Genomic DNA, 55,495 nt, shown 5'->3' with positions numbered 1-55,495 from the left:
TTGGCACGGGAAGAAAGGGGCTGATGGGTCAATGCCCTAAATAGAAGTTTACAGATTTCTTAATGGTTTTAGGTGCTGACGCAAAACTTGTCTTATGTTATCTCGTCCTTGCACGATAGCGTCAGATTCATTTGGCATGGCCGGTAGCTGATAGGTTTGTGCAGCACCTTGAAAAGATTTTGAGTAGAAGAGAAGAATACCAATGAGATGATTCATCTCTCTGTGTTTCTTGTCTCTACGACTAATTAAGCTATTCATGAGGGTGTTCTGGGTTATGCTTAAGAGTGCTCAAGGTCCCCCAGAATACTCTCATACTCGCTCAAGTTATATGCCGTAAGGCTGAAGAGGGGGTTAACCCTCATATGTCTTTTCCGTGCTGGGCTAGCTCTCGCTATCGTAGAGGGTTTCCTGGAATAACTCTGATGATCACTACAGATCTTCGAACACTATCCTAAGAATTTTCTACGATACCTACCTCAGCACCTATGACAAGAGGAGCAGACGGATTTTTCGATATCCGATCCGTCTTGTGCTGACGCAGATAAGTTTTATAGTGCTAGTAAGGTATATTCAAGCTTATATGTGGATGTGGAAAAAATCTCTTAGGGATTCTCTAAGAGAAAATTTCCATACTCATACTGTTCAAATGTCTATGCTGCTCGCTGCTCAAGCTGTCTGTAAGGCTTTAACCAGTCTCTAACAGTTCGTTCATTCTTGCCAATAGCATGAGCTATCGCTTTGATAGCTACGCCCTTCGAGTACATCCTCAAGGCTTCAGCCTTACTTTCATTTCGTTTAGATTTAGCTTCAGTTTCTACTCTGAGAGGATTCATGGATAGATTACTATCAATAATCGCATTACCAAGTTTCTCAGCTAGAAACTGTGCTACAGCTTCATCTTGCACGTACAAGGTAATAGGATTTTGGTTGCTTCTGTCTCTGAGTGCAGTTCTACATACAGTTTGAAGTGTGGATTCATATAGTCTTTCATACTGAACAGCGTTTTTAATATCTTGTTCTGTTACTAAATTCTCACCGGAGAGTAGTTGTGCAAGGGTAGATAGACTACGGACATCAACAGGACTTATGTTGCCGTGCTGAAGGCAGATGGCATAGGTGTAACCTGAGTAATCATTAATCCCTCTGTTATCAATCTTGATTGGAAGAATGTTACTTCCGCCCTTGCTGTCTAAGGGCAGCTCAACCTGCAACCACTTGTGGGAAGTCATAAGTGCTTGATGGTATCCAATGTCCTCAAACACCTTCTTAAGCCACTTGTCAATATTGCAACTTTCAGTGAACTCGGTCTGTGGCTTACAAGTATTCTCCAGTGCAGCTGACTTTGAGTAACTTCTACCTGAGAGAAAAGGTTTAATAACAACCCTGTTGCCGTAACCAGTGAAGCCTAGATCGTAATCAATAATACTGACGTTCCAGCCTTTGCCTTTGAGACTTACGCCAAGCAAAGACTTGTGTAGTTCTGCACACAGAATAGTAACTTCGTCCGCTGCTTCGAATGCCGAAAGGTAGTCATGAACTCCGATGATTCTGACTGTGCGATTGATGTTCTTGTCAAGCTTATCAACTTCTACCACATAGCTAGGATCAAGCAGTTTCTCAAGCACGGAAGTGGCGGTGTCGCTGTATGCTGTACCTTCTCCACCTTTCGACAAGGTTTCGATCAGTGCCAACTTATCTTGTCTTGCCTTCATTAATTTGTGCTTCTTTCCTTCTACAGGTTCCAAGGTGATGATGCTGTTATCAAACACCTTTTGGAACTGAATATCTTGGAAGGATGGGCTAGCACAGTTCCAAATAGAAGGTACTTCATCAACATAAAGCTTCCATCCGCACAGTAGGTCAGGGCGGATCAGCAGTAATGCCGTATGTGTGCAGATGATGATGTTATCATTCTGATTGCATAACGCCTCTTCTAGTACTTGAGTAACAGTGGCGCCTTCAATAGTGTCGCTGTTTATGATGTTGAAACGAATGCCTAGCTCTTCGAGACGTTTAGTAATCTCTTCAGAAAGAAGTAGAGTAGGGAATGCAAGAACAGAGTGTTCATTACGATGTTGGCTAATGTGTTTGATCAGCCATTGGGACTTGCCAGCTCCAGGAGGAGCGATAAGGGAATTACAAGTCTTCAAATTTTTCTCCTTGCTCATTGCAAGACAAGGAGGCTCAAGCCTTCTATGGCTGAGTGTAGGTCCTCCCTGCTTGCTGGTTAGTTTTGATGTTCATTTGCTTCACCATTTCGGTAGAGTTATTCCCTCGCCAATTGAGGGGAGGGCGACATTACTCAGGTTTTAGCTGGCTGTCAATATCTTGGGTTGCTTGCAACGGCAGGATTAGAGGCGAAAGAGCTCAAAGGTTTCATAAGAGTCGACTATTTGGTCCGCTTGGGATGGCTCTCCAAGGCATCAAGAATAGCCATCCAGCACTATGCCAGGAAGTGGGTATCTTGGTGTCTTGGAGTGCCTATCCATCGTTAAGCTGCTTACTTTGTCGTGCTGCCTGGGATCTTCTTGATTGCACGAGTCATCTCTTTAATTGGCATTCGACTACCATAAATCCCAAACGTCACTGAGTAATCAGCATGGCCAAGCAGCTGTTTGATTAGAGAGTCTTGAACTCCTGCCTCCCGTAGATCATCTACAAATGTATGACGGAAGCTATGAAATGTTTTCTTCGGATCGCTGACCCCAAGCTTGTTCCGATACCGGCCAAACCATTTCGACGGTCCATAACCGTACTTTCCTCGTACAGCCTCAAGCTCAGGGAAAGCTCTGAGCGCTCCAGAGGCCCGCACCGACTCCACGTAAGAGTGAATGCCCAGCTCCATGAGTATCGGATGGATAGGAATAATCCTTCGGCTGCTGCGGTTCTTGAGCTTCTGCCCATCGAGGCGATCATCTATTCGAATGCAAGGGGTTCCTTGAATCGAGCAGAAATCATCGATATGGAGCTGGCAGATTTCCTCTAAGCGGGCGCCCGTGAACCGTCCAAGTAGGGGGAGCCAGAACCTCCACAGGTGCTTCCTAGCTTCTTGACGAAGTGTAATGAGATCCAGCAACGCCTGAAGGTCGGATCGGTCGAAGGACAAGCGAGCTTCCTTGGCAGCACCGGTCATCACCTTCACGCCACTGAGCGGATTCTGATTAATGTACCCGTTGGATTTGCACCAGTTGAAGAGTGCCGTGAGCTTCCGTAGGCGATTGTTGATCGTCACTGCGGTGATGGTTGGGTAAGTCATCTTCGAATCGACAACCTGCCTTAGGGTCATACCTTTGAATTCTGGGCGCTGAGAGAAATACTGTGGCAGCCTGCTGAGCCTATGCTTAAGGAGCCTTGCCTGCTCTGAGTCGAACGCACAGGCGGGCATGTCATCCATCAGCTCGAAGAAGTCCCGAACGGCACGTTGCACATCGAGCGTATTTGCCTCCCTCCAAGCCCCACTGCTTTCACCTTCCTTTATATACAGCTGAGATAGCGTGCTCAGTGACGGAGTGGTTGCCGTAGAGGCGGTCGTAGGTAGCAGGTGCGCAGAGGTCTGCATTGGAAGCGGAATGCAGAGATAGTGGTCAGGCGTGGCTGAGGATTGCCTAACCTCGTTTCGCCATTGGATACATAGCTGACGCAGCTCCTCGGGAGAGCTGAGTGGATTAGCAGTGAGATGCAGGTAAACCCGTTGGGCAATCCCGCTTGCCATGAACAAGGCTTCCCTTCTGCTTCTGAGATTGAGGCTAATTCGAACGGTGTCGCGTTGGCGATGCAGGTGCATGGGCAATCTCAGATTCAGGTAGTAGACGGCGCCGCGACGAATGATGAAGGCCATGGGTGTGACACCTAGGTGTGACAGCAGAGTGTGACAGTGCAGCCACCTCTAGGGCTTTCAGGACCGATTTTCTATGCAAGCTTCGGTTGGGAATACCTTGAAGGTCATGCCCCACAAGGCTTTCAGCGATGCATTTGCCGATCTGGAAGGCTTCGGAAGTACTCAGCCAATACAGCGGGAAATACACTGCCAAATGCTGGCGGGGCCGCCTCCATTTCGGGTCCAGGAAAATCTTCCGTGCCCTCCTGTCGATGCATATGTCGCCTCAGCGATAGTGACCCAGGATTTCCTCGATCTTCCCCGACGCCTTAATCTTCGCCAGCACCGAAAGCACCTCTTCGGCGCGGACTTCGGGCGCGTCCAGCACCATGCATGACAGCGGCGTTTCTTCGATCACGCTGGCGATTCTCAGGCGCTCTGCCTCGGGCAACTCACGGTTGAACCAGTTCAGCGCGAACTCGCTGCTGATCGCGTACTGATAGCGACCGATACGCAGCTTCTTCAACACCAGTTCCTGGTTGCGCGCGTCGTCGCGGGTCAGCCAGTGGCTGTCCAGCAGCGGCTGCAGGCGCGGGTAGTGATAGCCCAGCACGGTGCCGACGGATTGGCTGGGCAGGGTTTCCAGCTTGTCGGCGGGGGCATCGCGGACTACCAGCAGGTCGCGTTGCACCATCAGCGGTGCAGTCCAGCGGTAGTCCTTGAATTCATGTTCGGTCCAGGTGCGCGAGACGTAGCAGCGCACGTCGACGGAGCGGCTCAGCAGGGCCTGCTCGATGCGGGCGCGGGGCACGATGTGGAAGGCTGCGGGCCGGCCCAGTTCGCGTGCCGCCTCGTTGAACAGCTCGAACATGATGCCGCCGGTCAGTTCGCCATTCTCGATCTGCGCCAGCGGCATCGCCCAGCTATCGACCACCGAAAAGCGCACGGGACGGTCGTCGGCCTGGGCGAGGGCAGTGGTCAGCAGCAGGGTGGTGGCGAGGAAGCGCATCAAGGCTCCGTTGATGGCAGAACGACAACACAATGCCGTGTAGCCCGGCCCTTGCCAAGATGCGATAGCGACCGGTGCGGACATCGGGTGCAATTTACGGTCCGCTTCGCTAGGATTAGCGCACTTCTGCTCACCTGTCGCGATGGATTTCAATGAGTTATCAGGTTCTTGCCCGCAAATGGCGTCCGCGCTCGTTCCGCGAAATGGTCGGCCAGACCCATGTGCTAAAGGCCCTGATCAACGCGCTGGACAACCAGCGCCTGCACCACGCCTACCTGTTCACCGGTACCCGTGGCGTGGGCAAGACCACCATTGCGCGCATCCTGGCCAAGTGCCTGAACTGCGAGACCGGCGTCAGCTCGACCCCCTGCGGGCAGTGCTCTGTGTGCCGCGAGATCGATGAAGGCCGCTTCGTCGACCTCATCGAAGTGGACGCCGCCAGCCGCACCAAGGTCGAGGATACCCGCGAGCTGCTCGACAACGTGCAGTACTCGCCGAGCCGCGGGCGCTACAAGGTCTACCTGATCGACGAAGTGCACATGCTTTCCAGCCACAGCTTCAACGCCCTGTTGAAGACCCTGGAGGAGCCGCCGCCCCACGTGAAGTTCCTGCTGGCCACCACGGACCCGCAGAAACTGCCGGTGACCATCCTCTCGCGCTGCCTGCAGTTCTCGCTGAAGAACATGCCGCCGGAGCGCGTGGTAGAGCACCTCACCCACGTCCTGGGCGCCGAGAACGTGCCGTTCGAGGACGATGCGCTGTGGCTGCTCGGCCGTGCAGCCGATGGCTCCATGCGTGACGCCATGAGCCTCACCGACCAGGCCATCGCCTTCGGCGAAGGCAAGGTGCTGGCTGCCGACGTGCGCGCCATGCTTGGCACCCTGGATCACGGCCAGGTCTATGGCGTGCTCCATGCGCTGCTGGAAGGCGACGCCCGTGCGCTGCTGGAAGCTGTCCGACACCTGGCCGAGCAAGGCCCGGACTGGGGCGGCGTACTGGCCGAAATGCTCAACGTGCTGCACCGCGTGGCCATCGCCCAGGCGCTGCCCGAGGCCGTGGACAACGGCCAGGGCGACCGTGACCGGGTGCTGGCACTGGCCCAGGCACTGCCGGCCGAGGACGTGCAGTTCTACTACCAGATGGGCCTGATCGGCCGCCGTGACCTGCCGCTGGCGCCCGATCCCCGTGGCGGCTTCGAGATGGCCCTGCTGCGCATGCTGGCGTTTCGCCCGGCCGATGCCGACGGCGCGCCCAGGTCACCACTAAAGGACCTGGGGATCAGCAAGGCCACGGCTGATTCCAACCCGAACCCAGTGGCCGGCGCCGCCGTTGCAGCGCCGGTTGCATCCATTGCTCCGCCGCCTGCTGCGCCAGCGCCGGTCGCTCCTGTAGCTCCGGTCGCCGAGGTTGCTTCGGTCGTTGCCGCACCGCAGACTCAGGTGGCTCCGGCTCCGGCTCCGGTGGTGGAGGCTGCGCCTGTTGCTGCTCCCGCGCCGGTCGTCGAGGCGGTTCCTGCTCCTATCGAAGCGCAACCGGAAGTGGTCGTCGCTGCAGAGCCTGTCGCTCCGGCCGTCGAGCCGCAGCCGCCAGTTGCCGAAGCGCCGGTCGACCTGCCGTGGGACGAACCCTCGGCACCGGTTGCCACCGCTCCCGCGCCGGTCGAACCTGCTGCACCTGCACCTGCACCTGCACCCGTAGCGGCAGCGCCAGCACCTGCATCAGTGGCTGCCCCTGCACCGGTGGAAGCACCCGCACCCGTCGTGGCAGAAGCACCGGCCGACGACGATGATCGCGATGACGAGCCGCCGCCCGCCGAGGATTACTACGAAGTCGACATGGAGTCCTACGGCTACCTCGAAAGCGAGGCGCCGCAGGAGCAGGCCGAGCCGGAACCCGAGCCTGCGGCCATGCCCGCCACCGGCCTTGCCGCCGAATGGCTGGACCTGTTCCCGCGCCTGGGCCTGGCCGGCCTGACCGCCAGCATCGGCGCCAACTGCACCCTGGTGGCCGTGGACGGTGACAACTGGCACCTGCACCTGGATCCGGGCCAGAGCGCGCTGTTCAACGCGACCCAGCAGCGCCGTCTGAACGATGCGCTGAACCAGTTCCACGGGCGTACCCTGACCCTGCAGGTCACGCAGCAGAAGCCCGAGCAGGAAACCCCGGCCCAGGCCGCCGCGCGTAAACGCGCCGAGCGTCAGCGCCAGGCCGAGGCTTCGATTGCCGCCGACCCTTATGTGCTACAGATGAAGCAACAGTTCGCCGCGGTCGTCCGCGACGGTACTATCGAACCCCTGGAGGTCAAGGCTTGAGCCTTGGCCGACGACTGAACGAATCGAGGAACTCGACATGATGAAAGGTGGCATGGCCGGCCTGATGAAGCAGGCCCAGCAGATGCAGGAAAAGATGCAGAAGATGCAGGAAGAGCTGGCCAACGCCGAAGTGACCGGTCAATCCGGCGCCGGCCTGGTGAGCGTGGTGATGACCGGTCGCCACGACGTCAAACGCGTCTCCCTGGATGACAGCCTGATGCAGGAAGACAAGGAAATCCTCGAAGACCTGATCGCCGCTGCGGTGAACGACGCCGTGCGCAAGATCGAGCAGAACAACCAGGACAAGATGTCCGGCATGACCGCCGGCATGCAGCTCCCGCCTGGCTTCAAGATGCCTTTCTGATCCAGGCATCCTGCTGACCTGTAGGAGCGAGCTTGCTCGCGAACGCTCTACCGGCCCTTCACGGCCTGGCAGGGTTCGCGAGCAAGCTCGCTCCTACAGTCGTTCTACCCCTCCGAAAAATATCCTGAGACCGCCCCATGAGCTTCACGCCGCTGATCCGCCAACTGATCGATGCCCTGCGCACCCTGCCCGGAGTGGGGCAGAAGAGTGCCCAGCGCATGGCGCTGCAGCTGTTGGAGCGCGACCGCAGCGGCGGCCTGCGTCTGGCCCAGGCGCTGACCCGGGCGATGGAGGGTGTCGGCCATTGCAAGCAGTGCCGCACCCTGTCCGAGGACGAGTTCTGCCCGCAGTGCACCGACCCGCGCCGTGACGACAGCCTGCTCTGCGTGGTGGAAGGCCCGCTGGACGTGTTCGCCGTCGAGCAGACCGGCTACCGTGGCCGCTACTTCGTGCTCAAGGGGCACCTGTCGCCGCTGGATGGACTCGGCCCGGAAGCCATCGGCATCCCGGAGTTGCAAGCGCGGATCAAGGCCGGCAATTTCAGCGAGATCATCCTCGCCACCAACCCTACGGTGGAAGGCGAGGCGACCGCTCACTACATTGCCCAGCTGCTTGGCGGTGGCGACCTGGTGCTGTCGCGCATCGCCCACGGCGTACCGCTGGGTGGCGAGCTGGAACTGGTGGACGGCGGCACCCTGGCGCACGCCCTGGCAGGACGCCGGCCGATCAGCAGCTAACGGTCGGCAAGGAGCAGCAGCTCGCGATCATCCATCCGGTAGGCCATCCACCGGTTTTCACGCCGGCCGCCCAGGCGCGAGTAGAAGCGCTCTGCCGCGTCATTGCCGGTCAGCACATCCCAGAGCAGGCGGCCCGCACCTTGCTCCAGCGCCCATTGGGCAACGCGCCGCATCAATTGCTCGCCTACGCCCTCGCCGCGCCGACCCTGGGAGACATACAGCTCCTTGAGTCGAACGCTCGGGCGTAGATCGAACGTGAAGTCCAGGCATTGGACGACGGCGTACCCGCAGATGGTATCGGTCTGGGCGACGAATACCTGGCATTGCGCCGTCGACCCGAAGGCGCGTGTGAGCAGGGCGTTGCCGTCAACCGCGAAGCCGTCGAGATAACCTTCGAATTCCGCCAGCGCGCGCATCAGCTCAAGCACTGCTGGAACATCGCCCGGCCGAGCCTCGCGAATGCTCAGCAGGCGCACGAGATGCCTTCCGTCTGGCTGCGGTTCCCGTGCCCTTCGGCACTGACCAGCGCCAGGCCTTCGTCCAGCCAGCCGGTCACCCCGCCGATCATCTCCTTCACCGGCAATCCCAGCGCGGCGAGCTTCGCGGCGGCACGGTGCACGCCGTTGCAGTGCGGTCCGGCGCAGTAGACGACGAACAGGGTGCCCGGCGCGAACTGCGCCATTCGCCGCGCATCGACCTCGCGGGTCGGCAGGTTCAGTGCTCCGGGTACATGCCCACGGGCAAAAGCGGCGGCGTTGCGCACATCGAGCAGGATGAAATCCTGCTCGCCGTTCTGCAGGGCGTGGTTGACGTCGGAACAGTCGGTTTCGAAGGCCAGGCGGTGGCTGAAGTGGGCGAGGGCATCGGCGGGCAGGGCGGCGGGGAACTGGCTGACGAGGCTGGGCATGGCAAGGCTCCTGTGGAAAGTGGGAGCACTGTATGAGGCCCTTCGGATCGGCTACAGTGGCGGACTGGACAGTGATCGGAAGTTTTCCGCCAAATGCCGCGCAATCCCCTGGAAGTCGCCGTGCTCGCCTACGACGGCCTGTGCACCTTCGAATTCGGCATCGCCGTGGAAATCTTCGGCCTGCCGCGTCCCGAGTTCGACTTCCCCTGGTACAGCCACCGGGTCGTTGCCGTCGATGAAGGGCCCATGCGCGCATTGGGCGGCATCCGCGTATTCGCCGACGGCGGGCTGGAGTCGCTCGGCACGGCAGGCACCATCATCGTGCCAGGCTGGCGTGATCGTACCGAGGCGCCGTCCGCCGAGCTGGTGCAGGCACTGCGCAAGGCCCATGACGAAGGCGCGCGGCTGCTGTCGATCTGCTCTGGGGTCTTCGTCCTGGCCGCCACCGGATTGCTGGATGGCCAGCGGGCGACCACACACTGGCGCTACGCCCAGGAACTGGCGATGCGCTTCCCGGCCATCGAGGTCGATGCCCAGGTGCTCTATGTAGACGCCGGGCAACTGATCACCTCCGCTGGTAGCGCGGCAGGCATCGATGCCTGTCTGCACCTGGTGGCGCGGGACTTCGGCGCGCAGGTTGCCAATACCGTCGCGCGGCGCCTGGTGATGTCACCTCAGCGCGGCGGTGGTCAGGCGCAGTTCATCCCCGCGCCGGTGGCGCAGGCGCCCCGGCATGACCTCGCCGGGCTGCTGGACTGGGCCCGGCAGCGACTGGACCGGTCGATCAGCGTCGGCGAACTGGCTAGCCGTGTAGCCATGAGCGAGCGTACCTTCCTGCGCCGCTTCAGCGAAGCCACGGGGATGACGCCCAAGGCCTGGCTGCAGCACGAGCGCATGCTGCGCGCCCGCGAATTGCTTGAAAGCAGCGCCGACAGCGTCGAGCGGATCGCCGAGCAGTGCGGCTTCGGCACCGTGGAAAGCTTTCGCAATGCCTTCCGTAGTGCGGCCGGCGTAGCGCCTTCGGCTTATCGCGAGCGGTTCGGGACGGCGCATCTGTCCTAGCCGATGGCGGGTGTCTCTCCTTGAAAACCAAGCAAGCGCTCGGTAAGTTTCAGTCAAACCGTCTGGAGCCTTGCCATGTCCGTGTTCGCCGAATACTTCGATGACAGCCACCGCCTGGTCCGCGACAGCGTGCGGCGCTTCGTCGAGCGTGAAATCCTGCCCCACGTCGCCGACTGGGAGGAAGCCGAGCAGTTTCCCCGCGAGCTGTACCGCAAGGCAGGCGAGGCCGGCATCCTCGGCATCGGCTATCCCGAGGCGCTTGGCGGCAGCCACGAAGGCGACCTGTTCGCCAAGGTAGCGGCCAGCGAGGAGCTGATGCGCTGCGGCTCCGGCGGGTTGGTAGCGGGGTTGGGTTCGCTGGATATCGGCCTGCCGCCGCTGATCAAGTGGGGCCGCCCGGAGCTGCGCGAGCGCATCGCGCCGCAGGTGCTGGCCGGCGAGAAGATCATGGCACTGGCGGTCACCGAGCCGTCCGGCGGCTCCGATGTCGCCAGGCTGAAGACCCGCGCCGTGCGCGACGGTGATCACTACCGCGTCAGCGGTAGCAAGACCTTCATCACCAGCGGCGTGCGCGCCGACTACTACACCGTGGCCGTGCGCACCGGCGGCGATGGCTTCGGCGGCGTCAGCCTGCTGCTGGTGGAGAAGGGTACGCCGGGCTTCACCGTGAGCCGCAAGCTGAAGAAGATGGGCTGGTGGGCGTCGGACACCGCCGAGTTGTTCTTCGATGACTGCAAGGTGCCGGTGGAGAACCTCATTGGCGCGGAGAACATGGGCTTCGCCTGCATCATGGCGAACTTCCAGAGCGAGCGCTTGGCGCTGGCGATCATGGCCAACATGACTGCGCAGCTGGCGCTGGACGAGGCGCTGGCCTGGAGCCGTGAGCGCGAGGCGTTCGGCAAGCCGGTCGGCAAGTTCCAGGTGCTCAAGCACCGGCTGGCGGAAATGGCCACCCAGGTCGAGGTGTCCCGCGAGTTCACCTACCGTCAGGCGGCCAAGATGGCTGTGGGCAAGAGCGTGATCAAGGAAATCTCCATGGCCAAGAACTTCGCCACCGACGTCGCCGACCGGGTGACCTATGACGCGGTGCAGGTGCTGGGCGGCATGGGCTACATGCGCGAGAGCCTGGTGGAGCGGCTGTACCGCGACAACCGCATTCTCTCCATCGGCGGCGGCACGCGAGAGATCATGAACGAGATCATCGCCAAGCAGATGGGCCTCTAACGGAGAGGCTCCTATAGGGATGGGCGAGCGCCGGCGGCCTGGCTGCGCCGCCACGCCGCCGGCGGGCAGCCGTATTCGCGGCGAAAGGCGCGGCTGAAGGCCGTGTCTGTCTGATAGCCGACGTCCTCGGCGATCCGCGCCAGCGGGGCGTTGCTGCCGCGCAGCAGGTTGGCGGCCAGCAGCATTCGCCACTGAGTGAGGTACTGCATTGGCGGGCAGCCCACCAGCCCGAGGAAGCGCTCGGCCAGCACTGAGCGCGAAGTACCGGCGCAGCGCGCCAGTTCCTCCAGGCTCCAGGGATGAGCCGGTGACTTGTGCAGGGCGCCCAGGGCGCTGCCGACTATGCGGTCGTGCAGCCCGGCCAGCCAGCCGCTGCGGTCCTCGCCCTGTTCCTCCATGTACAGGCGCAGCACCTCGATGAACAACACCTCCGCCAGCTTGGCCAGCACGCCGGCACCGCCGGGACGGGGGGAGCGCGCCTCGGCCAGCGCATAGCGCACCGAGGACTCCAGCCAGGCGCCTGCGGCCGAGCCGCGCACGTTGACCTTCACCAATGCCGGCAGCCCGGCGAGCAGCAGCCTCGCCAGCCGTGCGTCGCAGGCGAGGTAACCGCAGACCAGGCGCGTCGTCGCACCGCCGCCGCCATAGGACAACTGGCGCGGCCGACGGGCAAGCACTGCGTCCAGTCGCGCTCCCGTGGCGGGTGGGACGCCCGGTTGCGAGGCCATGCGGTGGGCATGGCCCTGAGGGAAGATCACCGCATCGCCGGCTACCAGTCGCACCGGCTCGGCCCTGCCCATTTCGACGAAGCACTCTCCCTCGGTAATGAGGTGGAATATCACCACCTGTTCGGCGCCGGGCTCCAGCAGTTCGACCACCGAATCCGCCCTTGGCGATTGATAGCACCATGGCGCGGTGAAGCGCGCATTGATGAATATGGCGCCGACCAGCCGGACCACGCGCAGGGTTTCCGACAGCGCGTCCATCAGGGGGCGGCGCTGTCGATGTCCAGGCGCACCGGTACGGCTTCGGCCAGCGCGCTGAGCATCGGGGAGACGCGCATGGCCTGCTCGACCATCTCGCGTACTTCTGCATCCGGGGCGCCCGGTACGCTGATGCTGACCCGCACGTGGATGGCCAGCGGGCCGGCGGGGATGTGCTGGCCATCTTCGCGGGGCAGCCCGAGCAGGCCATGCAGGTCGGTGTCGCTGGTGACTTGCGCCTCCAGCCGCTGTGGCTGCATTCCTCGCTCCGCGGCCAGCATCGCGATGCGTGTAACGGCGCAGGAGGCCAACGCGGCGCGCAGCAGCCAGCCGGGGCTGACACGCTCGCCATCGCCACCCAGTTCCTGCGGCAGGTCGGTATGGATCAGGTTGCCGTCCGGATGGCGCGTCTGCGTCTTGCCGCCGCCTTCCCAGAACGCGGTGGCGGGGACGTCGCGGACCTGGGCGACGCCCGGCCGCTGGCGCACCAGACGCTCCAGGCGCTGCTGGGCGGCGAGGATGGTTTGCGTGCTCATCGAGGGGCGCCTCCGAGGCGGGGTTCTCAGTCGAAGTCTGGGCGCGAAAGCGAAGCCGTGGCGAGCCGCCGGACGATCGGACAGGCAACACCGACGCTGGAGCAGGACGGCGGTCAGGCCGCAGCGCAGCATGAAGGTGCGGGATGTCGCGGTACCCGCATCAGCCCACCCATGGAGAGTGTCATGCCGAAGTTCGTCATAGAGCGCGAGATCCCCGGCGCCGGAGCCCTGACCGACCGCGATTTCCAGGCTATCGCGCAGAAGTCCTGCAAGGTCTTGAACCAGCTGGGGCCGCAGGTGCAGTGGTTGCACAGCTACGTGGTCGCAGACCGCATCTACTGCCTTTACATCGCCCCCGACGAAGCCGTCGTGCGAGAGCACGCGCGACTGGGCGGCTTCCCGGCCAACCGGATATCGCAGGTCGTCACTACCCTCGATCCGACCACCGCCGAATGAGCGCGCCTTGCCCGTCAGGAGAACCACAAATGACTACCGCTGTAGACCTCAATGCCCTGAAACAACGCCAGATGGCCACCTGGGCCAGTGGCGACTACGCCGTGATCGGCACGACTCTGCAGATCGTCGGTGAACGTCTGGCCGAAGCCTGCGACCTGCTCTGCGATGAGCGGGTGCTGGACGTCGCCGCCGGCAACGGCAACGTCACCCTGGCCGCCGCCCGGCGTGGTTGCCGGGTGATCTCCACTGACTACGTGCCGCGCTTGCTGGAACTGGGCGCCGAACGCGCCCGTGCCGAGCATCTGGCCGTGGAGTTCCGCGAGGCCGATGCCGAGGCGCTGCCATTCGAAGCCGGCAGCTTCGATGCGGTGGTCTCGACCTTCGGTGTGATGTTCACCCCCGACCAGCCGAAAGCCGCGGTGGAATTGGCGCGGGTCTGCCGCTCCGGCGGCCGCATCGGCCTGGCCAACTGGACGCCCGAGGGCTTCATCGGCCAGGTGTTCAAGGTGCTTTCGGGTTACATCCCGCCGGCGGCGGGTGTTCGCCCGCCGTCCGCGTGGGGACGGGAGGAGCATCTGCGCGAGCTGTTCGACGGATCGATCGGCGAGTTGCGTGCGACGCGACAGGTCTTCAACTTCCGCTATCGCTCGGCGGCGCATTTCATCGAGGTCTTCCGCGACTGGTACGGCCCGCTGCATAAGGCTTTCGCCAACCTGCCGGAAGCGGATGGGAAGTTGCTGGAGCGTGATCTGACGCAGCTGCTCGAAGCGAGCAATCGCGCGGGCCCCTCGTCGCTGGTGGTGCCCAGCGAATATCTGGAGGTGGTGCTGACCCGTCGGTGATCGCTGTCCGGCAATGATCCCTGAAAAAAACGGCGCCCATCCGGGGGTAAGGGGGATGGGCGCCGGCCCGACAGGGAAAAAGGGACTCTTGGGAATGACGGGTTACTTGGCCTCGTAGCCCTCGGCGTCGGACTTGCGCTTGGGCTTGGGAGCGAAGCGCTTGGCCAGCTTCATGCTGCCGGTGACCACTTTCTGGTACCAGACCGGCAGCAGGCGCAGCATCACGTCGATGGCGTGGGCATCCGGGCCGATCAGGATGCGCCGCGAATCGCGCTCCACGCCGCGGATGATCACCTGTGCGGCTTTCTGCGGGGTGGTGCGCAGCAACTGGTCGTTGAACTGGGTGCGCGCTGCTTCCGCGTTCTGCCCGGTGACCTTGACCATGCTGTCGTTCATGCGCGCGGTCTTGGCGATGTTGGTCTTGATCCCGCCGGGGTGCACGCAACTGGCGGAGACACCGCCGCGCTCCATGTCCAGCTCCTGGCGCAGTGACTCGGTGAAGCCGCGCACGGCGAACTTGGTGGCGTTGTAGGCGCTCATGCCCGGCTGGGAGAACAGGCCGAACACGCTGGAGACGTTGACGATGTGGCCGTCACCGGAAGCCTTCAGGTGCGGCAGGAAGGCCTTGGTGCCGTAGACCACGCCCCAGAAGTTGATGTTGGTGATCCACTCGTACTCTTCATAGTCGCTGGCTTCCACGGTACCGGCATGGGCGACGCCGGCGTTGTTGAACACCAGGTTGACCTTGCCGTGCTCGCGGGCGGCCTTGTCGGCCCAGGCGTGCACCTGCTCGCGGTCGGCGACGTTCACCGTGTCGATGGACACCCGCACGCCGGAGGAGGAGAGCAGTTGGCGGGTTTCCTCCAGGCCTGCGGCATTCACGTCCGCCAGGGCCAGGTGGCAACCACGGGAGGCCAGTTCCACGGCCAGGGCGCGGCCGATGCCGGAGCCTGCGCCGGTGATGGCGGCGACCTTGTTCTCGAAGTTCTTCATGCCGGCACCTCCTCGGCGTGGCGTTGCGGTTGGACGACAGGGCTGCTCAGGGGTTTGGCCTTCAGATGATAGGCGCCGGGATCGAACTGGCTGGTCAGGGCGCGGAAGCGCCAGGTGAAGCCCGGCCACAGGGTGCAGTTGCGCCCGCTCACCGGGTGCAGGTACCAGCTCTTGCAGCCGCCGGTGTTCCATACGCTGTGGTTGAGGCCACGCTGCAGCTTCTCGTTCCAGCGCTCTTGCACCTCCTGCTTCACTTCGACGCTCTGCAGCTCGCGGCGATCCATCAGTTTGATGGCGCCCAGCACGTAGGCGATCTGCGACTCGATCATGTAGACCATCGAGTTGTGGCCCAGGCCAGTGTTCGGGCCCATGAGGAAGAACAGGTTGGGGAAGCCGCGGGTCATGGTGCCCTTGTAGGCTTCCGGGCCGTTCTTCCAGGTGTCGAGCAGGTCCACGCCGTCCCGGCCGAACACCACGCCGCGCGGGATCGGGTCGTTAGCGGTGAAGCCGGTGCCGAAGATGATCGCGTCCACCTGACGCTCGCGGCCATCGCTGGTGATGATGCTGCCGGCCTTGATCTCGCGGATGCCGTCGACGATCACCGAGGAGTTGGAGGCCGCCAGCGCCGGGTAGTAGTTGTGCGACATGAGCACGCGCTTGCAGCCGATGGTGTAGTCCGGGGTCAGCTTGCGGCGAAGGTCCGGGTCCTTGACCTGCTGGCGGATGAAGCGCTCGGCCAGTTTGCCCACCAGCTTCATTGCCCAGGGTGCAAAGGTGAAACCCAGTACACGGCCTTCGAGCATGCTGTAGAGCGCGCCGCGCCAGAGTTTCTGCACGGCGGGGAAATGGCGGAAGCGTGCGCGCTCCTTGTCGCTGATGGCGCGGTCCGGCTTGGGCAGGATCCACGGCGCGGTGCGCTGGTAGAGGTCGAGCTTGGCCACCAGCGGCTGGATTTCCGGGACGAACTGGATGGCTGAGGCGCCGGTACCGATCACCGCGACGCGCTTGCCCTTGAGGTCGTAGTCATGGTCCCACTGCTGGGAATGGAAGGCCTTGCCCTGGAAGTTCTCCAGGCCCTTGAGCGCGGGGATCGAGGGGATCGACAGCGCGCCCATGCCGGAGACTACCGCCTTGGCGGTGTAGTGGTTGCCGGCGGCGTCGAACAGGTGCCAGAGCTGCTGTTCCTCGTTCCACTCGAAGCGCGCCATCTCGGTGTTGAGCAGCGTCTTGTCTTCCAGGCGGTACTTCGCCCAGCACTTCTCCAGGTACGCGCGGATTTCCGGCTGGCGGGCGAACATGCGCGTCCAGTCCGGGTTCGGCTCGAAGGAGAAGGAGTAGACGTGGGATTGCACGTCGCAGGCGCAGCCCGGGTAGTTGTTGACCCGCCAGGTGCCACCGACGCCGGCATCCTTTTCGAACAGCAGGAAGTCATTCTCGCCTTCCTGCATCAGGCGTATCGCCATGCCCAGCCCGGAAAACCCGGTGCCGATGATGGCGACCTTGCAGTGTCTGGGGGCAGTCTTTGGTTGGGTACTCACAACCGTACTCATGGCCACGCTCCTGTTATGATTATTGCTGGCGTATACAACTGTCTACGTGGTGAAATGTAGACACCTGTATACTGCGGGAACAACCAACCTTAGGTGGGGTCGGGCGCCAGACACATGGAAATCGGACAGGAAGAACGGCCAGTGGAGGCCGCCGGCAAGCGCGCGCTGATCGATGCGGCGCTGCGCCTGGCGGCCAGCCGGCGCAGCCTCAGCAGTCTCGGGCTGCGCGAGCTGGCGCGCGAAGCGGGGCTGAACCCGAATACCTTCTACCGGCACTTCGGTGACGTGGATGATCTGGGCCTGGCGATCATTCGCGACATCGCCACCCAACTGCGCCAGCCGCTGCGCGATCTGCGCCGCGAGGCCGCCGAGCGCGCGCAACCGGGGGAGGGCACGGCCAGCGTGCCTTTCGGCCTGGACCTGGAGCGTGGCCAGCGGGTGACGCGGGAGACCGTGCGGCTGTTCTTCGACTTCGTGGAAGGCAACCCGCAGGCCTTCATCATTGGTGTGCGCGAGCTGCATGGGCCGTCGCCGGTGCTGCGCGAGGCGTTGGCGCGAGTGATGGACGAGTTCGGTGAGGACATGGCCGAGGACATCCGCCAGTTCCACTTGTTGCCGGACATCGACGAGAACGAGTTGAACCAGCTCTCGCGGCTGATCAGCCGGCAATTGTTCCAGCAATCGCTGGACTATCTCGAGCGCCCGCCGGAGCAGCGCGGGGAAGTCTGCGCCCTGGCTGAACGACAAATCCTGTTGCTCTTCACCGGCGTCGCGGTACTGCAGACTTTCGGCATGCTCGCTAGGCTGTAAGTCTTCTTGGGTCATAGCGGGAGCGTCAGCATGTTGCCTTTGCCCCTGTTTGGCGGCTGCGCCTGCGGCGCGGTGCGCTACCGGGTGGATGCCGAGCCGGAAGAGACCGGCTACTGCCATTGCCGCATCTGCCAGAAGTCCAATGCCGCGCCGGCGGTGCCCTGGGCTGTGATTCCGCTGACGGGCTTCGCGTATACCGCCGGCGAACTGGGAGTGTGGCGCTCAAGCCCGGACGGCGAGCGGCGCTTCTGCGTGAAGTGCGGCACGCCGATGGAGTTCCGCGTGCGCGACGGCGAGACGGTGGGGCTCAACACCGTGACCCTGGACGAGCCGGAGCTGATCGAGCCGCAGTGTCATGTCTGGTGTTCGTCGCAGCTTTCGTGGTTCGACACGGTGGATGATCTGCCGAGGCGCGCTGAGGGCTGACGCCTGGTCATGCGTTGCAGGGGCGAGCTTGCTCGCGAACCTCTCGGCACCGGAGCGGCGTCCGTTCGCGAGCAAGCTTGCTCCTACAGAAACCGTCATTCGGTGCGATGTGCGGAATTGCATTGCACTTGATCATCCGTTTGCATTTGTTCTGACCATTGATTGCACCGGATTTGCTCAGAACCTTTGAAACCATGGTCTGTTGAGAGCGCTCAAGCCTCTGAAAAAACAGGGCCAGTCCTGTTGCTATCCTGCCGGCCGCGGTCATAGCAAAGGCTGTCCATGAGGAGTTCATCCAGGGTGAAAATCTAGACCAAACCAAGCTACTGCCCGACAGCTTGGATAATTAAGTCGCGGATACCAATCCGGCACCGGCATTGTCGGTTAGATGCTCGAACTTTCCGTTTGAAGAGTCGCTAAGCAGAAATTTTCCGGCGACTATTATGGGTCGTTCAAATGATTGGCGCCGATATGTGATCTCATACCTAAGTTGTACTGGTGGCGGTGCTTGGATTGTCAGATGGTTCTTGTTTTCTTGGTTGTTTATAGAGCTCTATTGTGGGACGGTTCTGTAACCCGATTTAGAGAGTTGTTCGCTGATCCTTGGTATCAAGTTGACACCATGTTGACAGGCATTGAAGGGGGATATAGAAACATTCTGCGGCATGTAGTCGGGGCAGAATTATCTGGATGGCCAGGGAAGAGGTATCTCAAGATGCGTCCACGTCATTCAATATTGGCCGCAATTTCAATACATTCATTGAGGTGATAACTTTGTATATTCAACAGGCGTTCACTCTTCGTGAAAATGAAGTCGCACGAGACCACGGTCAAAGCGATATTATTTACACTGAAATTGCATCGGCGGTAGTTCGTCATAATGCCACAAAGAGCTTGATCGTTTTGGCCAAATTCTGGCCAGTCGACCGCTTGATCATGAAGGCTTGGCAACTTTCTTCGGGACCCTTTGGGCATTTTTCAAAGACGTTCCCTCTGGCATCATCGCGCTGGCCGCTCGCATTACTGACGAACTGCTGGCCGAAGACACGTGGAACGCAACTGCAAAAGCTGCATACGTGCTCTACGCATCTGTTGACGAGTTCGGACTGCACCAGCATCAGCGACACATGCTGCCTACTCATCACCAAATGTTCCGGGAACTGACCGAACATCTTAGGCTGAGTCATCAAGACCTGCACAATCCAGCTTTTGTCTTGCCGGAAGGGGTCGCCATGGGCGATGCAACACATCGTCTCTATCGTTCTGATCAACTCGGTGAGGCCCTGGGATTCCATCTCGCATCCGAGATGACATCGTCCCGTGAGTTCCAATATTTCTTGGCCGGCTTCCAGAAGTACGCCAAGGAATATGGTCTGAAAGACGAGGATGACCCGGTTCTGGCCTTCTTCGCCGTACACTGCGAAGTTGAACCGATGCATGTATCCACTGGGCGAGACGTCTTGGTGTCGTTCCTGAACCGTGACGAGCGCATCGGCAAGCAGGCATTACGGGGCGCCATGGCATTCATGGATGGCTTCGAACGCATGTTCGCTGCCTTGAATCGTAAGCTGGGTCACAGTATTCAGTGATCGCGCCAAGGGCGCAGGCGTTGCCTGCGCCCTTTAAATGGAGAGTTATCATGGCTAGCAAGGAATATGAGTGCAATTTCTGCCATTACGTCTACTCGGAGGAACAAGGTGAGGAGACGGAAGGGGTAGTTCCAGGGACACAGTGGGAAGACCTTCCTGAAGATTTTAAATGCCCCCACTGCCGAACAAAGAAGAAGAACTTCACTGAACGGACGCTCTGACGTGCTGCCAGCAAGTGCCCTCAAGGCCTTTCTCTTTGGCATTACACTTTCTATTGCCGTAGGGCCTATCGCATTAATAATCATCCGAAACGGCATTCAGCATGGCAGAGTCGTTGCCATAAAAAGTGCGTTAGGGGCGGCGATTGGAGATCTTTTCTTTAGCGTGATTGCGTTTGCCGGCGCAAGCTTGGTAGTGGGATTTCTATCCAGTCATCAAAGGTTCCTGAGCGCAGCTTCCGCGCTAATTTTAATTCTATTCGGACTGCACATGATATGTGGCGAATTCAAGGCCAAGACTGATAGTGGCGTCCCGTCAAAAAACATTGGCTTTACAACTACGTTCATACTAACGATTTCAAATCCATTAACTATTCTGGCTATTTCAGCATTTGCAACTCAAGTTGACGGGCGCACAATAACTTCCCTCGTGATATCGTGTCTTTGTTTGTTTGCGGGGAGCTTATTTATTCAATGCTTGTACGCATTGGGTGGCACCGCATTAAAGCCATTCATCACCAATAATAGCCGCCTAAGAATTCTTGGATTTTTCAGTGGCTTGGGTGTCACGATGTTCGGCTTGGTCGAGGCTGCTTTTTTATGGAAATAGTGCTCCCCTTAATATTTCCGAGATCAGAGATACAGCTTCTTAAATTTCAAAAATTAACATCCATGTACCCTGCTATCGACATCAAGGGAGGGGGCTATGCTCGTTGAACACCGCTCCTTGGCAGTCGGGCTTTGCCTACTGCTCGCGCATAACATGCTCACCGGTTGGCAGGATGTATACCGCGCCGTTGCATTCCGGAAGCTAGACGTATTCTTCCTGACTTTCGTCGCCTTCTTGATTGTCATAGCGACTTTCGAGGTGTGTTTCAGGGGAGGCGGAGGCGAAGCCCGGCTGCGATGGAAGGAGGTCGTCTCGCTGAACCTCTGGACCGCGGGAAGTTGGGGGGCGTTGTTCCTTTCAATCTGGCTCATCCCCCCAGCCCTTGCCGCTGCGATTGCAACCTCCCTCTGTCCGATATTCACTTACTTCGTAAACCGTCGACTGCGCCCGAGTTCGCCGGCTGCCCTCCGCGACATCGCTGTATGCTTGGCTGCACTCGCAATCACTGCATTCTTGTCTTGGGCGACAATCGCCACAGATGCAGGAAAAGGGACGAATGGCCTCGTTCTTTGGGGAATCCTCCTAGCCATGGCAGCGGCTTTCTCGGATGCGTTCATGACCGTGTCCATGAAGGCCTGTTATGACCGGGGGGTTTCTGGTTCCGAACTGCTCGCGCGGAGGTTCTACTTGCTGACAGGCTTGGCGTTCATAGGCGCGCTTGTAAGGGGAGCTTTCTCAGTGTCAGCTGAAGAACTTATGAGCGGAGCCTCTCTCGCGCTTCTCGGTGTCATTCCCGCAACGCTCCTCCTGCAGAGAAGTCTTAAGTACATTGAGCCGGTACTTTTCGAGATTGTGCTCGCCACAGCACCTGCCTTTGTCCTCGCGTTCCAGTTCACGCATTCCGCCCTCACCCCATCTACTCCGGCCATTGTGGGCGTCGTACTGGTCATCGGCCTGTCCCTGGCCCAGATCTATCACTCCTTCTTTGGTGCCCGTCATGCATAGCCTTGGGATCATCGTTGATGCGTACTCAACCGGAAACAAGCTCGCCAGGGAGTTCTCGGCCTACGGAGTCGAATGTTTCCACGTCCAGTCCAGGGACCCTATCCTGGTTTTTGACGCGCCGTCTTTCGTGCCGGAGGACTTCACCAGAAATTTTGTGTACCAGGGAGATGTAGCTAAGCTGGCTGAGGACATCGGGAAGCTCTCGCCTTTGTTTGTGATAGCCGGCTGCGAGTCGGGCGTCCCCCTAGCCGACGCGCTATCGGAAGTCCTCAAGCTGCCTTCGAACGGAACGGCTAAGTCCAGCACCCGACGAGACAAGTTCCTCATGCAGGCAGCCCTAAAGGACGCCGGCGTTGAGCATATTCGGTCGCTGCGAACGGATTCGGCTGCAGAGGCGATCACATGGTGTGATCGGCAGTGCGCATGGCCTTGCGTGGTGAAGCCCCTCGACAGCGCTGGATCTGATGGAGTCACCTTTTGCCATGTGCCAAATGAGGTCCGCGCGGCCTTCGCGTCCCTACTCGGTAGGACAAATGCAATGGGGACAGTCAATACGCTGCTTATCGTGCAGGAAAGATTGGTTGGCGAGCAGTACATAGTCAACACAGTAAGCCTTCAGGGGAGCCACTACGTCTCCGAAGTGTGGAAGGACGTCCGTCTTGAAGTGCCCGGGGCGTGCGCAGTTGGATGCTACGAGGCGCTGCTCAAGTCCGCATCCACAGAATCCACTGTTCTCGGTCGTTATGCCGGCTCCGTCCTTGACGCTCTCGAGATTCAGAACGGCCCTGCCCACTTAGAGATCATGCTTGTCGAAGGACGCGGTCCCGTGCTCATAGAAGTGGGCGCCCGTATGCAGGGATCCATCTGCGACTCCGTGGTTCTTTCAACCCTCGGCCACAGCCATGTGACGCTCACTGCGCTGCGCTATGCGGACCCGAGTGGCTTTGCCAGCTATTCGAATACGCCTTACCAAGCCCGGAAGCCGGTGTTGGCGGCGATGCTTGTGTCCCCCCGAGACCTTCGAGTATCGGACTCTAGGTTCCCGTCAGCGATCAGGGCTCTACCGAGTTACGCAGCGGACCAGGGACTGCCAACGTCTGGGACCTCCATCAAACGGACAATCGACATGGATACCTGCCCGGGAATCGTCTACCTGTCCCACGAGTCGGCCGAAGTGCTCCAAGCAGACTACGTTCGCCTCAGGGAGTTGGAGGTGCAGATGTACGAGGAAGCTGTGGAGGAAGTCGATGTTTAGGATTGGTTGCGATCCCGACAACCCCCCCTACACGAAACTGTCAGCCGGTGTGTGGAGTGGGACTGAGTACGAGTTCATCACCCATTGCTTTATGAGACCAGGCTGGAATTCGAGATCGTCCCAGTCTCTTGGGATGACATGTTTGATCAGTTGCGGCTTGGTAAGGTTGCTGCAATCTTCTCGAGCCTCTCGGCAACGGAAGAGCGGCGGCAAGAGTTCCTTTTCAGCGACGCCTATTTCGACTCCCCAGAGACGCTGATGGGATGGGAAGGTGTCAATCTGGAAAGTATCGAACTGGGGCGCTGCTCCTTGGCGGTGCTCGCTGGATCCAACCATGAGCGCTACGCGCGGGCATCCTTCCCAGGAGCGGATATCCGCCTTTTCAGTAACTCAGTCGAGATGCTTAATGCGCTCGAAAGCGCAACTGTCGACACAGTCGTGTCTGAGTTAAATGCGGCCCAACATTGGCTTCATGGCCAAGGCAAACGAGAGAAAATCCGAGTTCTGGGAGAACCGATAATCTGCCCGGAAATATTCGGTAATGGTTCCTCGGTGGCGGTCGGCAGGTCTTTCCCGGAACTGAGAGACTGCATTAATACTGCCCTGCGGGGCACACCTGGCCAGGCATCTGCAGGATTAGGATGCGTAGTAGAGGATGGCCTGGGAGCACAAGTAATCGACTAGTGAACGCCGGGATTATGTGGATTGGCTGTGCCAAGCCGCAGGTCGCAGACTGCAGCGCGAGCCCCGATGCTCCGGCCTGATCAAACAGTTGCACCCAGCGCAGTATTCCAATCGTATGGGGCGTTCTCTGTCGGTCATGGCCACGCTGTGTAATGGTCAGGTCCGATGCAAATGATTGGTCAAGTCAAATGCAATCAGGTGGTCAAGAAAGTGCAATTGCGCTCGATGGGGTTGAATGAAAATCGCCAGGCGTTTGCCTGGCGTTTTCCTTGGTGCGCGACAGTCAGCCGGCGAAATCCAGCGTTTCCTTCCAGCGGGTTTCCAGCGCCTTGGTGTCATGGTCGAAGGGGTGGAAGCCGGGACGGAAATAGTCCAGCCACGGGCGGATCAGGTTGACGAAGTAGCCGCGGCGCGGGTGCAGCAGCACGCCCAGACCGTGTTTCCAGCTGCGCCAGTTGAACAGCTGGCCGTCGCGGCGCAGTAGGTTGATCTGGAAGCCGGCGATGACGCCGAGGAAGATCCCGGTGGTGAGCAGCATCACCGCGGTACGGGTGAAGTAGCCGCCATAGACCTGCTGGTAGACGTCGTAGGCCACCGCCTTGTGCTCGTTCTCCTCGACGGCGTGCCACATCCACAGCTTGTACATCTTGTCCGACTTCATCTGGCTGCTCAGGTCTTCACGCTTGAGCAACTGCTCGGCCATGGTCGCGGTGAAGTGTTCCAGGGCGCAGGTGATCGCCAGCTGGTGCTTCTGGGTGGTGACCTTGCTGATGGATTCGAGCAGCACCTTGATGCGCAGCTCCAGGGTTTCCAGGTCGATGCCGTGCTCGTCGGCGTACTCGTTGTAGGCCGCGTGCTCCTTGGAGTGCATGGCTTCCTGGCCGATGAAGGCGCTGACGTCCTTCTGCAGCTGCGGGTCCTGGATGCGCTCGCGCACGGCGCGCACGCTGTCGACGAAGAACTTCTCGCCATAGGGGAACAGCGAGGACAGGTTGTTCATGAAGTGGGTCATGAAGGGTTGCCCGTCCCACCAGTATTTCGGCGTTTCGCTGAAGCTGAAATCCATGCGGCGGACCGGGAAGTTGGCGCGGATCGGCGTGGTGCTGGCGTTCATGACTAACTCCTTCTTGTTGTGCGGGAGGGCGCGCGCGGCAGGGGCGGCGACCCAGGCAAGCCCTGTCGTTAGTTCGCTATGCCACCTCGTAATGTGTCATTAGCTGATGTCATGTTCGGAGTCTTGTCGGACAATCGAAAGGTCATATGTGGCCGTGGCGGGGTCGAATCAGGCCAAGCGGGTCACGACCAGCCATTGGATGGGGCGTCTGAGCGGTGGGGAGGGCGGAAACGAAAACGGGCGCCGAAGCGCCCGTGTTTACCGACAGCGGTCTGTCACTGCTCGTCGAGGGCGAAGGCAGTCAGGCTGTAGGTGGGGATCTGTGCGTCATTGAGCTTGGTCGAACCGCCCAGCTCCGGCAGATCGATGATCGCGGCGGCCTCGAACACGCTGGCGCCCATCCGGCGGACCAGCTGCGCGGCGGCCAGCAGGGTGCCGCCGGTGGCGATCAGGTCATCGAAGATCAGCACGCTGTCGCCTTCGCACAGGCTGTCGGCGTGGACTTCCAGCAGGGCTTCGCCGTACTCGGTCTCGTAGGCCTGGGCCAGCACGTCAGCCGGCAGCTTGCCACGCTTGCGGAACAGCACCAGAGGCTTGTTCAGCTCGTAGGCGATGATCGAACCGATCAGGAAGCCGCGCGCATCCATGGCGCCGATGTGGGTGAAGTCGGCCTCGACATAGCGCTGGATGAAGCTGTCGGCGACAAAGCGCAGGGCTCGCGGCGACTGGAACAGCGGGGTGATGTCGCGGAACATGACGCCGGGCTTGGGAAAGTCGGGAACGGCACGGATCACGGACTTCAGGTCGAGTTGGTTGAGGATCATGCTGGATGTGCACCTGATGCGGTTTTTGCTGAGGCCAAAGTATAACGGGCCCACCAGTCGGCGAGCCCGTTTTCGATGACCGGAAAGTCAACCAATAGGTCAGCTTTCGTGTCTGTCAGCTTTCCAGCTGGCCGCCGGCCAGTGCGCACAGCTCGATGGAATCGAGGATGTGCACTTCCTTGCCTTCGGCGGCGATCAGGCCGTTCTGCTGGAAGCGGGTGAACACGCGGGAGACGGTTTCCACCGCCAGGCCAAGGTAGTTGCCGATCTCGTTGCGCGACATGGCCAGGCGGAACTGCTGGGCCGAGAAGCCACGGGCGCGGAAGCGCGCGGAGAGGTTCACCAGGAAGGTGGCGATGCGCTCGTCGGCGGTCTTCTTCGATAGCAGCATCATCATCTGCTGGTCGTCGCGGATTTCACGGCTCATCACGCGCAGCAGCTGGCGGCGCAGTTGCGGCAGTTGCTCGGACAGCTCGTCCAGGCGTTCGAAGGGAATCTCGCAGACCGACGTGGTTTCCAGGGCCTGGGCCGATACCGGGTAGCTCTCGGTATCCATGCCGGACAGGCCGACCAGCTCGCTGGGCAGGTGGAAGCCGGTGATCTGCTCCTCGCCGCCGTCGGTGATGCTGAAGGTTTTCAGGGCGCCGGAGCGCACGGCGAAGACAGAGCCGAAGGCATCGCCCTGGCGGAACAGGAACTCGCCCTTCTTCAGCGGGCGTCCGCGCTTGACGATTTCATCGAGGGCGTCCATGTCGCTGTGGTTGAGCGACAGGGGCAGGCAGAGTGGAGCCAGGCTGCAATCCTTGCAGTGCGCCTGGGGCAGGGCGCGCACTTTGATGGTTTCGGCCATGAGTGTTCCTTGAATGGGATGGCACACAAAAACCAAGGGTACCGCAGACCGCAAGTCGCGCGCCAGTTGGCGACCTGTCTGAATCGCTGGTTCCAGCGATGGGGATGAGGGTTTCGTAGGGGTTGGAGCGGTCTCGAATCCTTTCGAAAAGTGCCGGTTCAGGGCTGTTCCTACACCCTGGGGTGAAGGACATATCCTGTAGCAAAGGGTGCGACAGTTGGCCCCGTACCGTCGGTCGTACGGAAGGGAACCCGCGGGTCAGATGACCCGCGAGAAGCGTTGCAGGTTCTGCATCGGCAGGTAGCGGTCGAACAGCATGCACAGCGAGCGCACCAGCAGCCGGCCGGAAGCACTGACATCGATACCGCGTGGGCCGAGGCTGATCAGTCCGTCGCGGGCGAAGCGTTCGAGGTCGTCCCAGATTTCGGCGAAGTAGCCACGGAAATCGATGTTGTAGAGGTCCTCGATGTCCTCGAAGTCCAGCTGGAAATGGCAGATCAGCTGCTGGATCACCGCGCGGCGGATCAGGTCGTCCTTGTTGCAGTGCAGGCCCCGGCGAGTGGCGAGCTGACCCTGGTCGAGGGTGTTCTGGTAGTCGGCGATGTCATTGCTGTTCTGGCAGTAGAGATCGCCGATCTGGCTGATCGAGGAAACCCCGAGGCCCACCAGGTCGCAGTGACCGTGGGTGGTATAGCCCTGGAAGTTGCGTTGCAGGGTGCCGTCTTCCTGGGCCATGGCCAGTTCGTCGTCCGGCAGGGCGAAGTGGTCCATGCCGATGTAGCGGTACCCGGCGGCTTCCAGTTGCTCGGTGGTGCGTTGCAGCATCTCCAGTTTCTGTCCGGGGGAGGGCAGGTCCTCGGCCTTGATCCGCCGCTGCGGCGGGAAGCGTTCGGGGAGGTGTGCGTAGTTGAACACGGACAATCGGTTGGGCTGCAGGGCGATGACCTGCTCGACGGTGCGGGCGAAGGTGTCCGGGGTCTGCCGGGGCAGGCCGTAGATCAGGTCGATGTTGATCGAGCGGAATTGCAGCGTGCGCGCCGCGTCGATGATGGCGCGGGTCTCGTCGAGGCTCTGCAGGCGGTTGATCGCCTGCTGCACTTCCAGGTTGAAGTCCTGCACGCCGATGCTGGCGCGGTTGAAGCCCAGCTCGCGGAGCAGGCCCATGGTCGACCAGTCGGCCTCGCGCGGGTCGATCTCGATGCCGTAGTCGCCGAAGTCGCCCTCGACGAAGTGAAAATGGGTGCGCAGTTGCGCCATCAGCTCGCGCAGCTGGCCGGGGCTCAGGAAGGTCGGGGTACCTCCACCGAAATGCAGCTGCTCGACTTGCTGCTGGCGACCCAGGTGACGGCTGACGATTTCGATTTCATGGATGAGACGGGCGAGGTAGGGGGCGCTGCGGCCACGATCCTTGGTGATGACCTTGTTGCAGGCGCAGTAGTAGCAGATGTTCGCGCAGAACGGGACGTGCACGTAGAGCGAGAGCGGGCGCTGCGCCTTCTGGCTATCGCGCAGCGCGTGCAGCAGGTCGAAGGGTCCGACTCCTTCGTGGAACTGCACGGCTGTGGGATAGGAGGTGTAGCGCGGGCCGGCCAGATCGTATCGGCGTATCAGATCTGCGTCCCAGCGAATATTGTCGAGCATGCCGATGTTCCCCGGTGGCGAGCTTTTCCTGCGCAGTCTAGGGAGAGTCCGACAGAGGCCTGTTGACCTGTATCAAGCGGCTTTATGGTGGGGAGCGGCGGCGCTGGCGTGCATGTCGTGGCCCATGATCCAGGCCTGGTGCGGGCCGGGGAGGGTCCACAGGCCAAAGAGGATCACCAGGATACCGCCGGTCATGCGTACGCTGCGTTTGCGCAACAGGGCGGTGATGCGCTCGGCGGCGAGCCCGGTAGCGAGCAGTACCGGCCAGGTGCCCAGGCCGAAGGCGAACATCAGCAGGGCGCTGTCTACCGCCGAGCCCTGGCTGGTGGCCCAGAGCAGGGTGCTGTAGACCAGGCCGCAGGGCAGCCAGCCCCAGAGTGCGCCAAGTAGCAGCGCGCGCGGCAGCGTGGCGACCGGCAGCAGACGGCTGGCAAAGGGCTGTATGTGCTTCCACAGGCCGCGGCCCAGGGCTTCGATGCGGGTCAGGCCGCTCCACCAGCCGGCCAGGTACAGGCCCATGGCGATCAGCAGCAGGCCGGCGATCACCCGCAGCGCCGAGGCGAACGGCGTACGCGCGACGGCCCAGCCGGCGAGGCCGAGCAGAAGGCCGGCACAGGCGTAGCTGAGGATGCGGCCGAGGTTGTAGGCCAGCAGCAGGCGCAGGCGGCGCCCACGCTGCTCTGGCGGAATGGCCATGGTCAGCGCGCCCATCAGGCCGCCGCACATGCCCAGGCAGTGACCGCCGCCGAGCAGGCCGAGGATCAGCGCAGACGCCAGCAGCGGCGCCAGGTCAGGCATCGCGCTTGTCCTGCTTCTGGCTGGCGTGCGCGTCGTCACCCTCGGCTTCGTCGATGCCAGCCTGGTGCCTGGGATCTTCGTCGTCGAACAGGATGCTGTGGGCCGGCCCGTCCAGGTCGTCGTACTGGCCGCTGTTCACCGCCCAGAAGAAGATCGCGATGCAGATGCCGACGATTACCACCGCGACCGGGATCATGATGTAGAGAGCGGGCATTTCAACTCCGTGGCAGCGCCTGCGCCGCTTGCGGGGCGACGGGCAGGGCAGTGGTCGCTGGCGGGGCGCCGGCGCCCTTGGGCAGCCGTGTCAGGCGCAGGGCGTTGAGCACCACGGTCAGCGAACTGATCGACATGCCCACCGCGGCCCACACGGGCGTGATCCAGCCGAGGGCGGCGAAGGGCAGCATGAGCCCATTGTACAGCCCCGCCCAGATCAGGTTCTCGATGATTACCCGGCGAGTGCGACGGGCCAGGCCGAAGGCCTGTACCACGCTGTCCAGACGATTGGAAAGCAGCACCGCGTCGGCGCTGGTCTTGGCGAGATCCGTGGCCGAGCCCATGGCGACGCTGATGTCGGCGGCGGCCAGTACCGGCACGTCGTTCACGCCGTCGCCCAGCATCAGCACGCGGCGGCCTTCCTGATGCAGTTGGCGCAGCACTTCGAGCTTGTCGTCCGGGCGCAGGCCGCCGCGGCAGTCGTCGATGCCCAATTCGGCGGCAACGCGGCCGACCATGGGCGAACTGTCGCCGGACAGCAGCAGGGTGCGCCAGCCGCGGGCACGACAGGCGTCGAGCAGGTCGGCGGCGTCATCGCGGATGCGGTCGTCCAGCACCAGCCACGCGAGGGCACCGCCTTCATCGCCCAGCAGCAACCACTGGCCGGGTTCCTGCGGGTGTTCGGGCGCGACGCTACCGCTGAGGGCGCAGACGAAGGACGGTTCGCCAATGCGCAGGCGGCGCTCGCCGACCACACCTTCCAGGCCCCGGCCGGGATGGCTCTCGACATTCTCGGCGGGCTGCGGCGCACGGCCGAAGGCGAGGGCGATGGGGTGTTCCGAGCGGTTCTCCAGCGCGGCGGCCAGGGCCAGGCAGGCATCGCTGTCCAGCGCACCCATCGACCTTACTGCACGCAGCGTCAGGCGGCCTTCGGTGAGGGTGCCGGTCTTGTCGAAGATCACCGTGTCGATGTGGTTCAGGCCCTCCAGCACGTGGCCGCGGGTCACCAGCAGGCCGAGCTTGTGCAGGCTGCCTGTGGCGGCGGTCAGCGCGGTGGGCGTGGCCAGGGACAGGGCGCAGGGACAGGTCGCCACCAGCATCGCCAGGACCACCCAGAAAGCGCGGGAAGCGTCGTGCTGCCACCAGAACAGGCCGACCACGGCGGCGAGCACCAGCAGGGCGACGAGGAACCATTGCGCGGCCTTGTCGGCCAGTTCGGCCAGGCGTGGCTTGTCCGACTGGGCGCGTTCGAGCAGGCGGACGATGGCGGAGAGCCGGCTGTCGCCGCCCAGCGCCTTGACCTGCACGGTCAGCGGGCCTTCGACGTTGAGGGTGCCGCCGGTGACGCTGTCGCCGCTCTGGCGCGCCTGCGGCAGGTATTCGCCGGTGAGCAGGGATTCATCGACGCTGGACTGGCCCTCGAGGATCAGGCCGTCGGCCGGGATCACCGCGCCGGGCTGTACCAGCACGTGGTCGCCGACGTTCAGTTCACTGAGCAGCACGCGGCTGCTCTGGCCACTCTCATCCAGGCGCAGGCAGGACGCGGGCAACAGGTTGACCAGCTGTGCGGTGGCGGCGGCGGTGCGTTCGCGGGCGCGGCGTTCGAGGTAGCGGCCGGCGAGCAGGAACAGGGCGAACATGCCCACGGCGTCGAAGTACAGGTCGCCATGGCCGGTGACAGCGGTCCAGATGCCGGCCAGGTAGGCGCCGCCGATGGCCAGGGACACCGAGACATCCATGGTCAGGTGACGGGTGCGCAGGTCGCGCACGGCGCCGCGGAAGAACGGCTGGCAGGAGTAGAAGACGATGGGCGTGGTAAGGAACATCGCCACCCAGCGCAGGATCTCGTGCAGCTCGGGGCTCAGGTCGATGTTGAATTCCGGCCAGGTGGCCATGGTCGCCATCATTGCCTGGAACCACAGCAGGCCCGCGACACCCAGCTGGCGCAGGGACTTGCGGTTTTCCTGGTGCAGCTGCTCGGCGGCGCGGTCCGGTTGGAACGGGTGAGCGGCGTAGCCGATCTTGCGCAGTTCGGCGAGCAGTTCGCTCAGCGGCAGCTCGCTGTCGGACCAGCGCACATGCAGGCGGTGATTGGACAGGTTGAGGCCGGCCTCGGCGACGGCGGGCAGGCCCTTGAGGTGCTTCTCGATCAGCCAGCCGCAGGCGGCGCAGCTGATGCCTTCCATGATCAGGGTGGTCTCGGCCAGTTCGCCCTGGTGCTGGACGAAGGGCTGCTGCACGTCGGGGCGGTCGAACAGCCTCAGCTCGTCAGCGAGTTGTTCGGGGAGGGCATCAGGGTTGGGGGCGGCTTCGGTGCGGTGGCGGTAGTAGCCTTCCAGGCCGCCGGCAACGATGGCTTCGGCCACGGCCTGGCAACCGGGGCAGCAGAATTCGCGGGGCTCGCCCAGGACGGGCGCAACAAAGCGGCTGCCGGGGGGAACCGGCAGCGCGCAGTGGTAACAGAGCAGCGCGGCGCTCATGGGCGCTCGGCTTCATCTCCGCTGAGGGGCTCGTCGCCGAGGTCGAAGGAGCCGCCGGGGGCGACTTTCTCTTCCTCGAACAGACGCCAGGTCTTGCCGTTCTCCTCGCCGAGCAGTTCGACGAAGCGGCGACCCTTGACGGCGGCATCCAGGCTGGCGGTGTAGCGGCCCGGCTCGGCGGGGCTGGCGCGCAGCTCCAGGTGCTTGTCCTGCGACTCCAGGGTAGGGGAGAGCAGGTTCAGGGTGAGCGTGGCCGGACGGCTGTTGCCGGTGAGGCGCAGGTCTACTTCGCCGGTCAGTTCGTCGAAGCTGATCCTGGCGCGCAGCTTGAGTTCCTGTGCCAGGTGCTCGCGGTCGAGGGAGCGGTTGATGCCCTTGCCGGCCTCGTAATAGTTGTCGCTGACCAGGGAGTCCTGATTGTTCACGGCGATGTTGACCATCGTCAGGCTGAGGGCGATCGAGGTGGCCAGCATGGCGATGATGATCCACGGCCAGAGGTGCTTGTACCAGGGTTCCACGGGCGTTTTCATGGCCGATTGCATGGTCTTTTTTCTCTCGCTGGCAGTGCCGCAGGGGCGCTGCCCGGTGAAGGGGCGGGCGAAATTCTACGTGCTTCGTTCGGTACTGGCACCCCATGCGCAACATGGGGTGCCAATTCGTTCAGCGTTGGTTCAACGAACGCGCGGGCCGATGAAGCGGCTGGTGGATTCCTTGCTGATGGACGGGTCGTCCACCGACTGGATGGTGAAGCTGATCTCGTTGGTGGTGGAGGGCAGCTTCTCCGGCTCGATGGACAGTTCCACCGGCATGGTGAAGATGTCCCCGGCGGCGACCGAGATTTCCTTCTTGCCTTCCAGGATCAGGCCGTCCATGCCCTTGGCGCTGAGCACGTAGGTGTGGTCCTTCTGGTCCTTGTTCATGACCTTCAGGCTGTACACGTTCTCGATCCGGCCTTCGGCGTTCTCGCGGTAGAGCACGCGGTCCTTGCTGACGTCGAAGCCCACCAGCGGGCGCAGGACGATGGCGGTAATCAGCAGGCCGATCATGATGCACAGGGCGATGGCGTAGCCGATCAGGCGCGGGCGTACCAGGTGGGTTTTCTGGCCCGACAGGTTGTGCTCGGTGGTATAGCTGATCAGGCCCCGCGGGTAGTTCATCTTGTCCATGATGCTGTCGCAGGCGTCGATGCAGGCAGCGCAACCGATGCACTCGATCTGCAGGCCGTCGCGGATGTCGATGCCGGTCGGGCAGACCTGTACGCACATGGTGCAGTCGATGCAGTCGCCCAGGCCCTGGGCCTTGTAGTCGACGGTCTTCTTGCGCGGGCCACGCTTCTCGCCACGACGCGGGTCGTAGGAAACGATCAGGGTGTCCTTGTCGAACATCACACTCTGGAAGCGCGCGTAGGGACACATGTAGATGCATACCTGCTCGCGCAGCCAGCCGGCGTTGCCGTACGTGGCGAGGGTGAAGAAGCCGACCCAGAAATAGGCCCAGCCGTCTGCCTGGCCGGTGACCAGATCGCTCAGCAGTTCGCGCATCGGGGCGAAGTAGCCGACGAAGGTCAGGCCGGTCACCAGACCGATCAGCAGCCAGAGGCCGTGCTTGGCGATCTTGCGTAGCAGCTTGTTGCCGCTCATGGGCGCCTTGTCGAGCTTCATGCGCTGGTTGCGGTCACCCTCGGTGACTTTCTCGCACCACATGAAGATCCACGTCCACACGCTTTGCGGGCAGGTGTAGCCGCACCAGACGCGGCCGGCGAACACGGTGATGAAGAACAGGCCGAACGCGCTGATGATCAGCAGGCCGGAGAGAAGGATGAAGTCCTGCGGCCAGAAGGTCGCGCCAAAGATGTAGAACTTGCGCTCGGGCAGGTCCCAGAGAACCGCCTGACGACCGTTCCAGGTCAGCCACACGGTACCGAAGTAGAGGAGGAAGAGGAGGGCGCCCCCGGCCATGCGGAGGTTGCGGAAGAACCCGGTAAAGGCTCGGGTGTAGATCTTTTCCCGGGAGGCATAAAGGTCGACGCTTTCACCCTTGCCCTTGGTGGGCGGAGTGACGTCCTGGACCGGAATTTGTTTGCTCATCAGTGCATTCCACGGCAGCGGGAGGGCGCCCTGTCGATACATGCCGAGAGGGTCAGAAATATGCTTGCACGCCTAACAATGATACGGCGTGGTGGGTGTTGCAACCGTGCGACAGTTGGTCGCGCAAGGAATTATGGACCCAGAAATAGAGCGGCGCCGGTGTAGAAACCGGCGCCGCTGGGTGTCGCTCTGGGTGTAGGAAGAAGAGGCTTATTCGGCGCTCTTCTCACCTTCGCCATGGGACAGGCTGTACACGTAGGCAGCGAGCAGGTGAACCTGGTCTTTGCCCAGACGCTCCAGCTGAGCCGGCATCTGGCCCTGACGGCCGTAGCGGATGGTCTGCTGCAGCTGAGCGAAGCTCGAGCCGTAGATGAACGCAGCCGGGTGGGTCAGGTTCGGCGCGCCCATGGCGGCGGTGCCTTTGCCTTCGGCGCCGTGGCAAGCCACGCAGTTGGTGGAGAAGATCTTCTGGCCGTTGGCGACCTGCTCGTCAGTCACGCCTTCGGGCAGCTTGCGGCCGTCCAGCTTGGTGGTGACGAAGGCAGCTACGTCATGAACGCCCTGGTCGCCGATGACTTCGCCCCAGGCCGGCATGGCCGCGTGGCGACCGCCTTCGATGGTTGCGATGATGTCCTTCGGCTCGCCGCCCCAGCGCCAGTCGGCGTCGGTGAGGTTCGGGAAGCCGTGGGCACCCTTGGCGTCGGAACCGTGGCAGACGGAGCAGTTGGAAGCGAACAGGCGGTTACCCATTTTCAGGGCCTGCTCGTCCTTGGCCACTTCCTCGATCGGCATGGCGCCGAACTTGGCGTACAGCGGGCCGTACTTCTCATCGGCCTTGGCCATTTCCTTTTCCCACTGGTGCACACCGGTCCAGCCTTGTTCGCCGTTGGCGAATTCGGCCTTGTCCTGGTAGCCCGGCAGCAGGCCTTTCCAGTTGCCCAGGCCCGGGTACAGGACCAGGTAGCCGAGGGCGAAGATGAAGGTGGCCACGAACAGCATGAACCACCACTTCGGCAGCGGGTTGTCGTACTCCTCGATGCCGTCGAAGGCATGGCCGACGGTTTCATCGGTGGCTTCGTTGCGCTGACCGCGACGGGTGGCGAACAGCAGCCACGCCAGGGCGAAGATGGTGCCCAGGGTAAGTACGGTGACGTACAGACTCCAGAAGGTTGTCATTCTTTGTTGCTCCTAGAAGCTTGCTCTTGCTCGACGTGCTTTTTGGCGACCGGGTCATCCGCGAAGGGCAGCAGGGCGTCTTCGTCGAAGCGCTCCTTGCGTTTGCCGCCATAGGCCCAGAGCAGGACGCCGACGAAGGCGACCATGACTACTACAGTGCCGATACCGCGAATGGTCCCGATATCCATCACTGTCACCGTTTGCTCTTGATGATGGTGCCGAGGCCTTGCAGGTAGGCGACGACAGCGTCCATCTCGGTCTTGCCTTTGACGGCATCACGGGCACCGGCGATGTCTTCGTCGGTGTAAGGCACGCCCAGCGTACGCAGGGCTTCCATTTTCTTCGCCGTGTCCTTGCCGTCGAGCTTGTTCTCCACCAGCCAGGGGTAGGAGGGCATCTTCGATTCCGGCACTACGTTGCGCGGGTTGTACAGGTGAGCGCGGTGCCAGTCGTCCGAGTAGCGGCCGCCGACGCGGGCCAGGTCCGGACCGGTACGCTTGGAGCCCCACAGGAACGGGTGATCCCAGACGCTTTCACCGGCGACGGAGTAGTGGCCATAGCGCTCGGTCTCGGCGCGGAACGGACGGACCATCTGCGAGTGGCAGCCAACGCAGCCTTCGCGGATGTAGATGTCACGGCCTTCCAGCTCCAGCGCGGTGCGCGGCTTCATGCCCTCGACCGGCTTGTTGGTCACGTCCTGGAAGAACAGCGGAACGATCTGGGTCAGACCGCCGATGCTCACCGCAATGACCATGAAGAAGGCCAGAAGGCCGATGTTCTTCTCGACTACTTCGTGCTTCATCAGTGAGCTCCTACAGCGGGGATCTGGGCAGCGGCATCGGCGTCAGCCAGTTTGAAACCGCGCACAGTACGGAAGGTGTTGTAGGCCATCAGCAGCATGCCGGAGGCGAAGAAGGCGCCGCCCAGAGCACGGACGATGAAGCCCGGGTGGCTGGCCTGCAGGGCTTCCACGAAGGAGTAGGTGAGGGTGCCGTCGGCGTTGATCGCGCGCCACATCAGGCCCTGGGTGATGCCGTTGACCCACATGGAGGCGATGTACAGCACGGTACCGATGGTAGCCAGCCAGAAGTGGGCGTTGATCAGGCCGATGCTGTGCATCTGCTCGCGGCCGAAGACCTTCGGAATCAGGTGGTACAGGGAGCCGATGGAGATCATCGCAACCCAGCCCAGAGCGCCGGCGTGTACGTGGCCGATGGTCCAGTCGGTGTAGTGCGACAGGGAGTTGACGGTCTTGATGGCCATCATCGGGCCTTCGAAGGTGGACATGCCGTAGAAGGCCAGGGAAACCACCAGGAAGCGCAGGATCGGGTCGGTGCGCAGCTTATGCCAGGCGCCCGACAGGGTCATCATGCCGTTGATCATGCCGCCCCAGCTCGGAGCCAGCAGGATCAGGGACATCACCATGCCCAGGGACTGGGCCCAGTCCGGCAGGGCGGTGTAGTGCAGGTGGTGCGGACCGGCCCAGATGTACAGGGTGATCAGCGCCCAGAAGTGCACGATGGACAGGCGATAGGAGTAGATCGGACGCTCGGCCTGCTTCGGAACGAAGTAGTACATCATCCCGAGGAAGCCGGTGGTCAGGAAGAAGCCCACGGCGTTGTGGCCGTACCACCACTGGATCATCGCGTCGGTGGCGCCGGCGTAGACCGAGTAGGACTTGAACCAGGTCACCGGCAGTTCCGCGCTGTTCACGATGTGCAGCATGGCGGTGACGAGGATGAAGCCGCCGTAGAACCAGTTGCCCACGTAGATGTGCTTGGTCTGGCGCTTGACGATAGTGCCGAAGAACACCACGGCGTAGGTGACCCAGACGATGGCCAGCAGGATGTCGATCGGCCATTCCAGCTCGGCGTACTCCTTGGAGGAGGTGTAGCCCAGCGGCAGGGTGATGCCGGCCAGCACGATCACCGCTTGCCAACCCCAGAAGGTGAAGGCCGCGAGGCTGTCAGAAATCAGGCGGGTCTGACAGGTGCGCTGTACGACGTAGTAGGAAGTTGCGAAGAGAGCACAGCCGCCGAAGGCGAAGATCACCAGGTTGGTGTGCAGCGGACGCAGGCGCCCGAAACTGGTCCAGGGAAGGTCCAGGTTCAACTGGGGCCAAACCAACTGTGAGGCGATGTAAACACCCACCCCCATTCCAAGTATCCCCCAGACCACCGTCATGATGGCGAACTGGCGGACGACCTTATAGTTATAAGCAGTCGGACTGATTGCTGTGCTCATTCTAAGGTTCCACGGTTTTTGGATTTTATGGACAAAAAAACGGCGGCAAGTATGGAGAAAGCAGGTGGCCATTGCAACGCGCCGGGCCTTGGCACGGTGCCGGTTCGACGCCTGCTCCGAAGCGCTTTGCGCCGCTGTTTGCGCCTGTTTCGAGTCGCCCGTACCAACCTGGGAAGTGGGTCAGGTTAGTCGTATTGCAGGTTTGCGAATGGAATCCAGCTTAGACGTGAACCGGAAGGGTGTGAAGAAAGGAGATAGAGAGGGTGCGACACTTCGTCGCGATATTGCGGGGGTAAGAAACTCGCGCCCGTTTTAATGGGCGCGAGTTGGGGGCGGGGAGTTTACTTCGCCTGGCCGGAAATGTTGTAGATGTAACCGGCGAGAATGTGCACTTTGTCTTTGCCCAGGTATTGCTCCTGCGCTGGCATCTGGCCCTGGCGGCCGTGGCGGATGGTCTGCTGCAGTTGTGCGTAGCTGGAGCCGTAGATGAAGGCGCCCGGGTGGGTCAGGTCAGGCGCACCCATGATCGGGTTGCCCTTGCCTTCCGGACCATGGCAGGCGACACAGGTGGTAGCGAACAGCTTGCCGCCGTTGTCGACGTTGTCCGCAGTCACACCTTCGGGCAGCTTGCGGCCGTCGAGGTTGGCGGTGACGAACGCGGCGACGTCCTGAACGCCTTTCTCGCCCAGTACTTCGCCCCAGGCCGGCATGGCAGCGTGACGGCCACCGAGGATGGTGGTCTCGATGTCCTGGGCGGTACCGCCCCAGCGCCAGTCGCTGTCGGTCAGGTTCGGGAAGCCCTGGGCGCCTTTGGCGTCGGAGCCGTGGCAGATGGAGCAGTAGGTGGCGAAGAGGCGCTCGCCCATTTTCATGGCTTGCGGGTCTTTTGCCACTTCTTCCACGGGCATGGCGGCGTATTTGGCGAAGATCGGGCCGTATTTTTCCTTGGCCAGGGCTTCTTCGCGCTCCCATTGCTTGTCCTGGGTCCAGCCGCCGTCGTAACCCGGCAGGATGCCTTTCCAGGTGCCCAGGCCCGGGTAGAGGACCAGGTAGCCGGCGGCGAACACGATGGTGCCGACGAACAGCAGGAACCACCACTTGGGCAGCGGGTTGTCGTATTCCTCGATGCCGTCGAAGGCATGGCCCATGGTCTGGTCGGTGGTGTTCGAGGACTGCCCGCTGCGGGTGGCGAATACCAGCCACAGCAGGGCGATCAGCGAGCCGACTGTTAGAACGGTGATGTACAGACTCCAGAAGGTAGTCATGCGTTGTTGCTCCTAGAAGCTTGCTCTTGCTCAGCGTGACGCTTGGCTGCCGGGTCATCCGCGAAGGGCAGTAGCGCGTCTTCGTCGAAGCGCTCCTTGCGTTTGCCGCCGTAAGCCCAGAGCAGTACGCCGACGAAGGCCACCATCACGATGACGGTGCCGAGGCCGCGAATGGTCCCGATATCCATGCTGTCACCGCTTGTTCTTGATGGAGGTGCCGAGGACCTGCAGGTACGCGACCACCGCGTCCATTTCGGTCTTGCCTTTGACGGAATCGCTGGCGCCAGCGATGTCGTCGTCCGTGTAGGGCACGCCCATGACACGCATCACTTCCAGTTTCTTCGCCGTGTCCTTGCCGTCGAGCTTGTTCTCGACCAGCCAGGGGTAGGCGGGCATCTTCGATTCCGGCACCACGTTGCGCGGGTTGTACAGGTGCGCGCGATGCCAGTCGTCCGAGTAGCGCCCGCCGACGCGGGCCAGGTCCGGACCGGTACGCTTGGAGCCCCAGAGGAACGGGTGGTCCCAGACGCTTTCGCCGGCGACGGAGTAGTGGCCGTAGCGCTCGGTCTCGGCGCGGAACGGACGGATCATCTGCGAGTGGCAACCTACGCAGCCCTCGCGGATGTACACGTCACGGCCTTCCAGTTGCAGCGCGGTGTAGGGCTTCATGCCTTCCACCGGGGTGTTGGTGACGTCCTGGAAGAACAGCGGAACGATCTGGGTCAGGCCGCCGATGCTGACGGCGACGGCCATGCACAGGGCCAGCAGGCCGACGTTTTTCTCGAGTATTTCGTGTTTCATGTCGGACTCCTCAGGCCATCTGCGCCGCGGCTTGCATTTCGGCCGGCTTGGCGGCCGCTACGGTGCGCCAGGTGTTGTAGGCCATGACCAGCATGCCCAGCAGGAAGATGGCACCACCGATCATCCGCACGATGAAGCCGGGGTGGCCGGCGGCCAGGGCTTCGACGAAGGAGTAGGTGAGGGTGCCGTCGGAGTTCACTGCGCGCCACATCAGGCCCTGGGTGATGCCGTTGACCCACATCGAGGCGATGTAAAGAACGGTGCCGATGGTGGCCAGCCAGAAGTGGGTGTTGATCAGGCCCACGCTGTGCATCTGCTCGCGACCGAAGACTTTCGGGATCATGTGGTAGAGCGAGCCGATGGAGACCATGGCTACCCAGCCCAGAGCGCCGGCGTGTACGTGGCCGATGGTCCAGTCGGTGTAGTGGGAGAGGGCGTTGACTGTCTTGATGGCCATCATCGGGCCTTCGAAGGTGGACATGCCGTAGAAGGCCAGGGAGACCACCAGGAAGCGCAGGATCGGGTCGGTGCGCAGCTTATGCCAGGCGCCGGAGAGGGTCATCATGCCGTTGATCATGCCGCCCCAGCTCGGAGCCAGCAGGATCAGGGACATCACCATGCCCAGCGATTGCGCCCAGTCCGGCAGCGCGGTGTAGTGCAGGTGGTGCGGACCGGCCCAGATGTAGACGGCGATCAGCGCCCAGAAGTGCACGATGGACAGGCGATAGGAGTAGACCGGACGCTCGGCCTGCTTGGGAACGAAGTAGTACATCATCCCCAGGAAGCCGGCGGTCAGGAAGAAGCCCACGGCGTTGTGGCCGTACCACCACTGGATCATGGCGTCGGTGGCGCCCGAGTACAGCGAGTAGGACTTGGTCAGGCTGACCGGGATTTCCAGGTTGTTGACCACGTGCAGGATCGCCACGGTCAGGATGAAGCCGCCGAAGAACCAGTTGCCCACATAGATGTGCTTGGTCTTGCGCTTCATCAGCGTGCCGAAGAAGACGATGGCGTAGGAAACCCAGACGATGGTGATCAGGATGTCGATCGGCCATTCCAGCTCGGCGTACTCCTTGGAGGAGGTCATGCCCAGCGGCAGGGTGATGGCGGCACACAGGATCACCAGCTGCCAACCCCAGAAGGTGAAGGAAGCGAGCGTGTCGGAGAACAGGCGGGTCTGGCAGGTACGCTGCACCGAGTAGTAGCTGGTGGCGAACAGTGCGCAGCCGCCGAAGGCGAAGATCACCGCGTTGGTATGCAGCGGACGCAGGCGGCCGAAGCTCGTCCACGGTAAGCCGAGGTTAAGGTCCGGCCACACCAGTTGCGCGGCGATCAGGACACCGACGGCCATGCCGACGATCCCCCACACCACTGTCATAATGGCGAACTGGCGGACCACCTTATAGTTATAAGCGGTCTGATTGGTTGTGCTCATTTATGGGCTTCCATCCACGGTTATGGGCTATGCCCATCCCGGCAAGGTTTTTTACGGCTTACGGCGTATGCCGCCCCTCCCCCTTGGGATAGGTACTAATTCGGAATTAGCGGAGTGAAGGATGGATAAAGGCACTTCCCGGAATATTGATTCGGATCAATTGGCACCTGAGACCCCTGTCGCGGGCGCCTGCGGTCCTTTGTCGCTGCTGCGGAACCCGGCACAGCGCGCACTGTCGGCGACGCTGGTTCTGGCGCACGGAGCGGGTGCACCGATGGACAGCCCGTTCATGGACGACATCGCTGCGCGCCTGGCCGAAAGGGGTATCTCCGTGGTGCGCTTCGAGTTCCCCTATATGGCTATGCGCCGCAAGGATGGAAAGCGCCGCCCGCCGAATCCGCAGAAGCAGTTGCTCGAGTGCTGGCGGCAGGTTTACGCGCAGGTCCGCGCCGAGGTGCCGGGCAAGCTGGCCATTGGGGGCAAGTCCATGGGCGGGCGGATGGCCAGCTTGCTGGCGGACGAACTGGGCGCTGATGCGCTGGTCTGTCTCGGCTACCCGTTCTATGCCGCCGGCAAGCCGGAGAAACCGCGCGTCGCGCACCTGGCCGATCTGCAGACGCCGACCCTGATCGTGCAGGGCGAACGTGATGCGCTGGGTGATCGGCCCACGGTCGAAGGCTATTCGCTGTCGCCGGCGATCCACCTGCACTGGCTGGCCGCTGCCGACCACGACCTCAAACCGCTCAAGGCTTCCGGGGTGACCCACGAGCAGCATCTGGAAAGCGCAGCCGCGAGGATCGAAGCTTTCCTATTGCGCTAATCGGTCCTTAATGCACGCGTTCCTATCCTCGCCGGCGTCGGCTCCCTGCAGTCGACGCCCCGCATCCAGAGGACAGGCCGAACGCTGCCATGAACCCCGATTACGCTGAACGCATTGCCACCCAACCCTTCCGATACTCCCCCGGCGCCGCGCACAGCCTGTTGTTGACTGGCGCGACCGGCTTCCTTGGCGGCTCCGTTGCCGCTCACCTGATCGCCGACGGTCACAGCCTGTCGCTGCTGTTCCTCGTTCGAGCAGAAAATCCGGAACTGGGCCTGGAGCGGCTGCGCGACAACTTGCGCCTGCACTGCGTGCCGGAGACTGCGCTGGAGGGCCTTCAAGAGAGCCAGATACTCTGCGGCGACCTGCTGGACACTGCATGGATGCAGGGCGAGCGCGCTCGCCTGATGCGCGTGGAGCAGGTAATCAACTGCGCCGCCGTGGCCTCGTTCTCGAAAAACCCGAGCATCTGGCCGGTAAACGTCGAGGGCACCTTCGCGTTTGCCCGCCTGCTCAGCCAGTCGCGCAACCTCAAGCGCTTCCTTCATGTGGGCACCGCCATGTGCTGCGGCCCGCAGCGCGAGTCGCCAGTGCGTGAGTCCTGGGATTTCCCCGACAGCGAAGAGCAACTGGTGGACTACACCGCCTCCAAGGCCGAGATCGAGCGGCGCATGCGCGAGGAACTGCCGTCGTTGCCGCTGGTGGTGGCGCGCCCCTCCATCGTGGTTGGGCACCGCGAACTGGGTTGCCGTGCGTCGGGGAGTATTTTCTGGGTGTTCCGCATGGGTTTCGCCCTGGAGAGCTTCACCTGCGGCCTGGACGAGCAGATCGATGTGATCCCGGTGGACTACTGCGCCGAAGCGCTGGTAGCCCTGGCGCTGAAGCCGACACTGAGCCACAGCCTCTACCACATCTCTGCCGGCCACGGTTCGGCGTGCACCTTCGGCGAGATCGATCGCGCTTATGCCGACGCTCGTGGCGAGGAGCCTGTGGGCGAGCGTTATCGCAAGGTCAGCAGCGAGGACCTGCGCGAGTTGGCCGGCAGCTTCGAGAGCCGCATCGGCAAGGCCAACCCACGCCTGGTGCTGCGGGCGTTACGCCTATACAGCGGCTTCGCGGACCTCAACTACCTGTTCGACAACCAGCGTCTGCTGGATGAGGGCATCGCCGCGCCGCCGCGCTTTACCGACTACCTCGACGTGTGCGTGCACTCCTCGCGGGATGTCAGCATTCCGGCTCAGATGCAGTGGGACTTCAAGTAGCTAAATAGGCATCCGCTGCAGGAGCGCGCCATGCCCGCGATCGCGCGCATGGCGCGCTCCTACAAGTCGTCCAGCAGGCCCGTACTCAGCGGTTGAACCGCTCCACCAGCGAGTACTGGCGGTGCGCAGTCTGCGTCAGCTCCTCGCTGAGCAGCGCGGTGCGCTGGGCCTCGCCGGAGGTCTGGTCGGCCAGGTTGGCGATGGTGCTGATGTTGCGGTTGATCTCTTCCGCCACGGCGCTCTGTTCCTCGGCAGCGGCGGCGATCTGGGTGGCCATCTCGGTGATGTTGGCCACCGCGTCGCTGATCCCCACCAGCGCGTTGTCCGCCTGCAGCACGCGCTCCACGCCTTCGTCGGCCTGGCGGCGGCCGGAGTCCATGGCGCGCACCGCCTCGGTGGCGGTGTTCTGCAGGTTGGCGATGAGCTGGTGAATCTGCCCGGTGGACTCGGCAGTGCGCTGGGCCAGGGAGCGGACTTCATCGGCGACCACGGCGAAACCGCGGCCCATCTCGCCGGCGCGGGCAGCTTCGATGGCGGCGTTGAGCGCCAGCAGGTTGGTCTGGTCGGCGATGCCCTTGATCACGTCCACCACGCCACCGATCTGCTCGCTGTCGCGGGCCAGTTGGCTGACTGCTTCACCGGTTTCGCCCACGGAGCTGGAAAGACGCTGCATGGCCTCGCGCGTCTCGGCGGCGATCTGCCGGCCTTCGGTGGTCAGGTTGTTGGCCTGGCGCGTGGCGTCGGCGGTGCGCTGCACGTTGTCGGCCACTTCCTGGGTGGTGGCGGCCATCTGGTTGACGGCGGTGGCAACCTGCTCGGTTTCCTGGCGCTGGCGGTCCAGCCCGGCGGAGCTGTGGTGGGCCAGGGAGTCGGCTTCACGGGCCTGCTCGGTGAGCGTTTCGGCGGTGTCCTGCAAACGGGTCAGGCAGGTCTTCAGCCGCGCTTCCTGGCTGAGGATCGACATTTCCAGGCGTGCCTGGGCACCACGGCTGTCGGTGTACATCTGCGCGATCAGCGGGTCGGATGTAGTCTGCTCGGCCAGGCGCAGCAGGCGTTTGAGCCCGCGTTGCTGCCAGCCCAGGCCTGCCAGGCCCAGCGGGATCGAGAGCAGTGCGGCGAGCAGGAAGCCCCAGTGGGAGTTCAGCCAGACGCCGATGAGGAAGCCGATCTGGCCGATCAGGATGAACGGCAGCCAGTCCAGCAGCACCGGCAACCAGCGGTCGCGGGCGGGGATGGCCGACTTGCCGGCATTGATCCGTGCATACAGCGCCTCGGCGCGGCGTACCTGTTCGGCGGTCGGCTTCACTCGCACCGATTCGTAGCCGACGATCTCGTTGTGCTCGTACATCGGCGTGACGTAGGCGCTGACCCAGTAATGGTCGCCGTTCTTGCAGCGGTTCTTGACGATGCCCATCCAGGGGCGGCCTTTCTTCAGGGTCGTCCACATGTGTGCGAACACCGCCGGTGGCACGTCCGGATGTCGCACCAGGTTGTGCGCGGCACCCACCAGCTCCTCGCGGGAGAAGCCGCTGATGGCGCTGAAGGCATCGTTGACGTAGCTGATGACACCGCGGGCGTTGGTCGTGGAGATCAGCCGCTGTTCGGCGGGGAAGGTGCGTTCACGCTGGGTGATCGGCTGGTTGTTGCGCATCAGGCTGGGGTCTCGGAGAAGGGCGAATTGGCACGTCTGTCCAGCTTATCGGCCGCTGGATCGAAAATTTGATGGCGATCACAGAAAAATGTCAGAAGAGTGACGCCGAGAGAATGACGATAGCGTATCGCCATCGGTCACGGAAATGAAACGAAAGAAGGAGGGCGGCGGCCCGTTGCAGGCCGCCGCACCGCTTTAGATCAGGCTGCGCAGCACGTAGTGGAGGATGCCGCCGGCCTTGAAGTACTCGACTTCGTTCTGGGTATCGATGCGGCAGAGCACCTCGAAACTGTCCTGGCTGCCGTCCTCGCGCTTCACCGTGACCTTGAGGTTCATGTGCGGCTTCAGCTCGCCCGACAGGCCGCTGATGCTCAGCACTTCCTTGCCGGTCAGCTTCAGCGCCTTGCGGTCCTGGCCGTCCTTGAACTGCAGCGGCAGCACGCCCATGCCTACCAGGTTGGAGCGGTGGATACGTTCGAAGCTTTCGGCGATCACGGCTTTCACGCCCAGCAGGTTGGTGCCCTTGGCCGCCCAGTCGCGGGACGAACCGGTGCCGTATTCCTTGCCGGCGACGATCACCAGCGGGGTGCCGTCCTGCTGGTAACGCATGGCGGCGTCGTAGATCGCCAGCTTGTCGCCGGTGGGAACGTAGAGCGTGTTGCCGCCTTCCTCGCCGCCGAGCATCTCGTTCTTGATGCGGATGTTGGCGAAGGTGCCGCGCATCATCACCTCATGGTTCCCACGGCGCGAGCCGTAGGAGTTGAAGTCGGCGTAAGCCACGCCGTGCTCGCTGAGGTAGCGGCCGGCGGGGCTGTCCTTCTTGATGTTGCCGGCGGGGGAGATGTGGTCAGTGGTCACCGAGTCGCCCAGTACCGCGAGGATGTTGGCGCCCTGGATATCCGCGACTTTCGGTGGCGCCTCGGCGATGTGCTCGAAGAACGGCGGATGCTGGATGTAGGTGGAATCGTCCTGCCAGGTGTATGTCTGGGCGTCCGGCACCTGGATCGCACGCCATTTCTCATCGCCCTGGAAGACTTCGGCGTACTCCTTGTGGAACATCGCCGTGTCGACCTTCTGTACGGCGTCGGCAATTTCCTTCTGGGTCGGCCAGATGTCCTTCAGATAGACCGGTTGGCCATCCTTGCCGGTGCCCAGTGGGTCTTTCGTCAGGTCGGTGCGTACGCTGCCGGCCAGTGCATAGGCGACCACCAGCGGCGGCGAGGCCAGCCAGTTGGTCTTCACCAGCGGATGAACGCGGCCCTCGAAGTTGCGGTTGCCGGAGAGCACCGAGGCGACGGTCAGGTCCGCCTGCTGCACGGCCTTCTCGATGGGGTCGAGCAGCGGGCCGGAGTTGCCGATGCAGGTGGTGCAGCCGTAGCCGACCAGATCGAAGCCCAGCTCGTCGAGATAACGGGTCAGGCCGGCGGCGTGGAAGTACTCGGTGACCACCTTGGAGCCGGGAGCCAGGGAGCTCTTCACCCAGGGCTTGCGCTGCAGGCCTTTCTCCAGCGCCTTCTTCGCCAGCAGGCCGGCGGCCATCATCACGCTGGGGTTGGAAGTGTTGGTGCAGGAGGTGATGGCGGCAATCACCACGGCGCCGTTCTTCAGCCGATAGGTGTGGCCGTCGTGCTGGTAGTCAGCCTCGCCGGTCTGGGCTGCCGCGCCCACGGCGGCGCCACCACCACCCTCGCTGAGCAGGCGGCCTTCCTCGGTGGAGGCGGGTTTGATCTGCAGGCCGAGGAAGTCATCGAAGGCCTGGCTGACATGGCCGAGGGCGACGCGGTCCTGCGGGCGCTTGGGCCCGGCGAGGCTGGCCTCGACGTCGCCCATGTCCAGTTGCAGGGAGTCGGTGAATACCGGTTCGTGGCCTGTCTCGCGCCACAGGCCCTGGGCCTTGCTGTAGGCCTCCACCAGTTTGACCGCGTCGTCCGGGCGACCGGACAGGCGCAGGTAGCCCAGGGTGATGTCGTCCACCGGGAAGAAGCCGCAGGTGGCGCCGTACTCCGGGGCCATGTTGGCGATGGTGGCGCGGTCGGCCAGCGGCAGGTCGGCGAGGCCGTCGCCATAGAACTCGACGAATTTTCCGACGACACCTTTCTTGCGCAGCATCTGGGTGACGGTCAGCACCAGGTCGGTGGCGGTGATGCCTTCCTTCAGCTTGCCGGTCAGCTTGAAGCCGATCACCTCGGGAATCAGCATCGACACCGGCTGGCCGAGCATGGCCGCTTCCGCCTCGATGCCGCCAACGCCCCAGCCGAGTACGCCGAGGCCGTTGATCATGGTGGTGTGCGAGTCGGTGCCGACCAGGGTGTCGGGGAAGGCGTAGGTACGGCCGTCCTCGTCCTTGGTCCAGACGGTGCGCCCCAGGTACTCCAGGTTGACCTGGTGGCAGATGCCGGTGCCCGGCGGCACCACGCGGAAGTTGTCGAAGGCGTTCTGCCCCCAGCGCAGGAAGGCGTAGCGCTCGCCGTTGCGCTCCATCTCGATCTCGACGTTCTGGGCGAAGGCGGACTGGCTGGCGAACTTGTCCACCATCACCGAGTGGTCGATGACCAGGTCGACGGGGGACAGCGGGTTGATCTTCTGCGGGTCGCCGCCGGCCTTGGCCATGGCGTCGCGCATGGCGGCGAGGTCGACTACTGCCGGTACGCCGGTGAAGTCCTGCATCAGCACGCGGGCGGGGCGGTACTGGATCTCGCGCTCGGAGCTGCGGGTCTTCAGCCAGCCGGCCAGGGCTTTGAGGTCGTCGCCGGTGACGGTGTTGCCGTCCTCCCAGCGCAACAGGTTTTCCAGCAGGACTTTCAGGGACATGGGCAGCTTGCCCAGGTCCCCCAGACTCTTCGCCGCTTCAGGCAGGCTGTAGTAGTGATAGGTCTTGCCGGCGACCTCAAGGGTGCGCAGGCTGTTCAGGCTATCCACTGCGGGCATGACATTCTCCTCAGGCTTGGATTCTGCTCGTGATCGGCGGCGCGGCCGAATCAACGGCGCACTGGCGATACTTGGCGAAGGAGGGCGCTAACGTCCTGATCCATCGCAGGCCTACTTCAGACAGGCCGCAATCGGGGGCAATCTTCGCCAGGCAGGGCAATCATCGGGCAGTCTTCTGGCGGGCTGGGCCAGACCACTCAAGCTAGACCGCCCGAAGGGGTATTGCCATCTGTTCTGGACCCCAGGTTCCTGAGTGGGGTTCAGAACAAGTGGCTCAGGTCGTGGGATATTTCCGGCGAATCTGCATGAAACCTTCGTGGCCAGCCTCTATAGTGCGCGGCCAAGGAGACACCCCGATGAATACCCTCTTACTGCATTGCCGTCCGGGCTTCGAGAACGAGGTCTGTGCCGAACTGTCCGAGCACGCCGCGCGCCTGGACATCCCCGGCTACGCCCGAGCCAAGCCGGCCTCTGCCTACGCAGAGTTCATCTGCATGGACGCCGATGGTGCTGACCGCCTGATGCGCCAGCTGCGCTTCCCTGAGCTGATCTTCCCGCGCCAGTGGGCGCGTGGTAACGGCTTCACCGCACTGCCGGAAACAGACCGCATCGGCGCGATCCTCGAAGCCCTCGCTGGCTTTGCGCAATGCGGCAGCCTCTGGCTGGAGGTGTTCGACACCAACGACGGCAAGGAGCTCTCGACCTTCTGCCGCAAGTTCGAGAAGCCCCTGCGCGCCGCCCTGGTGAAAGCCGGCAAGCTGGTGGAAGACCCCAGCCTGCCGCGCCTGCTGCTGACCTTCCGTTCCGGCCGCGAGGCCTTCATCGGCATTGCCGAGGCGCGCAACTGCGCCATGTGGCCCATGGGCATCCCGCGGCTGAAGTTCCCCCGCGAGGCGCCCAGCCGTTCGACGCTGAAACTGGAAGAGGCCTGGCACCATTTCATTCCCCGCGCCGACTGGGACCGCCGCCTGGCGCCGGACATGCTTGCCGTGGACCTGGGCGCATCGCCCGGCGGCTGGACCTGGCAGTTGGTGAACCGGGAGATGCGCGTCGTCGCCGTGGACAACGGGCCGATGGCGGAGAATCTGATGTATTCCGGGCTGGTCGAGCACCAGCGCGTTGACGGTTATGCCTTCCGTCCGCGCCAGCGCATGGACTGGATGGTCTGCGACATCGTCGAGAAGCCCGCGCGAACCGGCGCGATGATCGAAACCTGGATCGGCGAGGGGCTGTGCCGCGAGGCCATCGTCAACCTCAAGTTGCCGATGAAGCAGCGCTACGCCGAGGTGCGACGCATCCTCGACCGCCTGGAGGAGTCCTTCCGCGAGCGCGGGCTCAAGGTGCAGATCGGCTGCAAGCAGCTCTACCACGACCGCGAGGAAGTGACCTGCCACCTGCGCCGCATTGAGAAGGGCGAGCGCTAGCGACGCGCAACTGCCCGGTCACGCCACCCGACCTTCGGTGACTTGCCGCGCCGCCCGGCATTGCCCATGCTGTGCGGCGCGAGATCTTCCGGAGACCTTCGTGAAGCGAAAGTTGCCCTCCCTCCTGGGCAGTTACAGCCGCATGCTGTTGCCACGCCGTGGCCTCGGCCAGGGCGAGCGCGTGCCCTACCTGGCGATGGACAGCCGCACCCTGAAATTCGACCTGCGCCACCTGCGCGCCTACCGCCAGCATTTCGGCCTCGACCCGACGCTGGGCGTGCCGCTGCTCTATCCGCAAGTCATCAGCCTGCCGCTGCACCTGCGCCTGCTCAGCCGCTCGCGCATGCCGCTGTCGGTGGTCGGGCTGATCCACCTGCGCAGCCATATCCAGCGTTACCGCCTGCTCGAAGAGCACGAGCCGCTGCAGTTCGACTGCCGCATCCTCACCAGCCGCCGCAGCGAGCTGGGCCTGGAGGTGGATGTGGTCACCGAGGCCTGGCACCACGACATGCTCTACTGGCAGTCGATCACCACCTACCTGCGCCGGGGCGACTTCCTCGATGGCGGGAGCGAGCCTGATCCGCTGCCCGAGCGTGCCCAGTGGCACACCCTGGAAGCGCCGGTGCATTCCGGTGTGCAGTGGCGCGTGCCGAAGATCGTCGGCTGGCGCTACGCTGGGCTGAGCGGCGACTTCAACCCACTGCACCTGTCGCGGCTGATGGCCTCGCACTATGGCTTCGGCAAACCCTTCGCCCACGGCATGTGGGGCCTGGCGCGCAGCCTGACTGGCCGCCGCCTGGCCGAGAACGTGCGCCTGGACGCGCACTTCAAGGCGCCTTTGCCGTTGGGGAGCCAGGTGAAGCAGGTGTACCGCCGCTTGGGCAAGAAGGAACAATGGGCGCTGCTGCCCGCCGAGGGCGATGGTCAGCCGATGCTGCTGGCGCAGCTGGACGAAGCGCCGGACGGGCCTTTGCGCTGAGGGTCCGCTCCTTTGTAGGAGCGGGCCATACCCGCGATCGCGTCCATGGGACGCTCCTACAGGGAGCCCGCGACTCGTGGTTGCAGCGGGATGAGGTTGGGCAGTTGTACTTCGCCCTGCAGCTCTACCGGCGCAATCCGCCAGGAACTGTTGAACAGGTACTGGTCGCTGAACCCGCTCACCAGCAATCCGATTTCATCCCCCGGCGCGAGGCTGGCGCTGACGGCGTTCAGTCGCGTGCTGCCCTGGTTCGCCAGCGGTTTCACCTGTTCGTCCAGGCGTCGGGTGCTGCCATCGGCGCTGCGGATCGCCAGAGCGGCGAACAGCTGCGCGTCGGGGCGCTCCGTCAGCGGCCGGTTCAGGCGTACTTCGGCGCTGCCGAGCAGGGCGCTGTGTTCGCTGACGCGCTGCAAGGGGATGAACCTTGAAGGTTGCAGCAGGCCGCTCACTGCCGGGCGGATGGCGGTGCCCGGCAATGCCACGGTGGGGCCGGGAGCCGGCAGATCATCCAGCGCCACGCCCTGGTCAAGATCGAGGCTGATACACAGGTCCGGCACACCGTCGGCGGCGCCGGGGCGCTTGCGCAGCTTTTCCTCGTACCAGGCGACGATGCCGGTGTAGAGGTTGATCGCCCGCGAGCCGCAGTGGATCACCGGCTCGTTGTTGAACGGTGGCAGTCCGCTCCAGGCCTGCAGCGGCGGCGGCAGGATGTGCCCGCCCTGCATGCCCAGCAGGCGCACGTCCGCTGGGCCCTGTTTCAGGCACTGGCGGATCTGCAGGCCCTGGTCCAGCGGGAACAGCGTGTCGCGCAGACCCTGGATCAGCAGGGCATCGGCGTGGGGCAAACGGCCGGCCGCGCAATAGCTGGCAAGGCTGTTGGCATGCAGTTCCGCCTGCACCGGTGCAGCCATGCGCCCACCGGTGGTATGCAGGTAATCGGCCTGGACGAACTTGCCCAGGTCGTAGCCGGTGGCCAGCCCCAGGCTCACCAGCACGCCGCCCCAGCCGATCTTCAGCTGGCCATCCGGTGCCAGGGCATCGGCCAGGTCGTACCAGGTGGCGATGGGGACGATGGCATCGATGCGCGAGTCTTCCGCCGAGGCCAGCAGTTGCACGGCGCCGCCGTAGCTTTCGCCGAGCATGCCGACGCGCGGATCGTTCGGGCCGTCCATTGTCAGCCGCGCCAGGTGCGTGGCGGCCCAGTCGATCACCGCGCTGGCGTCCTGCACCTCGAACTGCGGGTTCATCATCTCGATGCGCCCGTCGCTGCCGCCCCAGCCGCGCTGGTCGTAGCTGACCACCCAGAAACCGGCCTTCCAGGCGCGCAGCGCGGCGCGGCCGGACATCATGTTCTTGCCGTAGTATCCATCCGGACCGGTCACCCGCCAGCCGCCCCAGCCGTGGGTGTGGACGATCAGCGGGGCGTTTTCGCCGGCCTTGAGCGCCGGTTGGAACACGGTGGCGGAGAGCTTCGTGCCGTCGCGGGCGGTGATGACGGCCTCGAACCAGGTGGCCGGCAGGTCTTTGCCTTCGCTGGTGTTGAAGTCGGGGACCTGGTCGCGGGCGGCGCAGCCGGCGAGCAGCACGAGGCACAGGCAGAGGAGGGTGCGCATCGACATTCCGTTGTGGGGGAGCGAATACGCCAGCATGCCCGGCGCCCGCCGCGCCCACCCCCAACCAAGGTTCGGTGACCCGGACGGACGCAGGGTGACCGCACGGTGCGCTTTGCGCGACAATGCGCCATTGGTTTTTCTGGAGTTACGCGATGTCCCAGCCTGTCGATGCGATTCTCGACGCCACCGGCCTGAACTGCCCCGAGCCGGTCATGATGCTGCACAACAAGGTACGCGACCTGCCGGCCGGCGGCCTGCTCAAGGTGATCGCCACCGACCCGTCCACCCGCCGCGACGTCCCCAAGTTCTGCGTCTTCCTCGGCCATGAGCTGGTGGAGCAGCAGGAAGAGGCGGGGACCTACCTGTACTGGATTCGCAAGAAGGCGGAGTGATCTGCCGGGCCACTGCGTGCCCAATTTGCAGGATGACTATTGCGTAGGATGGGTGGAGCGGAGCGATACCCATGCTGTGTGCGCAGGAAGTCAGTGGGTATTGCTGCGCTCCACGCCATCCTGCGTGGAGCCTCCATGGGGCGATGTTCGCGGGGCTGGGCGGCGCATAACGTCGAACGTTATGCGCCCTGCTGTCAGCTCCCCGCTGGGCGCGCTGCGAGCCTCTGGGCGATCATCCGCCCGATCAGCGCGACGAAGGTCAGGGCGATCAGCACCACCGAAATGGCCGCCACGGCCGGGTCGATGTTGTCGCGCAGGCCGGACCAGATCTGCCGGGGCAGGGTGTTCACCTCGGTGCTGGTGACGAACAGGGTCACCGCGATCTCTTCCCAGGAGAGCGCAAAGCACAGCAGCGCCGTGCTCGCCACGCCCAGCTTGAGGTTCGGCAGCACCACCATGAAGGTGGTCTGCCCCAGGCTCGCGCCGAGGTTGCGCGCGGCCAGTTCGATGCGCCGGTCCAGTTGGCTCAGTGCCACCAGCATGGTCACCACACCGTAGGGCACCACCATCACGATGTGCGCGATGGTCAGGCCGAACAGGGTGTCGTAGCCCAGGCTGGGGGCGAACTGGCTGACCTTGGTTTCCATGAAATACAGAACCATCGCCGAGATCATCGGCGGGATCGCCATGGGCAGCAGCACCAGGCCGATCAGCAGGGTCGCCAGGCGCGAGCGCAGATACCAGATGCCGAGGCTGAAGCTCACCGCCAGCGCGGTCGCGATGATGCAGGTGGCGGTGGCGACCATCAGGCTCTGGCCGATTGCCGAGAGCCATTCCGGGCTGTCCAGCAGCGCCTGGTAGTGGCGCAGCGACCAGTTGCCGTTGGGCATCGAGAGGAAGCGCTTGCTGGTGAAGGACACCGGGATCACTGCCAGCAGCGGGAAGACCATGAAGATCATCGCCATGGTCGCCAGCAGGCGGCTGGGGGCTTTGGTTTCGTGTGCGTTCATCGTTGTGTCCTCAGCCGACCAGCTTGTCGACGCGGGTCATGCGCAGCAGCGCCCAGATCATCCCGCTGACCAGCGCCAGCAGCACCACCGAGAGCGCGGCGCCCAGGCCCCAGTTGCTGGTCTGGAACATCTGCAGGTAGACGTACTCGGCCACCATCACGGTCTGTCCGCCGCCGAGGATCGCCGGGGTGATGAAGAAGCCCAGGCAGAACACGAAGACGATGATGAAGGCGCCGAGGATGCCGGGAATGGTCTGCGGCACGAAGATGCTCCAGAAGGTGCGCATCTGCCCGGCGCCCAGGCCGCGCGCGGCCAGCAGCACGCGCGGGTCCAGGCGGCGCATGGTCGACACCAGCGGGAACAGTGCGAAGGGCACCATGAAGTGCACCATGCCGATCACCACGCCCATCTCGTTGCGGGTGAGCTGCAACGGCTCGCTGGTGATGCCCAGGTACTGCAGCCAGTCGTTGAGCAGACCGTTGCTGCGCAGGGCGATCAGCCAGCCGAAGGCGCGTACCAGCACCGACAGCCAGAACGGGATGAATACGCAGATTTCCACCACGCGCTGCCAGAACGGCGGGCTGTAGACCCAGCAGTAGGCCATCAGGTAAGCGATCAGCAGGGAGATCACGCTGACCGTGGTGCACAGGCGGAAGGTCCGCCAGAGCACGTCGTGGATCGCCGGGTCCGTCATGATCCGCTGGTACTGCTCGATCCCCGGCTCCGGCAGGGTCACGCTCCAGCCGAGCACGCCGAGGAAGGGCAGTACGTAGAACACGATCAGAACCACCGGCAGCGGCAGCAGCAGGGCGCCCAGCTTGAGCCGCGAGGGGGCGTTATCGGCCATGACCTGCGCTCCGCGTCACTTGGAAATGTGGGTCAGGTACTGCTCCAGGGTCGCCGCATAGTGGTCGGTGTACCACTCGTGGCTGAGCATCACCTGCTTGGGCAGGTTGGACGGATCGGTGCAGTTCAGGTGCTTGCGGTCGTCCGGGATCAGCGCGGCGGCGGCGGGGTTGGCCGGGCCGTTGCCGAACATCTTGAACAGCTCGACCTGGGACTGCGGGTCCTGGGCGTAGGCGATGAACTTCATGGCCGCCTCGGTGCCAGCCGGGTTGCCCTTGAGCACGCCCCAGTTGCTGCAGCCCAGCAGGGCGTTGTCGAAGGTCCACTTGATGCGGCCTTCGCTGTCCTCGGTGATCACCTGGGCGCGGGTGTTCCAGATGGCGCCCATGGACACTTCGCCCTCGATCAGCAACTGCTGGGTCTCCGCGCCCGAGCCCCAGAAGGCCAGCACGTGGGGCTTGAGCTCCTCGATCTTCTTCATGGCACGAGCCACGTCCAGCGGGTAGAGCTTGTCCGGCGCCACGCCGTCGGCCAGCAGCGCGGCCTCGAGCATGCCGTTCATCCACTTGTAGAGGGTGCGCTTGCCGGGGAAGGTCTTCACGTCCCAGAAGTCGGCCCAGGTCTTGGGCGCCTTGTCGCCGAAGCGCTCGCTGTCGTAGGCGATCACGTAGCTGAGCATGTAGTCGGCGATGCCGTATTCGTAGGCGAAGCCGGGCAGCACCTTGTCCTTGGAGACGACGTTGTAGTCGATGGCCTGCACCAGGCCTTCCTTGCCCAGGTTCTGCAGGATCGAGCTTTCCGCGTCGACCACGTCCCAGCTCACCCGGCCGCTGGACAGCTGGGTGCGGATGGCGCCTTCGGTGGGGCCGCTGCCGTCGATCTTCACCGGGATGCCGGTGGCCTTGGAGAAGCCCTCGGTCCAGGCCTTGCCGAACGCCTTGATGGCGTCGCCGCCCCAGTTCACCACCACCAGCGGCTTGTCGCCGGCGGCGAAGCTCACGCCGCTGCGCAAGGCCAGCGGCAGGGCAGCCATCAGGCCCATGCCCTTGAGGAAGGTGCGGCGGTCGATGTGCCCGCGGCGGGTCTTTTCGATGAGGACTTCGATGCAGTCTTGCTGGTGAGGATTGAACATGGGTGCAGCTCCCGATCAGGTGGGATGGCGAATAGGGGACGAACGCGTTCGGCGACTCAGGCGATCAGCAGGCTTTTCTCGATGGGCCAGCTCAGCCAGACCTTGGCGCCCTGTTCCAGGCGCGAGGCCTGGTGGTCGGCATGTACGGCCAGGCTCATCGGTTGCTTGCCCTCGCTGCCGGCACCCAGGCACAGCTCGGTGCTGGCGCCCTGGTAGGTCTTGGCGGTGAGTACCGCCTGCACCACGTTGTGGCCGTTCACCTGCGGCGGCACGCTATGCAGTTGCATGTGTTCCGGACGCACGGCCAGCAGCGGTGCTTCGGCCTGCACGGCCGGGGAGTAGCCGGCGCGCAGCTCGGCCTCGCCGAAGCGTCCGCAGGCCAGCTCGCCGGCGCGGCCCACCTGGCTCAGCGGGAACAGGTTCATCTTGCCGAGGAACTCGGCGACGAAGCGGTTGCTGGGCTGGTTGTAGATGGTCTGCGGGTCGTCGACCTGGGCCAGTTGGCCGCGGTTGAAGATGGCGATGCGGGTGGACAGGGCGAGGGCTTCGTTCTGGTCGTGGGTGACGAAGACGAAGGTGGTGCCGACCTGGCGGTGGATGCGCTGCAGTTCGGCCTGCAGCTGCTCGCGCAGGTTCTTGTCCAGTGCCGAAAGAGGTTCGTCGAGCAGCAGCATGTCTGGCTCGAACACCAGCGCCCGGGCGATGGCCACGCGTTGCTGCTGGCCGCCGGAGAGCTCGCCGGGGCGCTTGCCCAGGTGCTCGCCGAGGCCTACCACGTCGAGCATGTGGCGTACGCGGCGGTTGCGCTCCTCGGCCTTCACGCCACGGATCTTCAGCGGGAAGGCGACGTTGTCCTCGATGCTCATGTGCGGGAACAGGGCGTAGCCCTGGAACACCATGCCGAAGTTGCGCTTTTCGGCGGGGCGCCGGGTGATATCGGCGCCGCCCTCTTCGAGCTTGCCGCGAGACGGGTCCTGGAAGCCGGCGAGGATCATCAGGAAGGTGGTCTTGCCGGAGCCCGAAGGCCCGAGGAGGGTGAGGAACTCGCCCTGCTGGATGTCGATGGACACGTTGTCCAGCGCGTTGAAACTGCCGTAGCTCTTGCCGATGCCGATGGCACG

General features: G+C 63.0%; 52 protein-coding genes and 1 pseudogene (1 of these 53 cut by a window edge). 20 read left to right on the top strand and 33 right to left on the bottom strand.

Features of this window, described 5'->3' with window-relative positions; all coding sequences use genetic code 11:
- Window positions 1-650: 650 nt before the first annotated feature.
- From IB275_RS19430 to IB275_RS19420, 3 genes are all read right to left on the bottom strand, one after another.
- Window positions 651-2,168 (bottom strand): helix-turn-helix domain-containing protein, encoded by a 1,518-nt coding sequence (locus tag IB275_RS19430; protein WP_192294966.1) that lies wholly within the window; start codon window positions 2,166-2,168, stop codon window positions 651-653.
- A 332-nt stretch (window positions 2,169-2,500) separates the two neighbouring features.
- Window positions 2,501-3,838, bottom strand: coding sequence for a site-specific integrase (locus tag IB275_RS19425; protein WP_192294965.1), 1,338 nt, complete (start codon window positions 3,836-3,838; stop codon window positions 2,501-2,503).
- Window positions 3,839-4,103: 265 nt separating this feature from the next.
- Window positions 4,104-4,826, bottom strand: a complete 723-nt coding sequence (locus IB275_RS19420; protein WP_192294964.1) for a substrate-binding periplasmic protein — start codon at window positions 4,824-4,826, stop codon at window positions 4,104-4,106.
- A gap of 152 nt (window positions 4,827-4,978) precedes the next feature.
- Between IB275_RS19420 and dnaX the strand changes: the two genes are divergently transcribed.
- The 3 genes from dnaX (at window position 4,979) to recR (ending at window position 8,239) form a co-directional block, all read left to right on the top strand.
- Window positions 4,979-7,138, top strand: coding sequence for a DNA polymerase III subunit gamma/tau (gene dnaX, locus IB275_RS19415; RefSeq protein ID WP_192294963.1), 2,160 nt, complete (start codon window positions 4,979-4,981; stop codon window positions 7,136-7,138).
- 37 nt (window positions 7,139-7,175) lie between these two features.
- Entirely contained in the window at window positions 7,176-7,502 is a 327-nt protein-coding gene (locus tag IB275_RS19410; protein ID WP_045209089.1) for a YbaB/EbfC family nucleoid-associated protein, read from the top strand.
- A 137-nt stretch (window positions 7,503-7,639) separates the two neighbouring features.
- The gene (gene recR, locus IB275_RS19405; protein ID WP_138214757.1) at window positions 7,640-8,239 is read left to right on the top strand and encodes a recombination mediator RecR; all 600 of its coding nucleotides are present in this window, start codon (window positions 7,640-7,642) and stop codon (window positions 8,237-8,239) included.
- On the opposite strand, the gene IB275_RS19400 is transcribed toward recR, so the two are convergent.
- Window positions 8,236-8,715, bottom strand: coding sequence for a GNAT family N-acetyltransferase (locus IB275_RS19400; protein WP_192294962.1), 480 nt, complete (start codon window positions 8,713-8,715; stop codon window positions 8,236-8,238). The genes recR and IB275_RS19400 overlap by 4 nt on opposite strands.
- The gene (locus IB275_RS19395) at window positions 8,703-9,146 is read right to left on the bottom strand and encodes a rhodanese-like domain-containing protein (RefSeq protein WP_192294961.1); all 444 of its coding nucleotides are present in this window, start codon (window positions 9,144-9,146) and stop codon (window positions 8,703-8,705) included. The genes IB275_RS19400 and IB275_RS19395 overlap by 13 nt, the downstream gene beginning before the upstream one ends.
- A gap of 93 nt (window positions 9,147-9,239) precedes the next feature.
- On the opposite strand from IB275_RS19395, the gene ftrA reads away from it, so the two are divergent.
- Together ftrA and IB275_RS19385 are read left to right on the top strand one after the other, a co-directional pair.
- Window positions 9,240-10,208, top strand: coding sequence for a transcriptional regulator FtrA (gene ftrA, locus IB275_RS19390; RefSeq protein WP_192294960.1), 969 nt, complete (start codon window positions 9,240-9,242; stop codon window positions 10,206-10,208).
- Window positions 10,209-10,283: 75 nt separating this feature from the next.
- Window positions 10,284-11,432 (top strand): acyl-CoA dehydrogenase family protein, encoded by a 1,149-nt coding sequence (locus IB275_RS19385; RefSeq protein WP_192294959.1) that lies wholly within the window; start codon window positions 10,284-10,286, stop codon window positions 11,430-11,432.
- Window positions 11,433-11,443: 11 nt separating this feature from the next.
- Here IB275_RS19385 and IB275_RS19380 read toward each other — a convergent pair whose 3' ends face one another.
- Together IB275_RS19380 and IB275_RS19375 are read right to left on the bottom strand one after the other, a co-directional pair.
- Window positions 11,444-12,418, bottom strand: a complete 975-nt coding sequence (locus IB275_RS19380; protein WP_192294958.1) for an AraC family transcriptional regulator — start codon at window positions 12,416-12,418, stop codon at window positions 11,444-11,446.
- Window positions 12,418-12,951: an OsmC family protein gene (locus IB275_RS19375; protein WP_192294957.1), complete on the bottom strand. Its 534-nt coding sequence runs from the start codon at window positions 12,949-12,951 to the stop codon at window positions 12,418-12,420. Before IB275_RS19375 ends, IB275_RS19380 begins: the two co-directional genes overlap by 1 nt.
- A gap of 183 nt (window positions 12,952-13,134) precedes the next feature.
- Between IB275_RS19375 and IB275_RS19370 the strand changes: the two genes are divergently transcribed.
- Window positions 13,135-13,407, top strand: a complete 273-nt coding sequence (locus tag IB275_RS19370) for a DUF4242 domain-containing protein (protein WP_192294956.1) — start codon at window positions 13,135-13,137, stop codon at window positions 13,405-13,407.
- A gap of 29 nt (window positions 13,408-13,436) precedes the next feature.
- Window positions 13,437-14,249, top strand: coding sequence for a class I SAM-dependent methyltransferase (locus IB275_RS19365; RefSeq protein WP_192294955.1), 813 nt, complete (start codon window positions 13,437-13,439; stop codon window positions 14,247-14,249).
- 102 nt (window positions 14,250-14,351) lie between these two features.
- Here the strand turns inward: IB275_RS19365 and IB275_RS19360 are convergent, their stop codons facing one another.
- The gene (locus IB275_RS19360; RefSeq protein WP_192294954.1) at window positions 14,352-15,242 is read right to left on the bottom strand and encodes an SDR family NAD(P)-dependent oxidoreductase; all 891 of its coding nucleotides are present in this window, start codon (window positions 15,240-15,242) and stop codon (window positions 14,352-14,354) included.
- A pseudogene (locus tag IB275_RS19355) lies at window positions 15,239-16,830 on the bottom strand (flavin-containing monooxygenase). The gene IB275_RS19360 and the pseudogene IB275_RS19355 overlap by 4 nt, the downstream one beginning before the upstream one ends.
- A gap of 76 nt (window positions 16,831-16,906) precedes the next feature.
- Between IB275_RS19355 and IB275_RS19350 the strand changes: the two are divergent.
- From IB275_RS19350 to IB275_RS19315, 8 genes are all read left to right on the top strand, one after another.
- On the top strand, window positions 16,907-17,602 hold the full coding sequence (locus IB275_RS19350; protein ID WP_192294952.1) for a TetR family transcriptional regulator: 696 nt from the start codon (window positions 16,907-16,909) through the stop codon (window positions 17,600-17,602).
- Window positions 17,603-17,632: 30 nt separating this feature from the next.
- Window positions 17,633-18,028, top strand: coding sequence for a GFA family protein (locus IB275_RS19345; protein ID WP_192294951.1), 396 nt, complete (start codon window positions 17,633-17,635; stop codon window positions 18,026-18,028).
- A 944-nt stretch (window positions 18,029-18,972) separates the two neighbouring features.
- Window positions 18,973-19,617 carry an iron-containing redox enzyme family protein gene (locus IB275_RS19340; protein ID WP_225607789.1) on the top strand — a complete coding sequence of 215 codons (645 nt, stop codon included), beginning with the start codon at window positions 18,973-18,975 and terminating at the stop codon, window positions 19,615-19,617.
- A 50-nt stretch (window positions 19,618-19,667) separates the two neighbouring features.
- Complete coding sequence (locus IB275_RS19335; RefSeq protein WP_192294950.1) at window positions 19,668-19,838, top strand: rubredoxin; 171 nt, start codon at window positions 19,668-19,670, stop codon at window positions 19,836-19,838.
- 1 nt (window position 19,839) lies between these two features.
- The gene (locus tag IB275_RS19330; RefSeq protein ID WP_192294949.1) at window positions 19,840-20,445 is read left to right on the top strand and encodes a LysE family translocator; all 606 of its coding nucleotides are present in this window, start codon (window positions 19,840-19,842) and stop codon (window positions 20,443-20,445) included.
- A 96-nt stretch (window positions 20,446-20,541) separates the two neighbouring features.
- Entirely contained in the window at window positions 20,542-21,450 is a 909-nt protein-coding gene (locus IB275_RS19325) for an EamA family transporter (protein WP_192294948.1), read from the top strand.
- Complete coding sequence (locus IB275_RS19320) at window positions 21,443-22,705, top strand: ATP-grasp domain-containing protein (protein ID WP_192294947.1); 1,263 nt, start codon at window positions 21,443-21,445, stop codon at window positions 22,703-22,705. Before IB275_RS19325 ends, IB275_RS19320 begins: the two co-directional genes overlap by 8 nt.
- Before the next feature lie 138 nt (window positions 22,706-22,843).
- Complete coding sequence (locus IB275_RS19315) at window positions 22,844-23,389, top strand: type 2 periplasmic-binding domain-containing protein (protein ID WP_192294946.1); 546 nt, start codon at window positions 22,844-22,846, stop codon at window positions 23,387-23,389.
- A gap of 283 nt (window positions 23,390-23,672) precedes the next feature.
- Here IB275_RS19315 and IB275_RS19310 read toward each other — a convergent pair whose 3' ends face one another.
- The 17 genes from IB275_RS19310 to ccoN (IB275_RS19230) form a co-directional block, all read right to left on the bottom strand.
- The gene (locus tag IB275_RS19310; protein WP_192294945.1) at window positions 23,673-24,503 is read right to left on the bottom strand and encodes a metal-dependent hydrolase; all 831 of its coding nucleotides are present in this window, start codon (window positions 24,501-24,503) and stop codon (window positions 23,673-23,675) included.
- 275 nt (window positions 24,504-24,778) lie between these two features.
- Window positions 24,779-25,327, bottom strand: coding sequence for an adenine phosphoribosyltransferase (locus IB275_RS19305; RefSeq protein WP_045209111.1), 549 nt, complete (start codon window positions 25,325-25,327; stop codon window positions 24,779-24,781).
- Between the two features lie 115 nt (window positions 25,328-25,442).
- Window positions 25,443-26,177 carry a transcriptional regulator Anr gene (anr, locus tag IB275_RS19300; protein WP_024763934.1) on the bottom strand — a complete coding sequence of 245 codons (735 nt, stop codon included), beginning with the start codon at window positions 26,175-26,177 and terminating at the stop codon, window positions 25,443-25,445.
- 258 nt (window positions 26,178-26,435) lie between these two features.
- Window positions 26,436-27,818 carry an oxygen-independent coproporphyrinogen III oxidase gene (gene hemN / locus IB275_RS19295; RefSeq protein ID WP_151187650.1) on the bottom strand — a complete coding sequence of 461 codons (1,383 nt, stop codon included), beginning with the start codon at window positions 27,816-27,818 and terminating at the stop codon, window positions 26,436-26,438.
- 72 nt (window positions 27,819-27,890) lie between these two features.
- The gene (locus IB275_RS19290; protein ID WP_192294944.1) at window positions 27,891-28,616 is read right to left on the bottom strand and encodes a sulfite exporter TauE/SafE family protein; all 726 of its coding nucleotides are present in this window, start codon (window positions 28,614-28,616) and stop codon (window positions 27,891-27,893) included.
- The gene (ccoS, locus tag IB275_RS19285; protein ID WP_081518553.1) at window positions 28,609-28,830 is read right to left on the bottom strand and encodes a cbb3-type cytochrome oxidase assembly protein CcoS; all 222 of its coding nucleotides are present in this window, start codon (window positions 28,828-28,830) and stop codon (window positions 28,609-28,611) included. The genes IB275_RS19290 and ccoS overlap by 8 nt, the downstream gene beginning before the upstream one ends.
- A 1-nt stretch (window position 28,831) precedes the next feature.
- Window positions 28,832-31,309 (bottom strand): heavy metal translocating P-type ATPase, encoded by a 2,478-nt coding sequence (locus tag IB275_RS19280; protein WP_192294943.1) that lies wholly within the window; start codon window positions 31,307-31,309, stop codon window positions 28,832-28,834.
- Window positions 31,306-31,851: a FixH family protein gene (locus tag IB275_RS19275; protein WP_192224380.1), complete on the bottom strand. Its 546-nt coding sequence runs from the start codon at window positions 31,849-31,851 to the stop codon at window positions 31,306-31,308. The genes IB275_RS19280 and IB275_RS19275 overlap by 4 nt, the downstream gene beginning before the upstream one ends.
- 129 nt (window positions 31,852-31,980) lie before the next feature.
- Complete coding sequence (gene ccoG / locus IB275_RS19270) at window positions 31,981-33,396, bottom strand: cytochrome c oxidase accessory protein CcoG (protein ID WP_192294942.1); 1,416 nt, start codon at window positions 33,394-33,396, stop codon at window positions 31,981-31,983.
- 210 nt (window positions 33,397-33,606) lie between these two features.
- The gene (gene ccoP, locus IB275_RS19265) at window positions 33,607-34,572 is read right to left on the bottom strand and encodes a cytochrome-c oxidase, cbb3-type subunit III (RefSeq protein ID WP_081518549.1); all 966 of its coding nucleotides are present in this window, start codon (window positions 34,570-34,572) and stop codon (window positions 33,607-33,609) included.
- On the bottom strand, window positions 34,569-34,760 hold the full coding sequence (locus IB275_RS19260) for a cbb3-type cytochrome oxidase subunit 3 (protein ID WP_024763940.1): 192 nt from the start codon (window positions 34,758-34,760) through the stop codon (window positions 34,569-34,571). Before IB275_RS19260 ends, ccoP (IB275_RS19265) begins: the two co-directional genes overlap by 4 nt.
- A gap of 5 nt (window positions 34,761-34,765) precedes the next feature.
- Complete coding sequence (ccoO, locus tag IB275_RS19255; RefSeq protein WP_017516817.1) at window positions 34,766-35,374, bottom strand: cytochrome-c oxidase, cbb3-type subunit II; 609 nt, start codon at window positions 35,372-35,374, stop codon at window positions 34,766-34,768.
- Complete coding sequence (gene ccoN / locus IB275_RS19250) at window positions 35,374-36,816, bottom strand: cytochrome-c oxidase, cbb3-type subunit I (RefSeq protein ID WP_081518548.1); 1,443 nt, start codon at window positions 36,814-36,816, stop codon at window positions 35,374-35,376. The genes ccoO (IB275_RS19255) and ccoN (IB275_RS19250) overlap by 1 nt, the downstream gene beginning before the upstream one ends.
- A gap of 341 nt (window positions 36,817-37,157) precedes the next feature.
- On the bottom strand, window positions 37,158-38,081 hold the full coding sequence (gene ccoP / locus IB275_RS19245) for a cytochrome-c oxidase, cbb3-type subunit III (RefSeq protein WP_138214736.1): 924 nt from the start codon (window positions 38,079-38,081) through the stop codon (window positions 37,158-37,160).
- A complete protein-coding gene (locus IB275_RS19240) occupies window positions 38,078-38,269 on the bottom strand; it encodes a CcoQ/FixQ family Cbb3-type cytochrome c oxidase assembly chaperone (RefSeq protein ID WP_017516305.1) in 192 nt (63 codons plus the stop codon). The genes ccoP (IB275_RS19245) and IB275_RS19240 overlap by 4 nt, the downstream gene beginning before the upstream one ends.
- Before the next feature lie 4 nt (window positions 38,270-38,273).
- Window positions 38,274-38,882, bottom strand: coding sequence for a cytochrome-c oxidase, cbb3-type subunit II (gene ccoO, locus IB275_RS19235; protein WP_192294941.1), 609 nt, complete (start codon window positions 38,880-38,882; stop codon window positions 38,274-38,276).
- Between the two features lie 10 nt (window positions 38,883-38,892).
- Window positions 38,893-40,317 (bottom strand): cytochrome-c oxidase, cbb3-type subunit I, encoded by a 1,425-nt coding sequence (gene ccoN / locus IB275_RS19230; RefSeq protein WP_192294940.1) that lies wholly within the window; start codon window positions 40,315-40,317, stop codon window positions 38,893-38,895.
- A 121-nt stretch (window positions 40,318-40,438) separates the two neighbouring features.
- On the opposite strand from ccoN (IB275_RS19230), the gene IB275_RS19225 reads away from it, so the two are divergent.
- Window positions 40,439-41,137 (top strand): alpha/beta family hydrolase, encoded by a 699-nt coding sequence (locus IB275_RS19225; protein WP_225601980.1) that lies wholly within the window; start codon window positions 40,439-40,441, stop codon window positions 41,135-41,137.
- A gap of 89 nt (window positions 41,138-41,226) precedes the next feature.
- A complete protein-coding gene (cprA, locus tag IB275_RS19220; protein WP_225607787.1) occupies window positions 41,227-42,399 on the top strand; it encodes a cationic peptide resistance protein CprA in 1,173 nt (390 codons plus the stop codon).
- 85 nt (window positions 42,400-42,484) lie between these two features.
- Here the strand turns inward: cprA and IB275_RS19215 are convergent, their stop codons facing one another.
- Both IB275_RS19215 and acnA read right to left on the bottom strand, forming a co-directional pair.
- On the bottom strand, window positions 42,485-44,050 hold the full coding sequence (locus IB275_RS19215) for a methyl-accepting chemotaxis protein (RefSeq protein WP_081518545.1): 1,566 nt from the start codon (window positions 44,048-44,050) through the stop codon (window positions 42,485-42,487).
- A 195-nt stretch (window positions 44,051-44,245) separates the two neighbouring features.
- Window positions 44,246-46,978: an aconitate hydratase AcnA gene (acnA, locus tag IB275_RS19210; RefSeq protein WP_192294939.1), complete on the bottom strand. Its 2,733-nt coding sequence runs from the start codon at window positions 46,976-46,978 to the stop codon at window positions 44,246-44,248.
- A 356-nt stretch (window positions 46,979-47,334) separates the two neighbouring features.
- On the opposite strand from acnA, the gene rlmM reads away from it, so the two are divergent.
- Window positions 47,335-48,402 carry a 23S rRNA (cytidine(2498)-2'-O)-methyltransferase RlmM gene (gene rlmM, locus IB275_RS19205; protein ID WP_192294938.1) on the top strand — a complete coding sequence of 356 codons (1,068 nt, stop codon included), beginning with the start codon at window positions 47,335-47,337 and terminating at the stop codon, window positions 48,400-48,402.
- Window positions 48,403-48,502: 100 nt separating this feature from the next.
- A complete protein-coding gene (locus IB275_RS19200) occupies window positions 48,503-49,381 on the top strand; it encodes a MaoC family dehydratase (protein WP_192294937.1) in 879 nt (292 codons plus the stop codon).
- A 56-nt stretch (window positions 49,382-49,437) separates the two neighbouring features.
- Here the strand turns inward: IB275_RS19200 and IB275_RS19195 are convergent, their stop codons facing one another.
- Window positions 49,438-50,994: an alpha/beta hydrolase gene (locus IB275_RS19195; RefSeq protein WP_192294936.1), complete on the bottom strand. Its 1,557-nt coding sequence runs from the start codon at window positions 50,992-50,994 to the stop codon at window positions 49,438-49,440.
- 152 nt (window positions 50,995-51,146) lie between these two features.
- Here IB275_RS19195 and tusA point away from each other — a divergent pair, with 152 nt between their 5' ends.
- The gene (gene tusA, locus IB275_RS19190) at window positions 51,147-51,386 is read left to right on the top strand and encodes a sulfurtransferase TusA (RefSeq protein ID WP_192294935.1); all 240 of its coding nucleotides are present in this window, start codon (window positions 51,147-51,149) and stop codon (window positions 51,384-51,386) included.
- A gap of 194 nt (window positions 51,387-51,580) precedes the next feature.
- On the opposite strand, the gene IB275_RS19185 is transcribed toward tusA, so the two are convergent.
- The 4 genes in view from IB275_RS19185 to IB275_RS19170 are tightly spaced (at most 56 nt apart) and all read right to left on the bottom strand, a layout consistent with a single transcriptional unit that may run on beyond the window.
- Complete coding sequence (locus IB275_RS19185; protein ID WP_192294934.1) at window positions 51,581-52,396, bottom strand: ABC transporter permease; 816 nt, start codon at window positions 52,394-52,396, stop codon at window positions 51,581-51,583.
- Between the two features lie 10 nt (window positions 52,397-52,406).
- Complete coding sequence (locus IB275_RS19180; RefSeq protein WP_081518539.1) at window positions 52,407-53,243, bottom strand: ABC transporter permease; 837 nt, start codon at window positions 53,241-53,243, stop codon at window positions 52,407-52,409.
- A 15-nt stretch (window positions 53,244-53,258) separates the two neighbouring features.
- On the bottom strand, window positions 53,259-54,374 hold the full coding sequence (locus IB275_RS19175; protein ID WP_192294933.1) for an ABC transporter substrate-binding protein: 1,116 nt from the start codon (window positions 54,372-54,374) through the stop codon (window positions 53,259-53,261).
- 56 nt (window positions 54,375-54,430) lie between these two features.
- Window positions 54,431-55,495 carry the 3' portion of an ABC transporter ATP-binding protein gene (locus IB275_RS19170; RefSeq protein WP_081518537.1) on the bottom strand. The gene runs 21 nt beyond the window's last position, so the window shows 1,065 of its 1,086 coding nt (coding positions 22-1,086); the start codon falls outside the window, past its right edge; it ends in the stop codon at window positions 54,431-54,433.

It is taken from the genome of Pseudomonas sp. PDM21, from assembly GCF_014852505.2.
Lineage (GTDB): Bacteria > Pseudomonadota > Gammaproteobacteria > Pseudomonadales > Pseudomonadaceae > Pseudomonas.
Note: the sequence above shows the minus strand (reverse complement) of the source record. Positions and strands in the feature narration are given on the sequence as shown.

Bases quoted from the DNA above. Each gene is read 5' to 3' on its own strand.
- IB275_RS19370 (WP_192294956.1), top strand. From the start codon at position 13,135: ATGCCGAAGTTCGTCATAGAGCGCGAGATCCCCGGCGCCGGAGCCCTG.
- IB275_RS19365 (WP_192294955.1), top strand. From the start codon at position 13,437: ATGACTACCGCTGTAGACCTCAATGCCCTGAAACAACGCCAGATGGCC.
- IB275_RS19195 (WP_192294936.1), bottom strand. From the start codon at position 50,994: ATGCGCACCCTCCTCTGCCTGTGCCTCGTGCTGCTCGCCGGCTGCGCC.
- IB275_RS19395 (WP_192294961.1), bottom strand. From the start codon at position 9,146: ATGCCCAGCCTCGTCAGCCAGTTCCCCGCCGCCCTGCCCGCCGATGCC.
- IB275_RS19305 (WP_045209111.1), bottom strand. From the start codon at position 25,327: ATGATCCTCAACCAACTCGACCTGAAGTCCGTGATCCGTGCCGTTCCC.
- ccoS (WP_081518553.1), bottom strand. From the start codon at position 28,830: ATGCCCGCTCTCTACATCATGATCCCGGTCGCGGTGGTAATCGTCGGC.
- IB275_RS19280 (WP_192294943.1), bottom strand. From the start codon at position 31,309: ATGAGCGCCGCGCTGCTCTGTTACCACTGCGCGCTGCCGGTTCCCCCC.
- hemN (WP_151187650.1), bottom strand. From the start codon at position 27,818: ATGCTCGACAATATTCGCTGGGACGCAGATCTGATACGCCGATACGAT.
- IB275_RS19175 (WP_192294933.1), bottom strand. From the start codon at position 54,374: ATGTTCAATCCTCACCAGCAAGACTGCATCGAAGTCCTCATCGAAAAG.
- IB275_RS19215 (WP_081518545.1), bottom strand. From the start codon at position 44,050: ATGCGCAACAACCAGCCGATCACCCAGCGTGAACGCACCTTCCCCGCC.
- IB275_RS19315 (WP_192294946.1), top strand. From the start codon at position 22,844: ATGTTTGATCAGTTGCGGCTTGGTAAGGTTGCTGCAATCTTCTCGAGC.
- anr (WP_024763934.1), bottom strand. From the start codon at position 26,177: ATGGCCGAAACCATCAAAGTGCGCGCCCTGCCCCAGGCGCACTGCAAG.
- ccoO (WP_017516817.1), bottom strand. From the start codon at position 35,374: ATGAAGCACGAAGTAGTCGAGAAGAACATCGGCCTTCTGGCCTTCTTC.
- rlmM (WP_192294938.1), top strand. From the start codon at position 47,335: ATGAATACCCTCTTACTGCATTGCCGTCCGGGCTTCGAGAACGAGGTC.
- ftrA (WP_192294960.1), top strand. From the start codon at position 9,240: ATGCCGCGCAATCCCCTGGAAGTCGCCGTGCTCGCCTACGACGGCCTG.
- IB275_RS19430 (WP_192294966.1), bottom strand. From the start codon at position 2,168: ATGAGCAAGGAGAAAAATTTGAAGACTTGTAATTCCCTTATCGCTCCT.
- tusA (WP_192294935.1), top strand. From the start codon at position 51,147: ATGTCCCAGCCTGTCGATGCGATTCTCGACGCCACCGGCCTGAACTGC.
- acnA (WP_192294939.1), bottom strand. From the start codon at position 46,978: ATGCCCGCAGTGGATAGCCTGAACAGCCTGCGCACCCTTGAGGTCGCC.
- IB275_RS19240 (WP_017516305.1), bottom strand. From the start codon at position 38,269: ATGGATATCGGGACCATTCGCGGCCTCGGCACCGTCATCGTGATGGTG.
- ccoN (WP_081518548.1), bottom strand. From the start codon at position 36,816: ATGAGCACAGCAATCAGTCCGACTGCTTATAACTATAAGGTCGTCCGC.
- IB275_RS19410 (WP_045209089.1), top strand. From the start codon at position 7,176: ATGATGAAAGGTGGCATGGCCGGCCTGATGAAGCAGGCCCAGCAGATG.
- IB275_RS19290 (WP_192294944.1), bottom strand. From the start codon at position 28,616: ATGCCTGACCTGGCGCCGCTGCTGGCGTCTGCGCTGATCCTCGGCCTG.
- IB275_RS19420 (WP_192294964.1), bottom strand. From the start codon at position 4,826: ATGCGCTTCCTCGCCACCACCCTGCTGCTGACCACTGCCCTCGCCCAG.
- IB275_RS19320 (WP_192294947.1), top strand. From the start codon at position 21,443: ATGCATAGCCTTGGGATCATCGTTGATGCGTACTCAACCGGAAACAAG.
- ccoG (WP_192294942.1), bottom strand. From the start codon at position 33,396: ATGAGCAAACAAATTCCGGTCCAGGACGTCACTCCGCCCACCAAGGGC.
- IB275_RS19325 (WP_192294948.1), top strand. From the start codon at position 20,542: ATGCTCGTTGAACACCGCTCCTTGGCAGTCGGGCTTTGCCTACTGCTC.
- IB275_RS19425 (WP_192294965.1), bottom strand. From the start codon at position 3,838: ATGGCCTTCATCATTCGTCGCGGCGCCGTCTACTACCTGAATCTGAGA.
- IB275_RS19345 (WP_192294951.1), top strand. From the start codon at position 17,633: ATGTTGCCTTTGCCCCTGTTTGGCGGCTGCGCCTGCGGCGCGGTGCGC.
- IB275_RS19360 (WP_192294954.1), bottom strand. From the start codon at position 15,242: ATGAAGAACTTCGAGAACAAGGTCGCCGCCATCACCGGCGCAGGCTCC.
- IB275_RS19185 (WP_192294934.1), bottom strand. From the start codon at position 52,396: ATGAACGCACACGAAACCAAAGCCCCCAGCCGCCTGCTGGCGACCATG.
- cprA (WP_225607787.1), top strand. From the start codon at position 41,227: ATGAACCCCGATTACGCTGAACGCATTGCCACCCAACCCTTCCGATAC.
- ccoN (WP_192294940.1), bottom strand. From the start codon at position 40,317: ATGAGCACAACCAATCAGACCGCTTATAACTATAAGGTGGTCCGCCAG.
- IB275_RS19275 (WP_192224380.1), bottom strand. From the start codon at position 31,851: ATGCAATCGGCCATGAAAACGCCCGTGGAACCCTGGTACAAGCACCTC.
- IB275_RS19335 (WP_192294950.1), top strand. From the start codon at position 19,668: ATGGCTAGCAAGGAATATGAGTGCAATTTCTGCCATTACGTCTACTCG.
- IB275_RS19225 (WP_225601980.1), top strand. From the start codon at position 40,439: ATGGATAAAGGCACTTCCCGGAATATTGATTCGGATCAATTGGCACCT.
- IB275_RS19310 (WP_192294945.1), bottom strand. From the start codon at position 24,503: ATGAACGCCAGCACCACGCCGATCCGCGCCAACTTCCCGGTCCGCCGC.
- dnaX (WP_192294963.1), top strand. From the start codon at position 4,979: ATGAGTTATCAGGTTCTTGCCCGCAAATGGCGTCCGCGCTCGTTCCGC.
- IB275_RS19385 (WP_192294959.1), top strand. From the start codon at position 10,284: ATGTCCGTGTTCGCCGAATACTTCGATGACAGCCACCGCCTGGTCCGC.
- IB275_RS19380 (WP_192294958.1), bottom strand. From the start codon at position 12,418: ATGGACGCGCTGTCGGAAACCCTGCGCGTGGTCCGGCTGGTCGGCGCC.
- recR (WP_138214757.1), top strand. From the start codon at position 7,640: ATGAGCTTCACGCCGCTGATCCGCCAACTGATCGATGCCCTGCGCACC.
- IB275_RS19260 (WP_024763940.1), bottom strand. From the start codon at position 34,760: ATGGATATCGGGACCATTCGCGGTATCGGCACTGTAGTAGTCATGGTC.
- ccoP (WP_081518549.1), bottom strand. From the start codon at position 34,572: ATGACAACCTTCTGGAGTCTGTACGTCACCGTACTTACCCTGGGCACC.
- IB275_RS19180 (WP_081518539.1), bottom strand. From the start codon at position 53,243: ATGGCCGATAACGCCCCCTCGCGGCTCAAGCTGGGCGCCCTGCTGCTG.
- IB275_RS19375 (WP_192294957.1), bottom strand. From the start codon at position 12,951: ATGAGCACGCAAACCATCCTCGCCGCCCAGCAGCGCCTGGAGCGTCTG.
- ccoO (WP_192294941.1), bottom strand. From the start codon at position 38,882: ATGAAACACGAAATACTCGAGAAAAACGTCGGCCTGCTGGCCCTGTGC.
- ccoP (WP_138214736.1), bottom strand. From the start codon at position 38,081: ATGACTACCTTCTGGAGTCTGTACATCACCGTTCTAACAGTCGGCTCG.
- IB275_RS19350 (WP_192294952.1), top strand. From the start codon at position 16,907: ATGGAAATCGGACAGGAAGAACGGCCAGTGGAGGCCGCCGGCAAGCGC.